This is a genomic window from Cobetia sp. 29-18-1 (assembly GCF_029846405.1).
Taxonomy (GTDB): Bacteria; Pseudomonadota; Gammaproteobacteria; order Pseudomonadales; family Halomonadaceae; genus Cobetia; species Cobetia amphilecti.
Genome location: NZ_JARWKS010000015.1, coordinates 1 through 56,732, shown reverse-complemented (window position 1 = coordinate 56,732; position 56,732 = coordinate 1). Strand labels below are relative to the sequence as shown.

Genomic DNA, 56,732 nt, shown 5'->3' with positions numbered 1-56,732 from the left:
AACACCATGACCACATGGTATGTCTGGACAGCGGCGAGATCATAGAGTTCTGTGATCCCGAGATCGAGCGCCGTCAGCGCGAGATCGTCGAGGAGCACGGCTATGAGCTGGTCGAGCATGCGCTAGTGCTCTACGTGCGTCCCAAGGGCGACAAGAGCGACAGCTGACGCGGGTTGCGTCAGGGATGACGTGGCCGGAGAGCCTTCTCCGGCCAGATACACGAACGGCCGCCCCTGAGGGCGGCCGTTCGTGTATCTGGCGTTCATGTTTCCTCAATCCATGACTCTGGCGTTCGTCTTGTTGAGGAGCGTCATTGGACGAATGGACGTCGCTGGCAGTGCATGAACGGCGACGGCGGCTTTGGCGGCAGTGCTCAGTGGCGGCTGTCGGCAGCGCCGAGCATCTCGCGGGCATGGGCGAGGGTCTGCTCGGAAAGGTGAATGCCGCCCAGCATACGTGCCAGCTCGCGCACGCGACCGCTTTCATCCAGCAGCGCCATGTGGGTGCGGGTCGTGTCCTTCTCGGCCTGCTTCTCTATATGCAGGTGCTGATGCGCCTGTGCGGCGACCTGCGGCAGGTGAGTGACGGTCAGCACCTGGCCCTTGTCGCCCAGGCGACGCAGCAGCTGACCGACGATCTCGGCGGTGGCGCCGGAGATGCCGACATCGACTTCATCGAAGACCAGGCTGGGGATGGTCGAGCGACTGGCGGCCACGACCTGGATCGCCAGTGACACACGCGAGAGCTCGCCGCCGGAGGCCACCTTGGCCAGCGCACGTGGCGGCTGGCCCGGGTTGGCGCTGATGCGGAAGTGGATGCGTTCCATGCCTTCGGGCTGCGGGCGCTCCCGCGCCTCGATGGCGACCTCGAAGGTGGCCTTGCCCATGCCGAGGAAGGCCAGCTGGTCCTGGATGTCGCTGGCCAGTTGCGGGGCGGCAGTGGCGCGTTTGGCGCTTACCTCACTCGCCAGCCCCTTCCATGCCTCGCGACGCTGAGCCACTTCTTCCCGCAAGGCTTCGATGGCCTCCTCATCGCCACCCAGGCCGTCGAGTTCTTCGCTCAGGCGCTGATGAAGGCCATGCAGCTCGTCCGGCATCACATGATGCTTGCGCGCGATCTGGTGAATGCGGCTCAGGCGCTCATCGACGAAGGCCAGACGCTCGGGATCGAGTTCGGTGACTTCCACGAAGCGATGCAGTTCACGCGCCGCTTCTTCTATCTGGATGCGCGCTTCCTCGAGCATACCCAGTGCACTGGCCAGTGAGCCATGCTCGTTGCCCGGCAGATGTGCCAGGCGCGCCAGGGCCTGGTTGAGGCGTGGCAACGCACCTTCTTCGTCGTGATCACAGCATTCGGCGGCGGACTGCGCCTCGGCCAGAATCTGCTCGGCATTGGCCAGCGTTTCCTGCTCCTGCTCCAGGGCTTCCAGCTCTCCTTCGCACAGCGCCAGTTCATCAAGCTCCTCGACCTGATAGCGCAGCAGCTGGCGACGTGCACGCACCTCATCGCCATCATTGCTCATGCGTTTGAGACGACGATGCGCCTCCTGCCAGTGACGGAAGTCCTCGCGCAACTGGGCAGCCTGAGTCTCCAGGCCAGCATATTCGTCGAGCTGACGCAGATGCGTCTCTTCCTTGAGCAGGGAGTGATGGGCGTGCTGGGAGTGGATGTCGATCAGGTGCTCGCCCAGCTCGCGCAGGCCGGCGATGGTGCAGGGCGTGCCGTTGATCCAGGCCTTGGAGCGGCCGCTGGCAGTGATGACGCGACGCAGCAGGCAGTCGTCGCTGCCCAGTTCGCGCTCATCCAGCCACTGACGGGCACCGCCAAGCTCACTGATATCGAAACGCGCGATGAGGTCGGCGCGGTCGGCGCCATGCCGCACGCTGCCGGCATCGGCGCGCTCGCCCAGACACAGGCCGAGGGCGCCGAGCAGGATGGACTTGCCGGCACCGGTCTCGCCGGTGATGGCGGTCATGCCGCGGCGGAAATCGAGCTCCAGCGTTTCGACGATGGCAAAATCTTGGATGGCGAGTTGCAGCAGCATGACTACCTCCGAGGGGGCTTTGACGTACGCCGTGCTGGGAGAACATCAGCGGACCCGGACTCGATGGGCGGGCTACGGTGTCGCCATACAGTATGTTTATACAGTGAACATGGCTTTTTATACAGCACGTTCGGGTGGCCTTCAATCCATGCCGGACTCAGTGGGGAGAAAAGCCCGCGGCAAGGCTTGAGAAGCGATGTGCTGTCCCCATATAGAGGCACTGACACTTTCAGTCGGCAGCAATGGCCTGGCCTTGCTGCCTCTCAAGGCAACTCATGGCCTGTCTGTCAGCCAGTACGCGTGATGCTTCGCGACAAGCTCAGCAGGCCACGAATCAGGGCAATGGCGCATAGACGCCGGCCCGCAGGAGATCAGCATGGCTCAGGACCCGCAGACCCCGATGGATGAAGAGCTTCAGCGTGCCGCTCGCGATGCCGAGCCGCAGCCGGAAACGCCGGAAGGTGAAGTGATCGACAACGTACTGGATGCCGACGATACCGGCGCCGAAGGCTCTCTGGTGGACAACCCGGAAGCCGAGATGCTGGCCGCCCAGGTCGAAGAGCTTGAGCAGGCCGTCAAGGAAGCCAAGGACCAGGCGCTGCGTGCGGCTGCCGATGCGCAGAACGCGCGCCGTCGTGCCGAGCAGGACGCCGAGAAGGCGCGCAAGTTCGCGCTGGAGAAGTTCGTCAAGGAAATGCTGCCGGTGGTGGATTCCCTCGAGAAGGCACTGGAATCCATGTCGGGTGACGAAGCGGCCAAGACCCACGTCGAAGGCATCGAGATGACCTTGAAAATGCAGCTGGATGCCCTGAACAAGTCAGGCGTCGAGCAGCTGGATCCGCACGGCGAGCCCTTCGATCCGGAATACCATCAGGCTGTCGCCATGGTGCCGTCCCCGGACGCGGAGCCGAACAGCGTCATCGACGTGATGCAGAAGGGTTACACCCTCAATGGCCGCCTGGTGCGTCCGGCGATGGTGGCAGTCAGCAAGGCCTCCTGAGGCCTGCGCGCTCCCGACGCCCGATAGGCGTTGGATCGCGCCCTGTGGGGGCTCAGGGCGATCCGGTCCGGGAAAATTTGCCCGGCCGGGTCTTGAAACCCTGACACGCGACCCCATCTAGAGAAACAAGTTCAGGCACCGACACAAGGTGCCGACATCCAGACTTATCTTTCAGGCTAGCAACAGATTCGAGGTATACGATTATGGGACGCATCATCGGTATTGACTTGGGTACTACCAACTCCTGTGTGGCAGTGCTCGACGGCGAGAAAACCAAGGTCATCGAAAACGCTGAAGGCGGTCGCACCACACCGTCCATCATCGCTTACACCGACGACAACGAGATTCTGGTCGGCCAGTCGGCCAAGCGTCAGGCAGTGACCAACCCGGAGAACACTCTCTTCGCGGTCAAGCGCCTGATCGGTCGCAAGTTCAAGGATGATGTGGTTCAGAAAGACATCAAGATGGTGCCGTACAAGATTGTCGAAGCCGACAACGGCGACGCCTGGGTGCAGGTGAAAGACAAGAAGATGGCTCCGCCGCAGATCAGTGCGGAAATCCTCAAGAAGATGAAGAAGACCGCGGAAGACTACCTCGGTGAAGAAGTCACCGAAGCCGTCATCACCGTGCCGGCCTACTTCAACGATTCCCAGCGTCAGGCGACCAAGGACGCCGGCCGCATCGCGGGTCTCGACGTCAAGCGCATCATCAACGAGCCGACTGCCGCAGCCCTCGCCTACGGCATGGACAAGTCTCGTGGTGACAAGACCATCGCGGTCTACGACCTGGGCGGCGGTACCTTCGATATCTCCATCATCGAAGTCGCCGACGTCGACGGTGAGACCCAGTTCGAAGTGCTCGCCACCAACGGCGACACCTTCCTGGGTGGTGAAGATTTCGACATGCACCTGATCAACTACCTGGTTGACCAGTTCAAGGCAGACAGCGGTATCGATCTGTCCGGCGACAACCTCGCCATGCAGCGTCTGAAGGAAGCCGCCGAGAAGGCCAAGATCGAGCTGTCCAGCGCTCAGCAGACCGACGTGAACCTGCCGTACATCACGGCTGACAACACCGGTCCGAAGCACCTGAACGTCAAGGTGACCCGTTCCAAGCTCGAGTCTCTGGTCGACGATCTGGTTGCACGCTCCCTGAAGCCGTGCCAGACCGCGCTGTCCGACGCCGGCCTGTCCGCCTCCGAGATCGACGACGTCATCCTGGTCGGTGGTCAGACACGCATGCCGCTGGTGCAGTCCAAGGTGGCCGAGTTCTTCGGCAAGGAAGCCCGCAAGGACGTCAACCCGGATGAAGCGGTCGCCGTCGGCGCCGGTATTCAGGGCGGCGTGCTGGGCGGCGACGTCAAGGACGTGCTGCTGCTGGACGTGACCCCGCTGACCCTCGGTATCGAGACCATGGGTGGCGTGCTGACGCCGCTGATCGAGAAGAACACCACCATCCCGACCAAGAAGTCTCAGGTGTTCTCCACCGCTGACGACAACCAAGGCGCGGTGACCATCCACGTCCTGCAGGGTGAGCGCAAGCAGGCCGCGCAGAACAAGTCTCTGGGTCGTTTCGACCTGGCCGACATTCCGCCGGCACCGCGCGGCGTGCCGCAGATCGAAGTCGCCTTCGACCTGGATGCCAACGGTATCCTGAACGTGTCCGCCAAGGACAAGGCGACCGGCAAGGAACAGTCCATCGTCATCAAGTCTTCCGGCGGCCTGTCCGACGACGAGATCGAACAGATGGTGCGTGACGCGGAAGCCAACGCCGACGAAGACAAGAAGTTCGAGGAAATGGTCCAGCTGCGCAATCAGGCCGACGGCATGATTCACGCGACCAAGAAGACCCTGACCGAAGCCGGTGACAAGGCCGAAGCCAGCGAGAAGGAAGCCATCGAGACGGCGATCTCCGAGCTGGAAGAAGCCCTGAAAGGCGACGACAAGGATGCGATCCAGGCCAAGCTGGATGCACTGACCGAAGCGTCCGGCAACCTGGCGCAGAAGCTCTACGCCGAGCAGGGCGCCCAGGGTGAGCAGGCTGCCGAAGGTCAGGCTGGCAAGAAGCAGGACGACGACGTGGTTGACGCCGAGTACGAGGAAGTCAACGACGACAAGAAGTCCTGAGGGATTTCTTGAACGACGTCTGATGACAGCGCGGGAGCCTTGTGAAGGTGTCCCGCGTTGTCGTTTGCATCGGTGGCGCCCTGCGCTAGCCGCGAGCCACCGGTGACAACCGGCATTCCAGAACAGACCGGCAGCCTCAGGCTGCCAGCAATCCAGGCGGACCTGATCCATGTCCAAGCGTGATTATTACGAAGTGCTTGGTGTCGAGCGTGGCGCCGACACCAAGGACATCAAGAAGGCGTACCGACGCCTGGCCCAGAAGCATCACCCGGACCGCAACCCGGATGATGAAACTTCGGCCGAGAAGTTCCGTGAAGTCTCTGAGGCCTACGAAGTGCTGTCCGATGCTGACAAGCGCGCCGCCTATGACCAGTTCGGTCATGCCGGTGTCGATGGTCAGGGCGGCGGTGGCTTCGGTGGCGGCGGCTTTGGCGGTGGTGGTGCCGGCGGCTTCGGCGATGTGTTCGGCGATGTCTTCGGTGACATCTTCGGTGGCGGCGGTGGTCGTCGCAATCCGAACGCTCCGCAGCGCGGCAGCGACCTGCGTTACAACCTGGATCTCGATCTGGAATCGGCGGTTGCCGGTACCACGGTCGATATCCGCGTGCCGCGTCTGGCGGCCTGTGGCCACTGCGATGGCGATGGTGCCGAGCCGGGTTCCAGCAAGGAAACCTGCCCGACCTGCAATGGCATGGGCAAGGTGCGCATGCAGCAGGGCTTCTTTGCGGTCGAGCAGGCATGTCCGACCTGCCACGGTCGTGGCGAGAAGATCAGCGTGCCGTGCCGCAAGTGTCACGGCGAAGGCCGCGTCCAGGAATCCAAGACCCTCTCGGTCAAGATTCCGCCGGGCGTCGACACCGGCGATCGCATCCGCCTGAACGGCGAAGGCGAGGGCGGTGTCAACGGCGGGCCGTCAGGTGATCTGTATGTGCAGGTCAACCTGCGCGAGCACGAGATCTTCAAGCGCGATGGTCGTCACCTGCAGTGTGAAGTGCCGATCAGCTTCGTCGATGCGGCGCTGGGCGGTGAGCTCAATGTGCCGACCCTCGACGGACGTGTCGTGCTGAAGATTCCGGCCGAGACCCAGACCGGCAAGCTGTTCCGTCTGCGCGGCAAGGGCGTCAAGCCGGTGCGCGGCGGCCCCGCCGGGGACCTGCTGTGCAAGGTGGTCATCGAGACCCCGGTCAGCTTGAATGAAGAGCAGAAGGAGCTGTTGCGTCAGTTCCAGCAGAGCCTCGGTGATACCGGCAAGAGCCATTCACCGAAGGAGAACAGCTTCTTCGATGGCGTGAAGAAGTTCTTCGAAGACATGAAGCCATAGGCATTCGCCTTGCCGTCTGCGGGTCAGCCCCGTGGATGGCCTTCATGCCAGAGAGCCCCGCACTCGACTTGTCGAGTGCGGGGCTCTCGCGTTTCAGGCTCGGTGGCTCAGCCAAGCAATTCAGTCCGGTGACTCATTCTGGTAGCTCAGTCCAGTAGCACAGCCCGGGGCATGGCTACTCCGGAGCTGATTCAGCCGTGAAGGCCTCTGGCTCGATGACGGCAAAGCAGCTCAGCAGCGTGGTCTGGAAGCTGCTGAAGTTGTCATCCGAGATCATCAGGAAGCGATTGCCTTCCAGATGCGTCAGCCCTTCGAAGTTGTCCAGCGACCAGCCATCGCCGCTCGACAGGCGTGCCAGGGTGCGCACCTCGGCCTGGGCGCCGGGCTCACCGAGATGCGCGCGGCGCAGACTGATCACCAGCGGGAAGGGCGGCGAGAAGGCGCGCTCCAGCATCAGCATGTCACCGTCGGGCAGCATCTCCATTGCGGTCAGGCTCGAGCCGGTGTCGCTGGCCAGCGGGTAGCTCCACTCGTGCTTGTCATCGAGGCTGAAGATGCGCGTCATGCCGACGCTCATGCCCTCGGGCGTGGCTTCCAGTCCGGCGAGCATGCCGTATTCCGGGTGCAGGGTCAGGGCTTCCATGCCGTTGTTGGGCGCCGCGCCACGCGCACCCATCGGGGTGAAGGGCTCGCTGACGGCCAGGCCGCTGGGCAGGAAGTGCTCGACGCGTGGCTGCTGCTCGAAGCTGATCACCAGGCGGGAATCGCCGCGGCGGTCATTGTTCGCGCGCAGCAGCTGCAGGCCCTCGGCATCACTGAGGGCGCCGCGCAGCGAGACATCGGTCTCGTCGCGCAGGGTGTAGGTATTGAGCGCCTTGGCCCCGACCAGCTCACCGTGACGGAAGGCGAGCCGCAGACGATGCAGCCAGCCGCGGTCCGACACGGCATACAGCAGTGACTCGTCCTGGTCCCAGCCGATGTCCGACAGGCCCCCGACGGGGGTGTCATCCAGCCATTTGCCCGGCAGCCTGAGCGTGCCGCACCACTGGATTTCCGGGAACTCGCTCTTCTGTTCCGGCGATGCCAGCGTGTAGGGGCGCGGGTGAACGCCGCAGGCGCTCAACAGGCCGGCGAGCGCCGTGGTGACAGCGAGGCTCTTGAGCATGCGCCAGCGGCGCGAGGCGGGGGATTGGCGTGCAGGCATGCTGACTCCGGAGACTGAGCGGTGATGAGAAAAATGACGATCAACAGGAGACAACCTGGTACGAGGCTACTCTAGCGCGTAACCGGCACAAATACATGACGTCAGCCAACGCTGCAGGCGGCTGATATACTCGTGGCAACAGCATAGGTGGCACGCTCGGGGCATGCTCGCGGGCTGTCACCCTCAAGACCCACAACAGGCAGGAGTCAGCATGACCCGTATCGCAATCATGGGCGTCGCCGGACGCATGGGACGCACGTTGGTCGAGGCCGTCGGTGCAGTGGAAGGTCTGACGCTGGCGGCGGGCATCGTCGAATCCGGCAGCTCCCTGGCGGGCGTCGACATCGGTGAGCTGGCCGGTCAGGGTCGTCTGGGCGTGGTCGCCAGCGACAGTCTGGCTGCCGTGGTGGATGACTTCGATGTGGTGATCGACTTCACCGCACCGCAGGTGACGCTGGCCAACCTGGCGCTGTGCGCCGAGCACGGCAAGCGCATGGTGATCGGCACGACCGGTTTCACGCCGGAGCAGCTCGAGCAGCTGGATGGCTACCGTGACAGCGTGCCCTTCGTGTTCGCGGCCAACATGAGCTCCGGCGTCAACCTGACTCTCAAGCTGCTGGAAACCGCCGCGCGTGCCCTGGGCGATGCCGGCTACGACATCGAGATCATCGAGGCGCACCACCGTCACAAGGTCGATGCCCCCTCCGGCACGGCGCTGGCGATGGGCGAAGCCGTGGCGCATTCCATCGGGCGTGATCTCGCCACCCATGGTGTCTTCGCGCGTGAAGGTCAGTGCGGCCCGCGTACCGACAAGGAAATCGGCTTCGCCACCGTGCGTGCCGGTGACATCGTCGGTGAGCACACCGTGATGTTCGCCACCGAAGGCGAGCGTATCGAGATCACCCACAAGGCGTCGAGCCGAATGACCTTCGCCAAGGGCGCGGCACGCGCGGCCGAATGGCTGTCAGGGCGCGAAGTCGGCCGCTATGACATGCAGGATGTGCTGGGGCTCAAGTGAGCGAAGTAGAGAGCAAAGTGGTGAGCGGAATAGAGAGCCAAGCGCTGAGATGACAGTCTGGCGACATTCAGGAGAATTTCTTGAAAGCTGTCTCGGTGGGCAGGATGCGGCGCACGCGTGAGCCATTCTGGCCGCCTTGCGCCGCTGGACTGCGTCGCTTTACAAGCGCTGTGCAGTGTTCCGGCTCGGCCAAGGGTTTCGTCAAGCTGACCGCAGCGACGAAACGGCCGTATCGTGGGCCTTGTCGCCTGCTGGCGGGGCATGCGCGGGGTGGTCAGCACTCAAGGATTCCGGTAATCTCTACCCAATTTGGCCACGTTCTTGGCCGCCCTATTGGTTGCCGTTTTGGCAGCGCTCGGGCCAGCAGCATTCCGAAGAATGATAACAAGCGGGATGAAACCTGATCTTTCGGTTTCGTCCCGCTTTTTTGCAACCTGAATTTGCCGCTTCTGGCGCGCGTCTGTCCAGTGACAGGCACCTGGCAGAAGTCGGCAGCGGGACACAGGCTCGGCGAATGCCGAGCACGATAATCAAGCAGCATGTCCGGTGTTCGACCGCGGATTCCGGGCAGGAAAGTGGACACTATGGGGAGGACGTTGCGTTGATCAAACCCGCGATACTGGCCTTGGAAGACGGCAGTGTATTTCACGGCAGCGCCATCGGTGCTGATGGGCAGACCAGCGGCGAGGTAGTGTTCAACACTGCCATGACCGGCTACCAGGAAATCCTGACCGATCCCTCCTACACCCGACAGATCGTCACTCTGACGTATCCGCACATCGGCAATACCGGCATCAACGACGAGGACACCGAGTCCGACAGCGTCGCAGCCGCCGGCCTGGTCATCCGCGACCTCCCGCTGCTGGCCAGCAACTTCCGCTCCACTCGCTCCCTCGATCAGTACCTGCGCGACGAGAATGTCGTCGGCATCGCTGATATCGACACGCGTCGCCTGACGCGCATCCTGCGCGAGAAGGGCTCCCTGAACGGTGCCATCCTCGCCGGTGAAGATGCCCAGGGTGATGATGCCGTCGAACGCGCGCTGGAAGCGGCACGCGCCTTCCCGGGTCTGAAGGGCATGGACCTGGCCAAGGAAGCCTCCTGCAGCGAGCAGTTCGAGTGGCACGAAGGCGAATGGACACTGGGCGAAGGCTACGCCGATACCCGTGAGTCCGAGCGTCCCTTCCACGTGGTCGCCTACGACTACGGCGTCAAGCACAACATCCTGCGCATGCTGGCATCCCGCGGCTGCCGCCTGACCGTGGTGCCGGCGCAGACGCCTGCCGCCGAGGTGCTGGCGCTCAACCCGGATGGCGTCTTCCTGTCCAACGGCCCGGGCGACCCCGAGCCCTGCGACTACGCCATCACCGCGATTCGTGAAGTGCTCGAGACCGACACGCCGGTCTTCGGCATCTGCCTGGGTCACCAGCTGCTGGCGCTGGCCTCCGGCGCGACTACGGTCAAGATGGGCCACGGTCACCATGGTGCCAACCACCCGGTGCAGGACCTCGACAGCGGTGTGGTGATGATCACCAGCCAGAACCACGGCTTCGCAGTGGATGAAGCGGGCATGCCGAGCAGCCTGCGCGCGACCCACAAGTCGCTGTTTGACGGTAGCCTGCAGGGCATCGAGCGCACCGACCGCCCGGCCTTCAGCTTCCAGGGTCACCCGGAAGCCAGTCCCGGCCCGCAGGACGTCGCCCCGCTGTTCGATCGTTTCATCGAGATGATGCGCGCGCGACGCTGAGCCGAGCGCAGGCCCGAGGGCCTGATCCATCGTTGAGTTCAGTCACCAGATCATTGCGGGAAGAGACATGCCGAAACGTACAGACCTAAACAGCATCCTGATCATCGGCGCCGGCCCCATCGTCATCGGCCAGGCGTGCGAGTTCGACTATTCCGGCGCACAGGCCTGCAAGGCCCTGCGTGAAGAGGGTTACCGGGTCATCCTGGTCAACTCCAACCCGGCAACCATCATGACCGACCCGGTGATGGCCGATGCGACCTACATCGAGCCGATCACCTGGGAAACCGTGGCGCGCATCATCGAGAAGGAGCGCCCGGACGCCATCCTGCCGACCATGGGCGGCCAGACCGCACTGAACTGTGCGCTGGCGCTGGAGCGCGAAGGCGTGCTCGAGCAGTACGGTGTCGAGATGATCGGTGCCAACGCCGACACCATCGACAAGGCCGAAGACCGTGATCGCTTCGACAAGGCGATGAAGAAGATCGGTCTGGCGTGCCCGAAGGCCAAGGTCGCGCACTCCATGGAAGAAGCCTGGGAAATCCAGGCCGAGCTGGGCTTCCCGTCCATCATCCGTCCCAGCTTCACCATGGGCGGTTCCGGCGGCGGCGTGGCGTACAACCGTGAAGAATTCGAAGAAATCTGCCATCGCGGCTTCGAGCTGTCGCCGACCCGCGAGCTGTTGATCGACGAATCGCTGCTGGGCTGGAAGGAATACGAGATGGAGGTCGTTCGTGACAAGAACGACAACTGCATCATTGTTTGCGCCATCGAGAACTTCGACCCGATGGGCGTGCACACCGGCGACTCCATCACTGTCGCCCCGGCCCAGACCCTGACCGACAAGGAATACCAGCTGATGCGTGATGCATCGCTGGCCGTTCTGCGCGAGATCGGCGTCGAGACCGGCGGTTCCAACGTCCAGTTCGGCATCTGCCCGGACACTGGCCGCATGGTCGTGATCGAGATGAACCCGCGCGTGTCGCGTTCCTCGGCACTGGCTTCCAAGGCGACCGGTTTCCCGATCGCCAAGATCGCCGCCAAGCTGGCCGTCGGCTACACCCTGGACGAGCTGCAGAACGACATCACCGGTGGCAAGACGCCGGCGTCCTTCGAGCCGTCCATCGATTACGTCGTCACCAAGATTCCGCGCTTCACCTTCGAGAAGTTCCCGCAGGCCAATGACCGTCTGACCACGCAGATGAAGTCGGTCGGCGAAGTCATGGCCATCGGCCGCACCTTCCAGGAATCCCTGCAGAAGGCGCTGCGTGGCATGGAGACCGGCGTTGACGGTCTCGACCCGATCGTCGAGAACTTCAGCGACGAGAACATGGCGCGTATCAAGGGCGAGCTGCAGGCCGCCGGTGCCGAGCGTATCTTCTACATCGCCGATGCCATGCGTGCCGGTCTCGATATCGAAGAGATCTTCCGCCTCACCAACATCGACCGCTGGTACCTGGTGCAGCTGGCCGACCTGATCGCTCAGGAAGGCGCAGTGGCTGCAAGCTCGCTGGGCGAGATGGACGCTGATCGTCTGTTCCGTCTCAAGCGCAAGGGCTTCAGCGATGCGCGTCTGGCGCGTCTGATGGGCGTGTCCGAGAAGGCCTTCCGCAAGCACCGTCAGAAGCAGGGCATCCGTCCGGTCTACAAGCGCGTCGACACCTGTGCCGCCGAATTCGCGTCCGACACCGCCTACATGTACTCCACCTATGAGGAAGAGTGCGAGGCGGAAGTCAGCGACAAGAAGAAGATCATGGTGCTGGGTGGCGGTCCGAACCGTATCGGTCAGGGCATCGAGTTCGACTACTGCTGTGTCCACGCCTCCCTCGCCATGCGCGCGGACGGCTACGAGACCATCATGGTCAACTGCAACCCGGAAACCGTGTCCACCGACTACGACACTTCCGATCGCCTCTACTTCGAGCCGGTCACCCTGGAAGACGTGCTGGAGATCGCCGACAAGGAACAGCCGGTCGGTGTCATCGTCCAGTTCGGCGGCCAGACGCCGCTGAAGCTGGCGCGTGAGCTCGAAGCCGCTGGTGTGCCGATCATCGGTACCACGCCGGACGCCATCGACCGCGCCGAAGACCGCGAGCGTTTCCAGCAGATGATCGAGAAGCTCGGTCTGATCCAGCCGGAAAACGCCACCGCGCGCAGCTTCGAGGAAGCCTTCGTCAAGGCCGAGGTCATCGGTTATCCGCTGGTGGTGCGCCCGAGCTACGTGCTGGGCGGCCGCGCGATGGAAATCGTCTACTCCGCCGCCGAGCTCGAGAACTACATGACCCACGCGGTCAAGGTCTCCAATGACTCGCCGGTGCTGCTGGACCACTTCCTGAACGCGGCCATCGAGGTCGACATCGATGCGGTGTCCGACGGCAAGCAGGTCGTGATCGGCGCCATCATGCAGCACATCGAGCAGGCCGGTATCCACTCCGGTGACTCCGCGTGCGCTCTGCCGCCGTACTCGCTGCCGGCAGACGTCCAGGAAGAGATGCGTGAGCAGGTCAAGCGCATGGCGCTGGAGCTCAACGTCGTCGGTCTGATGAACGTGCAGCTGGCCTGGCAGGATGGCGTGATCTACGTCATCGAGGTCAACCCGCGCGCTTCACGTACCGTGCCGTTCGTCTCCAAGTGCATCGGCCAGTCGCTGGCGCAGATCGCCGCACGCTGCATGGCCGGCCAGACCCTGGAAGAGATCGGTTTCACCCAGGAAATCGTGCCGACCTTCTACAGTGTGAAGGAAGCGGTGCTGCCGTTCGCCAAGTTCCCGGGGGTCGACCCGATCCTGTCGCCGGAAATGAAGTCCACCGGCGAAGTGATGGGCTCCGGCGATACCTTCGCGGAAGCCTTCTACAAGGCGCAGCTGGGTGCCGGTGAAGCCATCCCGACCCTGACTGGCGATCGCAAGGCCTTCCTGTCCGTGCGTGAGTTCGACAAGGCGGGCGTTATCGAGGTGGCCCGCTCTCTGGTAACATTAGGCTTTACGCTTTGTGCTACCCGTGGCACGGCAGAGGTGATCGCCGCTGCCGGCCTCGAGGTTGAACCCGTCAACAAGGTGTTCGAAGGGCGGCCGCATATCGTCGACATGATCAAGAACGGCGAGATCGCCTATATCGTCAACACCACAGAGGGACGTCAGGCCATCAATGACTCGTCCGTGATCCGTCGCACGGCGCTGGCGCACAAGGTGCCCTACGCCACGACGCTGGCGGGTGCCAATGCCGTGTGCATGGCGCTTGCCTACGGCAACGACGTCAAGGTCCGTCGTCTCCAGGATATGCATGCAGGAGTCATGATATGAGTAGAAGTCCGATGACCGTCGAAGGCGAAGACCGCCTTCGCAAGGAGCTCGAGCACCTAAAGGGCACTGAGCGTCCCCGGGTCATCGCTGACATCGCGGAAGCCCGTGAGCACGGCGATCTCAAGGAGAATGCCGAGTACCACGCCGCGCGTGAACAGCAGGGTTTCATCGAGGGTCGTATCCAGGAGATCGAGTCCAAGCTCTCCATCTCCCAGGTGATCGACGTCACCAAGTTGCCGAAGACCGGCAAGGTGATCTTCGGCACCACGGTCGACCTGATGAACCTCGATGACGATAGCGAAGTGCGCTATCGCATCGTTGGCGAAGATGAAGCCAGCATCAAGGACGGCAAAATCTCCGTCACCTCTCCGATCGCGCGTGCGCTGATCGGCAAGGAAGAAGGGGATGTCGTGGTCGTGCGTACCCCGGGTGGTGATGTGGAGTATGAAATCTCCGAAGTGCATCACATCTGAAGCACGTCACATCTGAAGCACGTCACATCTGAAGAGCATCGCCTCTGATTCGTCAGATCCTGATGTCGTGACAGCCCTGCCGGTCATCCCGGCAGGGCTGTTTTTTTTGCCTGCGGGCACGAAATCCTTCAGGGAGGGAGTAATGGAAGTACAGGGAAGTCAGCCGGAAAAGCGCATCATGGCAACCTCCATGGTGGCCATCTTCATGGTGCTCGGGCTCATGCTGTTCGGGGTGGCATATGTGGTCTCCCAGTCGTTTGCCTATCGGTATACCGGGGACTCGGCGCTGTTGACGCCATCATTGGTCCTGGGGAGTGCCCTGTTGGCGAGGGGAGTTTTCCACCTGGTGATGCCGCTGGCGCACTTCGGTGATCAGGCGCTTTATCTGCGGCCGTCACCACTCATGGGGTGTCGCAAGATCGATTATGAGCTGATCGAGGATTTCACCTTCGACAAGAAGACGCTGGTCATCAAGTATCGCGATGCCGGCAACGGTGATGGGGAGTCCAGGCAGACGACACTCAAGCGTCATCAGGTCACCCAGCGGGCGCTGGACGACATCACTTTCGAGCTGAATCAGCGCGTCAGGTCGTGATTGTCAGCAACTGAAAACAGAAACGCCGCCCTCGATGAGGGCGGCGTTTCTGTCTGCAGCAGGCGTGGCGTGCGAGGTGAGCCTCGTCAGGCCTGGGCCCGGCGGCTTACTTCTCGCTGAAGCGCTGTACGTTCGACAGCTTCGGCTTGGCCTGCGGGTTGCGGCGATACAGCAGAGCGATCTTGCCGATGCTCTGGATCAGGGTCGCGCCGGTTTCGCTGCACAGGTGGCGAGCCACCTCGCCGCGCGCTTCGCGATCGTTGATCGCCAGCTTCAGCTTGATCAGTTCGTGATCGTGCAGTGCGCGCTCCAGTTCGGTCACGACGCCTTCGGAAAGGCCGTTTTCCGAGACGGTGACGATCGGGTCAAGATGGTGCCCGATGCTGCGAAATGCTTTCTTTTGTGACTGTGACAAGCTCATGGTATCGTAAAGTTTCCCTGTTGGCGTCCGATGGGAGCGGGGAGCGTAGCGAAAGACAGGGTCGACTCCAGGGCTTGAAATCCAGGGGTGTGAACCCGTCTGTTGCGCAGGCAATGTCTGTGCCCGCGGGCGGAACCGCGCGCAGGACCCGCCATTCTACTCCATGACGACGCTCATGACACGACCCGTGCGCAAGCTTGCCACGCCTTTCGTGTCGTCGTTATCCCCCGCGCTATCTCCCGCCAGTATTCGATTTTCCCCGACATTCCAGGTGACAACGTGGCTCACCCCAGCAAGAGCAGTGCTGGCTGGATGAAGGAACACTTTGATGACGCCTATGTCCAGCGCAGCTGGGCCGACGGTTATCGTTCCCGTGCCAGCTACAAACTGATTGAAATCGATGACAAGGACCGCCTGCTCAAGCCGGGCGCCACCGTCATCGACCTCGGCGCAGCCCCCGGTGGCTGGAGCCAGATCGCCGCGGACCGCGTCGGCATGGAAGGCGTGGTCATCGCCTCCGACATTCTCGAGATGGACGCCCTGGCCGGTGTCGACTTCATTCAGGGCGACTTCACCGAAGAGGCCGTGCTGAACCAGATTCTGGCCACCCTGGGTGACCGCCCGGTGGACCTCGTGATCTCCGACATGGCGCCCAACATGAGCGGCATGAGCGCGATCGATCAGCCTGCCGGCATGTACCTGGTCGAGCTGGCGCTGGATCTGGCGCGCCAGACCCTCAAGCCGGGCGGCAATTTCCTGGTAAAGGTCTTCCAGGGCGAGGGCTTCGATGCCTATCTGAAGGACATGCGTGGCAGCTTCAAGAAGGTCGTGACCCGCAAGCCGGAAGCGTCGCGTGCACGCTCACGCGAAGTCTATCTGCTGGGGCAGGGCTTCAAGGGCTGACGGTCAGTGTCCTTGCATGCCGCTACACGCGGCAGGCATTGGCCCGCGGTGGCGAGATTTCCACGTTGCTGGTCGCATGCTTCATCGCGGGTTAAGGCGAGCCATGCGATGCTCGTCCAGACTGGCGCCAATGTGTCCGGGCGAGTCGCGGCGCTGGCTGATGCAGGCTGTCTATCGGCGCAATAGTCCATTGTCGGGCTTTAAGCAATGGTTGCCAGCCCCCATCTGGTGTAGTGTCGATATCATTGGGTCTTGAGTACGATGGGCCAGTGACAGTTCGGTGGGTTTCAATGCCTTACCGATGCTGGCAGGCAAGTAGCACAATGCACGGCAAGCTTTGAGTGACTCGGTAGGCGAAGTGGCGCGTTGCGCTGACTTGATACCCCGCAGGCACGATCAGATAGCATGGCAGGCCACCACAAGACGGCAGTCGGAGTATTCACGGCATGCCAAGACAGATTCATGCAATGAGGGTGTCCCCTTGAACGACATGGCGAAGAACCTGATTCTCTGGTTGATCATCGCAGCAGTGCTGCTGACGGTGTTCAACAACTTCAGCGTCGATACCTCGCCGCAGGCGATGAACTATTCACAGTTCGTCCAGCAGGTGCAGAACGACCGGATCAAGAGTGTGACCATCGATGGTTACACCATTGAGGGTGAGCGGGCCGATGGCTCCAGCTTCACCACCATCCGGCCGGCGGCGTCCGATCCCAAGCTGATGGATGACCTGCTTGCCAACAAGGTGGAGGTCATCGGCAAGAAGCCTGAGCAGCAGTCGCTGTGGACACGCCTGTTGATTGCCAGCTTCCCGATTCTGATCATTCTGGCCATCTTCATGTTCTTCATGCGCCAGATGCAGGGTGGCGGTGCCGGCAAGGGTGGCCCGATGAGCTTCGGCAAGTCCAAGGCCAAGCTGCTGAGCCAGGACCAGATCAAGACCACCTTCAGCGACGTCGCAGGCTGTGACGAAGCGAAGGAAGAGGTCGAGGAACTGGTCGACTTCCTCAAGGACCCCAGCAAGTTCCAGCGTCTTGGCGGTCAGATTCCGCGTGGCGTCCTGATGGTAGGCCCGCCGGGTACCGGCAAGACCCTGCTCGCCAAGGCGATCGCCGGTGAAGCCAAGGTGCCGTTCTTCAGCATCTCCGGTTCTGACTTCGTCGAGATGTTCGTCGGTGTCGGTGCCTCCCGTGTGCGTGACATGTTCGAGCAGGCCAAGAAGCAGGCGCCGTGCATCATCTTCATCGATGAGATCGACGCCGTCGGCCGTCACCGTGGTTCCGGCATGGGCGGTGGTCACGATGAGCGTGAGCAGACGCTGAACCAGCTGCTGGTCGAGATGGATGGCTTCGAGGCGAACGACGGCATCATCGTCATCGCCGCGACCAACCGTCCTGACGTGCTTGACCCCGCGCTGCTGCGCCCGGGCCGCTTCGACCGTCAGGTGACCGTTGCACTGCCGGACATCCGTGGTCGCGAGCACATCCTCGGCGTTCACCTGCGCAAGGTGCCGATGGGCGATGACGTCGTGCCGGTCAACATTGCACGTGGTACGCCGGGCTTCTCCGGCGCGGACCTGGCCAACCTGGTCAATGAAGCCGCCCTGTTCGCCGCCCGTCGCAACAAGCGCCTGGTCGGCATGGAAGAGCTGGAGCTGGCCAAGGACAAGATCATGATGGGCGCCGAGCGCAAATCGATGGTCATGTCCGAGAAGGAGAAGCGCAACACGGCCTATCACGAGTCTGGCCATGCCATCATCGGCCTGGTGATGCCCGAGCATGATCCGGTCTACAAGGTGTCGATCATTCCGCGCGGTCGTGCGCTGGGTGTGACGATGTTCCTGCCGGAAGAGGATCGCTACAGCTACTCGCGTCAGCAGATCATCAGTCAGATCTGCTCGCTGTTCGGCGGTCGTATCGCCGAAGAGATGACGCTGGGCCCGAACGGTGTCACCACCGGCGCGTCCAACGACATCAAGCGTGCTACCGAGCTTGCCCACAACATGGTCGCCAAGTGGGGTCTCTCCAGCGAGATGGGTCCGATCATGTACGACGAGGACGAGTCCCATCAGTTCCTCGGTGGCCCGGGTCAGAGTGGCGGCAAGCTGAAGTCTGGCGACACCACCTCGCGTCTCGACAAGGAAGTGCGTCGTATCATCGACGAGTGCTACGCCAAGGCGCAGCAGATCCTGGAAGAGAATCGCGACAAGCTGGATGCGATGACCGAAGCGCTGATGACCTACGAGACCATCGATGCCGAGCAGCTGGCGGACATCATGGCAGGTCGTGCTCCGCGTCCGCCGAAGGACTGGGGTGGCCCGGCGAGCGGCGGTGACGGTGGCCTGGTGGCCCCGGTTGCCGACACTCCGAAGGCGGAAGCGCCGGAAGCTCCCAAGGCGGATGATGACGCTGATGGCAGTGAAGATGACGACAGCAACCGCCGTCGCCCGTCTGATCCGCTGGGTGGTCCGAGCGGTCATTGATGTACGCCTGATGTAGGCCTGATGTAGGCCTGATGTAAGCATAAGGGGCGCCCGATATCGCATGCGATGTCCGAGCCTCTGAAAGGAAAAACGCCCGACTGGCTTACCAGTCGGGCGTTTTCTTGTCTGCAGTAATGGTGACCTGTACCGCTGCAGCAAGGACGCTGGTGAAGTTAAGGTGCTGCTGATGAGTGGCCTACGCCGTGGCGTGACGGCGTCGACTCATGTCTCTGCACGGGCATTGTCAGCGCCATGATGAGCGTGGGGTGAAAGGTCTGAGCCAATGGCGTTGCCATCTGCTGACGCCCCGTGTGGTGGTCATTCCACGCCTTGCGCGCCATGGGCTGGCTCTTTAAAGTGGTGCCCAATCATTTCTGACCGGGCTGCGAAGTCACCTTCACGCCTCTCTCGCCTGCATGGAATGCCATGACGAATTCTGCCTTGAGTACGCCTCTCGAGCCTCGAGTGGGCCACCTGATGTCATTGGAGTGCGCTGGACACCTTCTCGATCTTTCGCGTCCGCGGGTGATGGGGATTCTCAACGTGACGCCGGACTCCTTCTCGGATGGCGGCCGTAGTGCGACCTTGGACGCCGCGCTGCGCAATGCCGAGCAGATGCTGGCCGATGGTGCCGCGATGATCGATGTCGGCGGTGAGTCGACACGACCCGGGGCGACGCCGGTCAGCACCGAAGAAGAGCTTGAGCGGGTCTGCCCGGTGGTGGAGCGGCTGGTGAGCGAACTGGGCGCCTTGGTGAGCATCGATACCAGCAACCCGCAAGTCATGCGCGAAACCGCACGGCTGGGGGCTGGCATGATCAATGACGTGCGTGCGCTGAATCGAGACGGCGCGCTCGAGGCCGCCGCTGACAGCGGGCTGCCCGTCTGTCTGATGCACATGCGCGGTGAGCCGGACACCATGCAGCAGGATACGCATTATGCTCAGTCCATCGAGCAGGAAGTCCGGACGTTCCTGGCGGCGCGTATCGCGGCCTGTGAGGCGGCGGGCATCGCGCGTGAGCGACTGCTGCTGGACCCCGGCTTCGGCTTCGGCAAGTCACTGCAAGACAATCTGCGCCTGTATCACCGCATGGCGCAGTTGCATGAATTCAACCTCCCGCTGCTGATCGGCACGTCACGCAAGAGCATGATCGGCAATGCCCTCGGGCGCGCGGTAGAGGATCGCTTGGCTGGTAACCTGGCACTGACGGCATTGGCCGTTCGTGACGGGGCCAGACTGTTTCGCGTTCACGACGTGGCCCCGACTGTCGACGCTGTCGACATGGCATGGGCCGTGCTACAGGAAGGCACGATACGATGAGTCGACGTTATTTTGGTACGGATGGTATTCGCGGCACGGTCGGGGAATTCCCCATCACGCCAGACTTCATGCTCAAGCTGGGCTGGGCGGCAGGCCGCGTATTTGCCCGCCACGGCCGCGGCAAGGTATTGATCGGCAAGGACACGCGCATCTCAGGCTACATGTTCGAATCCGCGCTCGAGTCCGGCCTTTCGGCAGCGGGCGTCGATGTGTCCCTGCTCGGCCCGATGCCGACACCGGGGATCGCCTATCTGACGCGCACCTTCCGCGCCGATGCCGGCATCGTCATCTCGGCCTCTCACAACGCCTATCCGGACAACGGCATCAAGTTCTTCTCCGCTGCCGGCACGAAGCTGGATGATGCGCTGGAAGCCGAGATCGAAGCCGAGCTGGACCGCGACATCGTGATCGTCGGCCCGGACAGCCTGGGCAAGGCGTCACGCATCCAGGATGCGGCCGGTCGCTATATCGAATTCTGCAAGTCCACGCTGCCGGGCCGTCTGGGCCTGCACGGCATGAAGGTGGTGCTGGATTGCGCGCATGGCGCGACCTATCACATCGCGCCGAACGTCTTCCGTGAGCTGGGTGCCAAGGTCAGCGTCATCGGCGGTGAGCCGGATGGCCTCAACATCAATCAGGGCGTCGGCTCCACGCACCCGCAGGCGCTGCGCGCGGCCGTCATCGAGCAGGGCGCCGATCTGGGCGTGGCCTTCGATGGAGATGGTGACCGCCTGATCCTGGTCGATGCCGATGGCCGTGTCATCGATGGCGACGACATCCTCTACATGATCGCGCGTGACCGTCACGAGCGCGGCGTGCTGGGCGGTGGTGTCGTCGGCACCCTGATGTCCAACTTCGGCCTGGCGGCAGCACTGGAAGGCCTGGGAATTCCCTTCGAGCGTGCCAAGGTCGGTGACCGCTACGTCATCGAGCGTCTGGAAGCCAACGGCTGGCAGCTGGGTGGCGAATCCTCCGGCCACATCGTCTGCAGCCATATCCAGAGCACCGGGGATGGCATCGTCTCGGCGCTGCAGGTGCTGGCGATCATGGCGCGTGAAGAGTGCTCGCTCAGTGAATTGCTGGTCGGCTTCGAAAAGGCCCCGCAGGCGCTGATCAATGTGCGTCTGGCGCCGGGTTGTGACAACAAGGCACTGATGGCGGCGGATGCCGTCCAGGCCGCGGTGGTCGAAGTGGAGCAGACGCTGGGCAACGAAGGGCGCGTGCTGCTGCGTCCCAGCGGCACGGAACCGCTGATTCGCGTCATGGTCGAAGGGCGTCCGCACTTCGATGTCGATGCGCTGGCAGGCCAGATCGCCGCGACGGTCGAATCCAGCATGTCGGCGTGATGCGCTGACAAGGCAGCTCGCCGGGGCGACGGTGCACGTCGCTGAGTGGTCGGGTTGCACAGAACGACAACAGGCGCCGAGTGCGCCTGTTGTCGTTCTGGCAGTTGCCCCGAGCCTGATCGTGCCGGATCACGGGGCTTGACAGGGGTCGCGAAGGTTGTCAGTCAAGGGCGGCTCCATTACCATCCTCGCACTGCTCACAAGGGAGAAGCACATGCGTACACCGCTGATTGCCGGAAACTGGAAGATGAATGGTGATCTTGCCCTGGTCGATGAGTTTGCTCGGGGCCTGCAGGCGGCTGAGCTGCCGCAGGGCATTCAGGTGGCGCTGGCAGTGCCTTTCCCTTATCTGAGCGCCGCTCGCGCGAGCATGCCTGTGAGCGTGGCGCTGGCGGGGCAGACGCTGAACCCGGCGAGCGAGGGTGCCTTTACCGGCGAAGTGGCGGGTCAGATGCTCAAGGATGTCGGTGCCACGATGGTGCTGGTCGGTCACTCGGAGCGTCGAAGCCTGTATGCTGAAGACGATGCGGCGGTACTGGCGCGTGTCGAGGCGGCGCTTGCCGCTGGCCTCACACCGGTGCTGTGCGTCGGTGAGACGCTCGAGGAGCGTGAAGCCGGTGACACGGAGCGTGTCGTGCTGGGACAGCTGGAGGCGGTGTTCTCCGCGCTCTCCGCTGATGCGCGCACACGTCTGGTCGTCGCCTATGAGCCCGTCTGGGCCATCGGTACCGGGCGCACCGCCTCGCCCCAACAGGCGCAGGAGGTCCATGCGGCCATTCGCGCGCGCCTGGCCGAGTGGTCTGCCTCGCTCGCCGAGGCAATGCAATTGTTGTACGGCGGCAGCATGAAAGCTGCCAACGCCGCCGAGCTGCTTGCGCAGCCGGATATCGACGGCGGTCTCGTGGGCGGTGCCTCGCTCCAGATCGACGAATTCCTAGCCATTTGCCAGTCTGCAGGTTGAATCTCATGCAAGTAGCCGTTCTGATGGTCCATGTGGTACTCGCGGTCGCGCTGATCGTGCTCGTCCTTCTCCAGCAGGGCAAGGGTGCCGAAGCTGGCGCTGCCTTTGGTGGCGGTGGTGCTTCCCAGACCGTTTTCGGGTCCAGCGGTAGCGGCAACTTCCTCGCGCGCTTCACGGGTGTTCTGGCCGCGGGCTTCTTCGCGACCTCTCTGACACTGGCCTGGTTCGCGTCCAACGCCAACCAGCCGTCAGTCGAAGCGGGCATTCCGAATGCCAGCGTGATCGAGCAGCAGAAAAATTCACTGCCTTCACTTGACGACTCCGAGGAAAGTGTGGAGAATACGTCGCCAGTGCTTGAGGAAAGCGGCAACGCAGACCAACCAGCACTCTAAGGAATTCAAGGCGTTAACTTTGAATTCTTCCGGGTAACGTCTCAGGCGATACCCGCCCCCGTGCCGAAGTGGTGGAATTGGTAGACACGCTATCTTGAGGGGGTAGTGACCTTATGGTCGTGGGGGTTCAAGTCCCCCCTTCGGCACCATCTTGTTAGATCGATTGGCAGTCTGGACGCAACTCTGCCACCTTGGAAAGACGTCATTCCTTGACCTCCTTTTTCGGTGACATTACCATCGTCCGACTATTGTTGCGGGGTGGAGCAGTCTGGTAGCTCGTCGGGCTCATAACCCGAAGGTCATCGGTTCAAATCCGGTCCCCGCTACCAAGTTTCTTGAAAGGCCCCTTCCTATGAAGGGGCTTTTTGTTAGCACCAGTGCCAATCAGCCACCTAGCTCTCTTCTCTACTCCCGGTCAGGTGCCTGATGCAACTGCTGTAGGAGCCTCGTCTGTGTCAACCAAGGACGCTGCGCTTAACGCGCTTATCGATCCAGTCGTCTCTGCTCTGGGCTTCGAGCTCTGGGGTATCGACTATCTCTCCCAAGGCAAGCAGTCCCGTCTGGTGATCTATATCGACCATCCCGATGGCATTACCGTGGACAACTGCGCAAACGTCAGTCGTCAGGTGGGTGCCGTACTGGATGTCGAAGACCCCATTACCGGTCAGTTCCAGCTTGAAGTCTCGTCTCCAGGCATGGATCGTCCGTTGTTCACGCTTGACCAGTACGAGCGCTACATCGGTCACGTGGTGGCACTGCGACTTCGCCAGGCCTTCGATGGCCAGCGCAAGTTCCAGGGGCTGGTGACTGGCACCGAAGACGGTGATGTCGTGATCCGGGTCGATGAAGAAGAATACTGCTTTCCCATTGAAAGCATCGACCAGGCACGCATTGTGCCGCAGTTCAAATAACTGACGTTGTCGGCACACCGCTCGCGTTGCGAGCCCGGGTCGATGCGCAAGGACAGGTTTCTGGCGAGGCAAAGTCATGAGCAAAGAGATTCTGCTGGTCGTTGACGCCATCTCCAACGAGAAAGGCGTGCCGCGGGATGTGATTTTCGAAGCCGTCGAAGCGGCATTGGCTTCGGCGTCACGCAAGCGTTTCGATCAGGAAGAGGCGGATATCCGCGTCAAGATCGATCGTGTCACCGGTGATTACGCGACCTACCGTCGCTGGACCGTCGTCGAAGACGACGAGTTCGAGACGCCGGACTACGAGATCAAGGCCAGCATCGCCGAACAGCGCGAAGAGCCGCTGGCGCTGGGTGCCGTGGTCGAGAAGCAGATCGAATCCGAAGCGTTCGGTCGCATCGCTGCACAGACCGCCAAGCAGGTCATCGTGCAGAAGGTGCGCGAGGCCGAGCGTGCGGAAGTGGTGCGCCTTTACGCCGAGCGTGAAGGTGAGCTGGTCGCGGGTATCGTCAAGAAGACGACACGTGATGGCCTCATCATCGATCTGGGCGACAACGCCGAAGGCTTCCTGCCGCGCGGTGAGATGATTCACGGCGAGCGCTACCGCTTGAACGAGCGGGTTCGTGCCCTGCTGTGGAAAGTCGACGCGGATGCTCGTGGTTCTCAGCTGATCCTGTCGCGTACGCGTCCTGAGCTGATCATCGAGCTGTTCAAGATCGAAGTCCCGGAAATCGCCGAGCAGCTGATCGAGATCAAGGGTGCTGCCCGTGATCCGGGCTCGCGCGCCAAGATCGCGGTCAAGAGCAACGACAAGCGCATCGATCCGATCGGTGCCTGTGTCGGCATGCGTGGTTCACGCGTGCAGGCCGTGTCCAATGAACTACGTAACGAACGCGTGGATATCATCCTGTGGGATGACAATCCTGCCCAGCTCGTCATCAACGCCATGGCGCCGGCAGATGTCGGTTCCATTCTGGTCGACGAAGACACCCATTCCATGGATGTCGCTGTCGCTGCGGACAACCTGGCTCAGGCCATCGGCCGCAGCGGTCAGAACGTTCGTCTGGCCAGTGAGCTGACCGGTTGGCAGCTCAACGTCATGACCGAGGCGGAAGCCGAGGGCAAGCGCGAGCAGGAAATCGACAGTTTCGTCGAATATTTCATCACTCATCTCGAGATTGAAGAGGATCTAGCCCGTGTCCTGGTGGACGAGGGCTTCACCTCACTCGAGGAAATCGCCTATGTCCCGCTCGAGGAAATGCTCGAGGTCGAGGGCTTTGACCAGGATCTGGTCGAGGAGCTGCGCGCTCGGGCCAAGGATGAACTGCTGAATCTCGCCATCGCCACTGAAGAGCAACTGGACGGCGCACAGCCGGCCGAAGACCTGCTCAACATGGAAGGCATGGAGAGTCATCTGGCATACATCCTGGCCAGCAAGGGTATCGTCACCATGGAAGACCTTGCTGAGCAGGCCATCGATGATCTGAAAGACATCGAAGGCGTCGACGAAGAGCGAGCAGCGGCGTTGATCATGACCGCCCGCGCGCCCTGGTTCGCAAGCGAACAGTAACTAGGTCACGGGCTCAGGAGGGTCGTACATGTCAGAAATGACAGTCAAAGAATTCGCCAAGAAGGTGGGCCGCGAGTCAGCCCGCCTACTGGAACAGATGCATGAAGCGGGTCTGAAGCACAAGTCAGAGAACGACGCCGTCTCTGAGGTCGACAAGCAGAAGCTGCTTGATCACCTCACCAAGAGCCACGGTGGTGGTGCCGCTCCGGCAGCGCCCAAGAACCGCATTACCCTGACCCGCAAGACCAAGTCTCGCATCAACACGGGTAGCGGTCGCGGCAAGTCCATCGAGGTGCAGGTGCGCAAGAAGCGTACCTACGTCAAAGAGGGCGAAGAGCAGGCTGCAGAAGCGCCGGCTGCTGCTGCACCGGCAGCTGCCGTTGCGGACAAGCCGGCTGCGGCACCGCAGCGCGAAGAGCGTCGTGGCAATGACAACCGTCGCGAAGAGCGTCCGCGTCAGAGTGCACCGGCTGCTGCCGCTGCACCGGCCGCCGACGCTGCGCCGGAAGTCAATGCGCCGCCGAAGGAGCCGCGTGGTGATGCACCGCGTCGCGCCAAGGCTGCGCCGCGTGATGAATCACGTGATCGTCGCGAAGCCCGTGAAGACCGTAGCGAACGCAAGCGTGGCGGGGCCAAGAAGGTCAAGCGCGCCGAGCGTCGCGGTGGTCGTCGTGGTGGCCGTGATGCCAACCGTCAGCCGCCGAAGCCGGTCCAGACCTTCGTTCGTGAAGTCTCCATCCCTGAGTCCATCTCAGTGGCAGACCTCGCCGACAAGATGGCCGTCAAGGCGTCTGAAGTGATCAAGACCATGTTCAACATGGGCGCTGCGGTCACCATCAACCAGACGATCGATCAGGAAACCGCGACCATCGTGGTCGAGGAAATGGGCCACACGCCCAAGCTGATCAAGGATGACGCACTCGAGACAGCCGTTCTCGAAGGCATCTCCTACGAAGGTGAGCAGATCACCCGCGCGCCGGTCGTTACCGTCATGGGTCACGTCGACCACGGCAAGACCTCGCTGCTGGATTACATCCGCCGCACCAAGGTTGCCACAGGTGAAGCGGGTGGTATCACCCAGCACATCGGTGCCTACCACGTCGAACACGACAACGGTGACATCACCTTCCTGGATACCCCGGGCCACGCGGCGTTCACCGCCATGCGTGCTCGTGGTGCCAAGGCGACCGACGTCGTCATCCTGGTGGTGGCTGCCGATGATGGCGTGATGCCGCAGACCATCGAGGCTGTCGAGCACTCCAAGGCCGCGGGTGTCCCGATGGTCGTGGCGGTGAACAAGATCGACAAGCCGGGTGCTGATCCGGACCGCGTCAAGAATGAGCTGTCCCAGCACGGTGTCATCTCCGAGGAATGGGGTGGTGATACCCAGTTCGTCCACGTTTCCGCCAAGACTGGCGAGAACATCGACGCGCTGCTCGAAGGTGTCCTGCTGGTCTCCGAAGTTCTCGAACTTCAGGCCGTGCCGTCTGCGCCGGGTAAAGGCGTCGTGGTCGAGTCCCGTCTCGACAAGGGCCGTGGCCCGGTCGCGACCGTGCTGGTCCAGAACGGTACGCTGAAGAAGGGCGATATCGTCCTCGCCGGCCTGCATTACGGCCGTGTGCGTGCGCTGATCAACGAACTCGGCAAGCAGGTCGATTCCGTGGGTCCGGCCATGCCGGTCGAGATCCAGGGCCTGGGTGGCACGCCGGACGCCGGTGAAGAGTTCACCGTGGTTCCGGACGAGAAGAAGGCACGTGAAGTCGCCAACTTCCGTCAGGGCAAGTACCGCGAAGTGCGCCTGGCACGTCAGCAGAAGGCCAAGCTGGAGAACATGTTCTCCCAGATGGGTCAGGACGAAGTCGCCAAGGTCAACGTCGTCCTCAAGGCCGACGTGCAGGGTTCTCTGGAAGCCATCCGTGGCGCGCTGGAAGAACTCTCCACCGAAGAAGTCAAGGTGGCCGTGGTCTCTTCCGGTGTCGGTGGTATCACCGGTACCGATGCCAACCTGGCACTCGCTTCCGAAGCGATCCTGGTCGGCTTCAACGTCCGTGCTGACGCCTCCGCGCGTGAGATCGTCGAGCGTGAAGGTCTGGATCTGCGCTACTACAGCGTCATCTACCAGCTGATCGACGAGGTCAAGCTGGCCATGACTGGCATGCTGGCACCGGAATTCCGCGAGCAGATCGTCGGTGTTGCCGAAGTGCGCGATGTCTTCAAGGCACCGAAGATCGGCGCGATCGCCGGTTGTATGGTCGTCGAAGGCAACATGTACCGCTCCAAGCGCATCCGCGTGCTGCGTGACAACGTGGTCATCTATGAAGGCGAGCTGGAATCCCTGCGTCGCTTCAAGGATGACGTCAACGAAGTCCGCAACGGCATGGAATGTGGTATCGGCGTCAAGAACTACAACGACGTGCAGGTTGGCGACAAGATCGAGGTGTTCGACCAGATCCAGGTCGAGCGCACGCTCTGATAGCGCCCCTGCAAGGAGAGATCACGGATGCGTGAATACAGCCGTACTGACCGCGTGGCGGACCAGATCCAGCAAGAGCTCGCGCTGTTGATTCAGCGCGAGGTCAAGGACCCGCGCCTTGGCATGCTGACGGTCAGCGCCGCCAAGGTCAGCCGCGACCTGTCCTACTCCGATGTCTACGTGACCCTGCTGGGTGACGACAGCCCGGAACGCATCAAGGAAAACCTCGCCGTGCTCAAGCGCGCGGCAGGTTTCCTGCGCTCCCAGCTGGCGCGCACCATTCAGCTGCGCCACGTGCCGGAACTGCGTTTTCATTACGATGAAAGCGTCGTTCGTGGCCATCACCTGTCCTCACTGATCAACGATGCGGTCGCCGACGATCGCAAGCGCAGTGCTGAACGCGGTGATGACGACAGCGAAGATGGTGCCCCGGGCACCACGCCGGACGCCTGATGGCGCGTCGTCGTCGCGGCTTGCCGATCGATGGCGTTCTGTTGCTGGACAAGCCCAAGGGCATGTCCAGCAACTATGCGCTTCAGAAGGCTCGTCGCCTCTACCAGGCGCAGAAGGCCGGTCATACCGGCACGCTCGACCCGATGGCGACCGGCTTGTTGCCGGTCTGCTTCGGGGAAGCGACCAAGTTCTCCTCGCATCTTCTCGAGGCAGACAAGGTCTATCGGGCACGGATCAAGTTTGGCCAGGTCACCGATACCGGTGATGCGGAAGGCACGGTGATTCGCGAGCGGGAGGTTCCCGAGATTGCGCAGGCCGAGCTGGACGCGGTGCTGGACAGGTTCCGTGGCGAGATAGATCAGGTACCGCCGATGTACTCCGCGCTCAAGCACCAGGGACGTCCGCTCTACGAGCTGGCGCGCCAGGGGATTGAAATCGAGCGTGCAGTCCGTCGCGTTACCATCTACAATATGGCGCTTCTTGCGCGGCACTCCGATGGCATCGAGATCGAAGTGGCGGTCAGCAAGGGTACCTACATACGCAGTCTGGCCGAGGATATCGGCGAGGCGCTGGGCTGTGGAGCCCACCTCACGGCACTGCGTCGTCTCAAGACGGGCCCGTTCACGGGTGATGCCATGCTGGATTTCGAGCGCCTCGAGGCGCTGGCTGACCAGCAGGCACGTGAAGGCGTTCTGTTACCTGTCGACATCCTGCTCGATCATCTCCCGCGTCTCGACATCACTGCCGAGATGGCGCGGATGATATTGCGTGGTCAACAGGCTGAAACGACGACAGGGTCGCTGGAAGTGGACTCCCTGGCTCGTGTGTATCAGGACCAGCAGTTGCTCGGGCTGGTCCGGATTGCGGCGGAGGGCGTCATCGCTCCTCGCCGACTGCTCAGTTCTGCCGTCGAGGCGGCGGCTGGGTGAGCTGATTGCGGCCTCGCCGCAAGCCGCATGAAGACTGCAAATATGCGTGGTCTTCGACATTTCTAATCTATCAAGCATATTGCTTACTGGAGAGACAGATGGCACTTACCGCTGAGAAGAAGGCTGAGATCGTTACCGAATTCGGCCGTGGCGAGAACGACACCGGTTCCCCGGAAGTTCAGGTTGCTCTGCTGAGCGCCAACATTGATGGCCTGCAGGGTCACTTCAAGGCCAACAAGCAGGATCACCACTCCCGTCGTGGTCTGATCCGCATGGTCAACCAGCGCCGCAAGCTGCTTGACTACCTCAAGCGCAAGGACTTCGAGCGTTACACCGCTCTGATCCAGCGTCTGGGTCTGCGTCGCTAATCAGCGATGTTGCCGCCATGCACTTCGGTGCATGGCGGGCCCCCGGTGGGCACAGGAAAACCGACACTGCCTGCGGGCGGTGTCGGTTTTTTTGTGCCTGATACCGAGGTGATCCGGGCTTCAGATCAGAGGCTCGACCCGCGCTGCAGCCCGCTTGTCGCGTGGGATCAACCCGCTTTTCATTGCCTGTGGCGCGCTTTACCATGAGCGTCTGGCATCGATGACTATCAGATTAAAGGACATGCGCCGTGAACCCGGTAACGCACAGCTTCCAGTACGGTAATGACACCATCACCCTCGAGACCGGCCGCATCGCGCGTCAGGCGACCGGTAGCGTGATGGTGACCATGGGCAATACCTCGGTGTTGTGCACCGTGGTGGCCAAGGCGTCGCCGAAACCCGGCCAGTCCTTCTTCCCGTTGTCGGTCCATTATCAGGAGAAGGCCTACGCGGCGGGGCGTATCCCCGGCGGCTTCCTCAAGCGCGAAGGGCGTCCCACCGAGAAGGAAACCCTGACCTCGCGCTTGATCGACCGCCCGATGCGCCCGCTGTTTCCCGAAGGCTTCATGAATGAGGTGCAGGTGGTCTGCACGGTGATGTCGGCGGAGCGCAATGTCGACCCCGACATCGCGGCACTGCTCGGCACCTCTGCAGCGCTTTGCATCTCCGGTGTACCCTTCGCGGGCCCCGTGGGCGCGGCGCGCGTCGGCTTCAGCGAGCAGCGCGGCTACTTCCTGAATCCCGGCTACAGCGAACTGGCGCATTCCGAGCTGGACATGGTGGTGGCGGGGACCGAGAAGGCCGTGTTGATGGTCGAGTCCGAAGCCCGGGAGCTGCTGGAAGACGAGATGCTCGGCGCCGTGCTCTATGGCCATCACGAGATGCAGAAGGCCATCACGGGGATCGAGACGTTCGCCGCCAAGGTCAATCGTCCCAAGTGGGCGTGGGTGCCGCAGAAGCTCGACCGCGTGCTGGTCGAGGCGCTGGAGCAGAGCTTCGCCACCCGGATCGGTGATGCCTATCGCCTGAGTGACAAGATGGCGCGTCAGGACAGTCTGTCGGCGCTCAAGGCGCAGGCCATCGACCTGCTGGGCGCCGAGGATGATGCGCGCTTCAGTGTCGAGGCTGTCGCCACGGCCTTCGCGGCGCTCGAGAAGCGTATCGTGCGTCAGCGCGTGATCGCCGGTGAGCCGCGTATCGATGGTCGTGATACGCGCACCGTGCGGCCGCTGGACATGGCGGTGGGCGTGTTGCCCAAGGCGCATGGTTCGGCGCTGTTCACCCGCGGCGAGACCCAGGCGATCGCCACTGCCACCCTGGGGACCACGCGCGACTCACAGCTGATCGAAGGGCTGTCCGGCGAGAAGCAGGACCGCTTCATGCTGCACTACAACTTCCCGCCCTACTGCGTCGGCGAGACGGGCTTCATCGGCGCGCCCAAGCGGCGCGAGATCGGTCATGGGCGTCTGGCGCGTCGGGGCATCGAATCCATGCTGCCGTCGCTGCAGGCCTTCCCCTACGCGATCCGTGTCGTCTCCGAGATCACCGAATCCAATGGCTCGAGCTCGATGGCATCCGTCTGTGGCGCCTCGCTTGCGCTGATGGACGCCGGTGTGCCGCTCAAGGCGCCGGTCGCGGGTATCGCCATGGGGCTGGTCAAGGACGCCAATGGCGTCGCGATACTGACCGATATCCTCGGCGATGAGGATCACCTCGGTGACATGGACTTCAAGGTCGCGGGGACCGCCGAAGGCGTTACCGCGCTGCAGATGGACATCAAGATCGAGGGGATCGACGAGGAGATTCTTGAGCAGGCGCTCGAACAGGCCCTCGAGGCACGTCTGACCATCCTCGCGCAGATGAATGAGGTGCTGGCCGCCAGTCGCCAGGAAGTCTCGGACAATGCCCCGGCGATGCTGTCCCTCAAGATCGCGCCCAACAAGGTGCGTGACGTGATCGGCAAGGGCGGCTCCACCATCCGCAAGATCTGTGAAGAAACTGGCGCCAATGTCGATCTCGACGATGATGGCAGCGTGCGCATCTATGCCGAGCACAAGGCGCAAGCGCAGGCGGCTGCCAAATACGTCGAGGGCATCATTGCCGAGGCCGAGATCGGCAAGCTCTATGCCGGCAAGGTGGCGCGCATCGCCGACTTCGGTGCCTTCATCACCTTCATGCCGGGCACTGATGGTCTGCTGCACATCTCGCAGATCGTCGAGGAGCGGGTCAATGACGTACGCGACTACCTCAACGAAGGCGATGAGGTGGTGGTCAAGGTGCTCGACATCGACAACCGCAATCGCGTCAAGCTGTCGCTGAAAGAGATCAGCGAAGAAGAGAAGGCGGCCTTTGCCGCTGCTCAGGCTGAAGAGGCCGCCGCCCAGGACTGACCGATCGTCGCGGAGCGTCCCCGCCCCGGTCTTGCCTGCTCTGCATGAGAGGCGCATTCTCCGGGCAACAAAAAGCCCCCGCCAGGTCACTGGCGGGGGCTTTTGCATATCTCCCTGCTCAAGATTGCGCGAGCAGGGAGGGTTCAGGCGGGGGTTCAGATATGTGAGCGATCAGCTGCGCTCGATGGCCAGCGCGACACCCTGACCGCCACCGATGCACAGGGTCGCCAGACCCTTCTTGGCATCACGCTCGATCATCTCGTGCACCAGCGAGACTAGCACACGGCAGCCGGAGGCGCCGATCGGGTGGCCGAGGGCAATGGCGCCGCCATTGACGTTGACCTTGTCGACATCCCAGCCCAGCTCCTTGTTGACCGACAGGGCCTGGGCGGCGAAGGCTTCGTTAGCTTCGATCAGGTCGAGGTCTTCCAGGCTCCAGCCGGCCTTCTTGAGGCACAGGCGAGTCGCCGGCGCCGGGCCGATGCCCATGATCTTCGGATCAACACCCGCGTTGGAGTAGGCCTTGATGGTCGCCAGCGGCGTCAGGCCCAGCTCGCGTGCCTTGTCGGCGGAGCACAGCATGACCACGGCAGCGCCGTCGTTGAGCGCCGAGGCGTTGCCGGCGGTGACGGTGCCGTCCTTCTTGAAGGCCGGACGCATGCCGCCGAGCTTCTCGGCCGTGGTGCCGGCGCGCGGGTTCTCGTCGGTATCGAAGACGATCGGGTCGCCCTTGCGCTGCGGGATCTCGACCGGGACGATCTGGCCCTTGAAGCGGCCAGCTTCGATGGCTGCGCAGGCCTTCTGCTGAGAGGCGGCCGCGAAGGCGTCCTGGGCTTCACGGGTGATCTCGTATTTCTCAGCCAGATTCTCGGCGGTGATGCCCATGTGGATGTCATTGAAGGCATCCCACAGACCGTCGTGGACCATGGAGTCGATCGCCTTCCAGTCGCCCATGCGCTTGCCGTCACGCGAGTTGGGCAGCACGTGCGGAGACAGGGACATGTTTTCCTGGCCGCCGGCCAGAATCAGCTCGGCATCGCCGCAACGGATGGCCTGGGTGGCCAGGTGCAGCGCCTTGAGGCCAGACCCGCAGACCTTGTTGATGGTCATGGCGGGCACGCCTTCCGGCAAGCCTGCCTTGATGACCGCCTGACGTGCCGGGTTCTGACCGCATCCTGCTGTCAGCACCTGACCCAGAAGCACTTCATCGACCTGATCGCCACTGACACCCGTGCTGGCGAGGATATCCTTGATGACATGTGCGCCGAGATCCGCGGCGGAAATGCCAGCCAGGCTGCCACCGAAGGCGCCTACGGCGGTACGACGGGCTGCTACGATCACCACATCCTGCATCTGAACGCTCCTGTTCTCTTGCGAGACTGTCTGAGTCAATTGGCTGCGACTATGGCCATGCCATCAAGCGGGCGAGGCGCAGTCCTGCTGAGGTGAGATTCCAGCATAAGGCAGTTTTGTGCGGTGCGGCAATCGCCAAAGGGCATCTCCAGTGTCAGCCTTTAGCCATATGTATCGCCTGTCCAGACGGCACGACGCCAGCGCTCTGGCAGGCAGGGCTGGCGTCGTGTTGGAGCGCTCGCGGCAGGCTCAAGGCCTGAAAGCATCAGCCCTCAGGGCGTGGAGCGGCAGGCAGCAAGGGGTTCTCAGGCCATCTGGACCGGGATGGCGTTGGCCGTATGGCTGACCTCGTTGCCTTCCATCAGATAGACCATGGAGGGCTTGTGCGCGTCCAGCTCGCTCTCGGCGTAGTGGGCGAAGGCGCAGATGATCACGCGGTCGCCCACATCGGCCTGGTGGGCTGCGGCGCCGTTCACCGAAATGATCTTCGAGCCTTCTTCGCCGCGAATGGCATAGGTGGTGAAGCGCTTGCCGTTGTCCACGTTGTAGATCTGGATCTGTTCGTACTCACGAATGCCTGCCATGTCGAGCAGGTCGCCATCGATGGCGCAGGAGCCCTCGTAGTTGAGGACGGCGTGAGTCACGCGGGCCATGTGCAGCTTGGCCTTGAGCATGATGGCTTGCATCAGGATGTCTCCAGTTGAGCGCCGCCGGGCGCAGATCGAGGCCCTGGGACCAGGGCCATGGCGCGTATGGTGTGGCGGACAGTGCCACGCCAGGGTGCAAGGCGGCGCAGTCTAATCAGGCATCAGGCCACCGGCAAGGCGACCTTCAGGTTATCGAGCAGGCGCGTACGGCCCAGGTGTGCGGCGACCAGAATCACCGCCTCGCGCGTGTCATCCTCGACCGCCCCCAGGTCAGCCGCGCGGCGCAGCTCGAGGTAGTCCGGCTTGAAGCCGCTCTCGCTGATGGCGGCCAGTGCCTCGCGCAGCGCCACATCACGCGCCACGCCCTGCTCAAGGCGAGCCTTCAGGGCATCGAGGCACTGCTTGAGACGCGGCGCGATGGCGCGCTCCTGCTCACTCAGGTAGCCGTTGCGTGACGACAGCGCCAGCCCATCCTCGGCACGCACGATGGGCACACCGATGATCTCGATGCCGAAGTGCAGGTCGCGGTTGAGCTTGCGGATCACGGCCAGCTGCTGGAAGTCCTTCTCGCCGAAACAGGCGACTTCAGGGCGTACCAGATTGAACAGGATGCTGACGACGGTGGCGACGCCATCGAAGTGACCCGGACGGTTGCCGCCGCACAGGCCTTCGGAAACGCCCGGTACCTGCACGTTGCACAGTCCGTCGCGGCCCGCGGGGTAGAGCTCCGCCGTCGAAGGGGCGAACAGCAGGTCACATCCTTCTGCGGCCAGCGCATTCTGGTCGGCCTCGAGGGTGCGCGGATAGCTGTCGAGGTCTTCGCCGGGGCCGAACTGCAGCGGATTGACGAAGATGCTCGCGACGACCATGTCGGCGTGGCGGCGCGCTTCACGGACCAGCGACAGGTGGCCGGCATGCAGGTTGCCCATGGTCGGCACCAGTGCGATACGCAGGCCATCGCGGCGCGCCTGGGCGAGTTGCTCGCGCAGGGCGTTGATCTGGGAGACGGTTTTCATCAGAAGCCGTGCTCCGGCGTTGGGAAGCTGCGCGTCTTGACCGCCTGGTGGTAGGCGGCGAAGGCCTCCTGCACGCTGCCGGCATCGCTCATGAAATTCTTGACGAAGCGCGGCTTGCGGCCGGGCGTCAGGTCGAGCATGTCGTGCATGACCAGAATCTGGCCATCGACGTCCACGCCGGCACCGATGCCGATCACCGGCACCTCGACGGCATCACGAATGCGCGCGGCCAGCTCGGACGGCACGCATTCGAGCAGGATGATCGCGGCACCCGCGGCTTCCAGCGTGCGGGCATCGGCGATGATCTGCTCGGCGCGTGCCTCGTCGCGACCCTGTACCTTGTAGCCACCGAAGGCATGCACGTGCTGTGGTGTCAGGCCCATGTGCACGCAGACCGGTACACCACGCTGGACGAGCGCGGTGACGGCATCGGCCAGCCAGGCTTCGCCTTCGACCTTGACCATCTCGGCGCCGGCACGCATCAGACGCGCCGCATGATCGAGCAGGATGTCGGTGCTGGCATTGCTCATGAAGGGCAGGTCGGCCATCAGCAGGCTGCCCTGCTTGCCACGTGCCACGGCGGCGGTGTGGTAGCAGATGTCATCGATGGTGACGGGCAGGGTGCTGGTATGGCCCTGCAGGACCATACCGAGAGAGTCGCCGACCAGCAGCACTTCAATGCCGGCATCGCTGGCAAGATGAGCAAAGGTGGCATCGTAGGCGGTGAGGCAACTGAACGTCTCACCATCGGCCTTGAGGCGGCGCAGGGTGCTCAGGGTGACGTTTTTCATCGGGACGCTTACTCGTTGCGGCGCGTATGACGCAGCTGCCCGTGGCGTCGAGCAGCCGCGATCGCGAGAAGGCCGCCGAGGGCGGACTGCGGGCGACACGGGCCGGTGTTACCAGAAAGTGTTACCGCACAGGCCAAAGTGGGCACGACGGTAACAAGATGGCGAAACTCTACTCCTGAGGTCCGAGGGGGAGCAAGTCATCGCCCTCAACTCGAGACGCCAGTGTTTCGAGATTCTCCTCGCCCAGCACGCTGAGGCGCTGCGGGCCCAGCAGGTCAGCCAACGGACGCATCACGAAACCACGTTTGAGCATTTCGCGATGGGGCACGACGAGACGCGGCGTCGAGATCCTGCTGTCATTGAAGAGCAGCAGGTCCAGATCCAGCGTGCGGGGGCCCCAGTGACGCAGCCGCACGCGGCGATGCTGCTGTTCCAGGGCTTGCAGTTGATCGAGCAGGGCGAGGGGAGACAGGCGGGTCGATAGCTCGGCGACGGCATTGACGAAGTCGGGCTGGTCCTGCGGGCCGACCGGCTTGCTGGCATACAGGCGAGAATGTCGCGTGCAGCGGGTCAGCGGCAGCCGGTCGAGAGCCTCAAGCGCGCGCTCCAGTTGAGCGCGCGGATCGTCAAGATTGGCACCGAGGCCAATCAAGGCTGTCGAAATCATGCGGAGTTCCTGCGTGGAGACGGCAGTGGCTCAGACGAGCCACTGCTCAGCCCTGGCCGCGACCATTGCGCCGACGCTTGCCGCGACGCTTGGTGCCGACCGGCTTGCTGCCGGCGGGGCCTTCATCGGAGACACCTTCGATCATCGTGACCTGGGTGCGAGCATCGACTTCCTGGAAGTCGGTCCACCACTTGCCCAGCCCCGGCTTCACTTCGCCGGCGAATTCGCGCAGCAGCAGGAAGTCGTAGGCGGCGCGGAAGCGCGGATGCTCGCGGGTCTGGAAGGCGCGCTTGCCACGACGGCGCGGCAACTTGGCCTGCATGTCCCAGATCTCGCGCATCGGAATGCTGAAGCGCTTCGGGATCGAGGTATGGTTGAGCTGGCGAGCGATCGCCTGCTGGGCCGCCTGGTGGGCTGCCGGAATATCGGGCATGCCACTGGCGATCAGCTGGTCGGTACGCGCCTTGACGCCCGGCCACAGCAGGGCGGCATACAGGAAGGCCGGCGTGACCGGCTTGTCTTCGCGGATGCGGTCGTCCGTGCTGGCCAGCGCCTTCTCGATCAGCGGCATGGACCAGTGATAATGCGCGAAGCTCTCTTCCGTCTCGGGGAACAGCATCTGGAATAGACCAAACTCACGCAGGAGATGGAAGGTTTCCAGTGCATAGCCGGACATGAACAGCTTGAGCACTTCCTCGAACATGCGCGCCGGCGGAATCTGCAGCAGCAGCGGGGCCAGTTCGTACATCGGTTCGGCCGTGGCCTCCTCGATGTCGAAGTCCAGCTTGCCGGCGAAGCGGACGGCACGCAGCATGCGCACCGGATCTTCGCGATAGCGTGTTTCCGGGTCACCGATCAGGCGAATCATGCGCGCTTCGATATCGCGTACACCATTGGCCCAGTCATGGATCGTGAAGTCGGACACGTCGTAATAGAGGGCATTGATCGTGAAGTCGCGGCGCAGCGCGTCCTCCTCGATGGAGCCGAAGACGTTGTCACGCAGCAGCATGCCGTCTTCCGACTGCTGGGTATGCTGGCTGGGCGTGCTATCGGCCGGCTTGCCGCGGAAGGTGGTGACCTCGATCACCTCACGACCGAAGCGCACGTGCACGATACGGAAACGACGGCCAATGATGCGGGCATTGCGGAACAGCTCGCGGACCTGTTCCGGCGTGGCGTTGGTGGCCACGTCGAAGTCCTTGGGGCGTTGTCCGAGCAGGGCATCACGGATACAGCCACCGACCAGATAGGCCTGATATCCACCGCTTTGCAGGCGATAGAGTACCTTCAGCGCATTCTCGCTGAGCTGGCGGCGGGACACGGGATGCTCATCCCGCGGTATCACACGCAGGCTGGGCAATGGGGCCGCGGGCGCGTCAGTTGCATTGAAAAGCGTCTTCAAGCGGTCACCGGGGCGTTGTAGAAAGCGGGTAAATCCTTTGAGCATGCAGCGATTCGACTCGTGCGTGGCAGGCCGCCCAGTGTAGCCGAGGGCAGATACCTTGGCAAAGCGCCGGTCTGCCATCCAGGGGCCGACTCTGCACTTCAAGGCGTCTGACGAGGCGAAAATCACCTCTCAGACAAGGAAAAAGGGAGACCGATCACTCGGTCTCCCTTGCAGGTAGGGTACACGCATCCTTGAGCGGATGTTCTTTTTCGTGATGGCGCATCGCCCTGAATACGCACCACAGTCACAAATCAATGCAGACAGATCCTTCGTGTTGCAGATCATGTTGTTGTTGTCTGGCTGTCTGTTCGGTGACCATCTCGTATTCAAAACAATCTTCCATTCACCGACGGCTGAGTAGCCTCCCCCCGCGAGTTGTTGTTGTTTCGGGGGTGATCCGGGGTCGAGCCTGTTGTTCTTGTTGGTGCTCGAGGCCGGATTCGTCGCGTCCTGGTCAGTAGATTCCGGACTGCCGATATCTTGTTGTTGTTGGATCGGCGGATGATGAACTGCGGCCGTTTGTTCTTGTTTTGGCTCTTGCCTGTCACCACTCATGTAGTGAGGCATGCGGTTCATCATCAATGTCACGCGCTCGACGGGTATTGTTCTTGTTGGTGTCGAGGGTTTTCGAAGCATTGCGCGTTCTTGTTGTTGTTGGGCGCGCTTCGTATTTCCGGTTGTTCTTTTTCTTGACCGTGTTATTGCATCGGATGTGCCACAGCTTAAAAAAAACCAGCAATTCAGTCATTTAGACATAGGTCGCTGAGACGTGAGGTGTAGAGAGGTGCGAGGTGTTACCTGACGTGGCCATTGGTGCGCTGGATGGGGTCATGATTTGGGGTCGATGGTAACAATTGGTGCGAAGGTCTAACGAAGTGCCTTGCAAGCTAATGATTGAGCTGGGTTTTTTGCGAGTCTTTCGACACTAAAGTCTAGCGATGCCCTCGATGATGCGGGGATCTGTGGCAGGCAAGGTGGCGCCGCAGGCGGGTTGCTCGCTCGGGAGGGCACCTGCATGGTGCAGTGACTTCAGCGCAGTGACTTCAGCGCAGTGACTTCAGCGCAGTGACTTCAGCGCAGTGACTTCTGTGCGCCAGCGTCAGTGCTCCAGCTTCATTGCGCCGACGTCAGTTTGCGGGAGAGCTGCGGCGGCCCTTGCGACGTGGTATGCCCAGGCGCTGACGTCGCTCCCAGAGGTTCTTGCGGCTGATGCCGAGGCGGCGTGCGAGCTCGGTCTCGCTCATGTGGTCCTGATGCTCGAGTACGAAGTGCTGGAAGTAGTCCTCCAGCGAGAGGTCTTCCTCCTCACCGGCGTCGCCGACCACCGAGAGGCCGCTGCGTGGGGTGTCCGCAGGCGGTGGCTGGCCCGTGTCCTGTTGGCCGGCCGTGGGCTGACCTGTCACAGGCGCTGAGGCCGTCTCGGGACTTGCGTCCCTGGCGGCGCCTTTCACTGTGCCTTTCATCGACCCTTTCATTGCTCCTTTCGCCGCCCCTTTGCCCGCTGTCTTCGGCGCCTGAGCAGTGGATGGGGGCACCGGGTCTGCCGTTGCGGCGGGCGCTGCCTGAAGCGGCTGCCCTGAGGGCGTGCGCAGGCCGAGGTCTTCCGGGGCGATGATGCGGCGCTCCGCCAGGATGACGCCCCGCTCGAGGGCGTTTTCCAGCTCACGGACATTGCCGGGCCAGGCGTAGTGATGGATTTCCTGTCGCGCCCGCTGAGAGAGTCGCATGCCGTCCCGACCATGCTTGCGGGCGATGCCGGCCAGCAGGTGCTCGGCCAGTTCCAGCACGTCATCGCCGCGCTCACGCAGGGGCGGCAGGTCGATCTCCATCACGTTCAAGCGGTAGTAGAGATCAAGGCGGAACTCGCCGCTGGCCGAGAGCTGATGCAGGTTGCGATGGGTCGCGGCGATGAGGCGGATGTCGACGTAGCGTGTCTCGATCGCCCCTACGCGGCGAATCTCGCCCTCCTGCAGCACTCGCAGCAGGCGCGCCTGGGCATCCAGTGGCAGTTCGCCGATCTCATCCAGAAACAGCGTGCCGCCGTCGGCGGCTTCGATCAGACCGGTGCGCGAGCTGGTGGCGCCGGTGAAGGCGCCTTTTTCATGGCCGAACAGCTCGGACTCGATCAACGTCTCGGGAATGGCGGCGCAGTTGACGCAGATCAGCGGCGCCTGATGGCGTTCGCTCTGACGGTGAATGGCGCGTGCGACCAGCTCCTTGCCGGTGCCGGACTCACCGAGCACCAGCACGGTGACATCGGCAGGCGCAACCTTGCGGATGCGGTTATAGACCTGTTGCATGGCGCGACAATGGCCAATCATCTCCACCGGCTTGTTGGCTGTGCCAGCATGCGCCTGGGGAGGAGGGGGCGCGGCGCTCGGCGCCCCCTGGCGTGGCAGCGACAGCGCATCTCGCACGCTGCGCGCGAAGGCCTGCTGATCGAACGGCTTGGGCAGATAGTCGGCTGCCCCCGCCTTCAGACAGCCGATGGCGGCGTGCAGGCTGGGGTTGTCGGCCAGCAGCAGCACGGGAGTTGGCTGGCTGGCGCGCAGGATCGGGTCGGCATGCTCTCCGGCCAGTTCGCTGTCGCAGATCACCAGCGCGAAGTCGGCAGGGTGCTGCAGACGGGCATCCTCCAGGCCGCTGGCCTGCACCACGTCGTGACCCTCGCGCTCCAGCAGATGCTGCAGCGTGTTGCGCGAAGCACCTTCCTTTTCGACGATCAGAATCCGGGCCATGGGGTGATGTCGCTCGCCTGAGGGTGTGCATGAGGGAATGACTGTCGTTCGAGTCTGTCCTGTTCCCACAGGGGAGGCAATCCGACAATCGTGGCTGTTGTCAGGCGTCCCGAGTGCATGGCGTGCCTGGTCTCAGCTTCCCTCAGAGGTCCTTGCCATTGGAGCAGTGGCCGCACTGAGTGACGGCGCGGTGCCGACCGCCGCGAGTGACCAGCGAGGAGTGGCGTGGGCGAGTTGTTCAGCGGGGCTGGCGGTCGCCAGTTCGGGTGGCGGCGCCTGACCGAGCAGCGTCAGGGTATGGTGCAGCAGTGTTCGAATCGCGCTGGCGTCTTCCGGCAGGGCCGGCGCCAGATTCTGCTTGGAGAGTTTCTGGCCATTGTCGGCGGTGATCAGCGGCAGGTGCGTCAGGCGGGGCATCGGCAGGTCGAGCGCGGCCTGCAGCAGACGTTGCCAGGGGCTGTTGTCGAGCAGATCCAGCCCGCGCACGACATCGGTGATGCCCTGCTCGGCGTCATCCACCACCACGGCCAGCTGATAGGCCCACAGGCCATCGCGTCGCTTGAGCACCACATCGCCGAGTGCGGCGAGATCCAGCTGGACCGCGCCCTGCAGGCGGTCCTGCCAGCCAGCGATGGCCCGGGCGCCGCCGAAGCGCTCTGCCGCACGCACATCCAGCCGCCAGGCATGCTCGCCCGTGGGAGGTTCGGCTCGCTCTCGGCACCAGCCGGGGTAGATGGCGTGCTCGCGCCACTGCTTGCGCGAGCAGTCACACGGGTAGGCGATACCACTGGCCTTGAGTTGCACGAGTGCCTCGGCGTAGGCGGCGTGACGCTGGCTCTGATAGCGGAGCTCGCCATCGCGCTGCAGGCCGAAGGCATCCAGCTGGCGCAGGATGGTATCAGCGCTCCCGGCGGGGCAGCGCGGCGGGTCGATATCCTCGATACGCACCAGCCACTCGCCGCCGTGATAGCGGGCATCGAGATAGCTGGCGACGGCGGCCAGCAGTGAGCCCGCATGCAGCGGGCCGGAAGGGGTAGGGGCAAAGCGGCCACGGTAGGCGGTAGGCATGTGGGCTCCGTCATCCTTCGTGGTGGGGAATTCGCAGGCAGCAGGGCCTGAACGCATACGGGCACCGCTCCGAGGAGGGTGCCCGTATGGGGGATGAGGGCGACGGCCTGACGTCGCTTCATCGACAGCAGGGCTTAGCGGCCCAGCTGCTTTTCCTTCAACTCGGCCAGCGTCTTGCAGTCGACACACTGGGTAGCGGTCGGACGTGCTTCCAGACGACGAATGCCGATCTCGACGCCGCAGGCTTCGCAGAAGCCGTAGTCGTCTTCATCGATGTTCTCGATGGTCTCGTTGATCTTCTTCAGCAGCTTGCGCTCGCGATCACGTGTTCTCAGTTCGAGGCTGAAGCCTTCTTCCTGAGTGGCACGGTCTGCAGGGTCCGCGTAGTTGTTGGCATCTTCCTGCAAGTGACGCACGGTGCGATCGACCTCTTCCATCAGCTCCTGTTTCCAGTCCAGCAGGATCTGACGGAAGTGCGCTAGCTGCTTCTCGTTCATGTACTCTTCACCCGCTGCCGGCTCATACGGGGTGAATTTCTTAAGCGCTTCCGGCTTGGTTTCAGCTAAGGGCATGGGACCGCCTCATTCCGCAAGGTGACTTGGGCCGTCGACAGTCTGTTGCACTGCCTCCTTGGCCACGGCGAGGGGGCTGTCCTGACTGCTGCCCTCGCGAGAAGATCAGCTTATTTAGCGTAAAAATGACAAGTTTGCAACCGATCTCCGACGATAGTTTGTAGCGGGCAGTGGTCCGGCGTGTACCGGCAAACACCGATTTTCCTGCACGAAGGGGCTGGGAATGGGCCTTGGCAGGCGCCTAGAATGAAGCTCCCATCCTGAGGAGTGTTGTCATGCCGTTTGCCCGCCGTCTTGAATCCGTCGCTGCCTTTCGCGTGATGACGCTGCTGGAAGCCGCCCAGGCACGCGAGGCCGCGGGCCATGACGTCATTCATCTGGAAGTGGGTGAGCCCGACTTCCCGACCCCCGCGCCGGTGATCGCCGCCGGGCAGGCGGCGCTGGCGGCCGGTCAGACGCGCTACACCCCTGCCTGCGGCCTGCCGGCCCTGCGCGAGGCCATCGCGGCAGACTATCAGCGCCGCCACGGCGTCACGGTGTCGCCCTCCCGTATCATCATCACGCCCGGCGCCTCCGGTGCCTTGCTGCTGGCCACATTGCTGTGCGCCGAACGTGGCGACAGCGTGTTGATGGCCGACCCGACCTACCCCTGCAATCGCCACTTCATGGGCCTGGTGGATGCCCAGCTGGATGTGGTGCCCGTCAATGCCGAGAGTGGCTGGCAGCTGACCGCCGAACTTGCCGATGATTTCTGGCGCGAGAACACGCGGGCCGTGATGGTGGCATCGCCCTCCAATCCCACCGGACACGTGCTGTCGCCCGAGGAATTGAAGGCGCTGGGCGAGCTGTGCCAGACGCGTGATGCGCACCTGCTGGTGGATGAGATCTATCAGGGACTGACCTATGGCGTGCCTGCGCACACCGCACTGGCGGAGTGCCCCGATGCCTTCGTCATCAACAGCTTCTCGAAATACTTCGGCATGACGGGCTGGCGGCTGGGCTGGCTGGTGGCGCCGGAAGCGGCGGTCGAGCCATTGTCACGCCTGGCGCAGAATGTCTTCCTGGCTGCCTCGACGCCTGCCCAGCATGCGGCGCTGGCGGCCTTCACGCCGGAATGCGAAGCAGAGCTCGAGCGTCGTCGGCAGGTGCTGGAAGCCCGCCGTGGCGTGCTGCTGGCCGGGCTCGAACGCCTGGGGCTGGCGCCGTCGGTGCCGCCGCAGGGCGCCTTCTACGTCTGGCTGGATATCTCGCATCTGAGTGATGACAGCGAGGCCTTCTGCCGCGCACTGCTGGAAGAAGAGAATGTCGCCATCACGCCGGGCACGGACTTCGCGCTGGCTGAAGGGCGTCGCCATGTGCGTATCGCCTTCACCGCCGATGAGGCGCGTCTGCGCGAGGCCCTGGCCCGCATGGAGCGCTTCCTTGAGCGGCGTGCCACTCAGGCGGGAGTGTCGGCTTGATGGTGCTTGAGGGGCTGTATCGTGGTCGTCTGATCCGGCGCTACAAGCGCTTCTTCGCCGAGGTAGAGCTGCTCGAGGGTGAGCGGGCCGGTGAAGTGGTGACGGCGCATTGCCCGAATACCGGCTCGATGCGCGCGGTGTGCGTTGAAGGCTGTGAGGTATGGCTGTCGCCGTCCGACAACCCCAAGCGCAAGCTCGCCTGGACCTGGGAGCTGATTCGCCTGCCCCTGGATCCGCCCGGCGCTGACGGCCGGCGTGAGGCCTTGGTGGCGGTGCATACCGGACGTGCCAATGCCCATGTCGAGGCGGCGCTGCAGCAGGCAAGCGTCAGCGTGCTGCACGACATGGGGCTCGCCGACTTTGCGCGCCTCAAGCGCGAGTCGCGTGTCGAGGTCCTGCTGCCGGGCAATGACATCCCGGAGTGCTCACGGCTCGATTTCCAGATGTGGCCGAAGAAGGAGGGCGCGGCCTCGATCTATCTGGAGGTCAAGCAACTGACGCTGCGTGAAGCCGACGGTCACGGCTATTTCCCGGACTCGGTGAGTACGCGTGCGCAGCGCCATCTGGCCAGCCTCGCGGCGCTGGTCGCAGCAGGCCACCGCTGCGTGCTGGTGTTCTGCGTCGCCCATGACGGGATCGAGGATGTCGCACCGGCGGCGCATCTCGACCCGGCCTACGCGCAGGCCTTTGCCCGGGCGCAGGCCGCCGGTGTCGAGGTAGTGGCGCTGGGCATGCAGATCACGCTCGAGGAGTCTCTTTCAGATGCGGGTCAGCCGCTGTGGCGAGCAAGACTGGGCCTGACACGCGCGCTGCCACTGCATGACGCGCGCTTTGCTGGCTGATCAGGTCGCGGGCGCTCAGCCTGTCAGTCAGCGCTCGTCTCTCTCTATAATCTCTCCATCATCTCTCTATAATCTCTCCATCATCTCTCTATCATCTCTCTATCATTTCTCCACCGCTGCCTGCGGCCTCCCACAGCAGCAGCTGTGCTGGTGAGGTGTCGTTGTGCACCAGCTCAACGTCCAGCGCGGTCAAGCGTTGGCCGACGCAGGGCCCGCTGATGCAGGTGCCGTGATGCGGTTCGAAACAGGCCTGATGGCGGTGGCAGAGGATCAAGCCGCCGGTCGCGTCCATGTAGGGATCGCCAGTCTCGTCCTCGGTCAGCATTCGGCTGCCCTGGTGCGGGCAGCGGTCGAGGAAGGCGCGCGGGCCGTCGGGTTGCATCACCAGCAAGGCCGGACGGCCATCATCGAGTGTCAGTGTCATGCTGCGGCCGACGGGCAGTGGTGGCAGCGGCAGTCTCAAGCACAGCCTGGATGAGGGCCCTTGGGGGAGTGTTGGTGGCCTTTCGGACATGAGGGGGCTCGCATCGGGTATCATGGCAGCGTTGGCACGCTCTCTTGTGGTCTTTTACCGTGTCTTGCCGCTTCCTTCCATGCCGGGTCATCTTCATGTCGCTATTTCGCCGCTCGATCACTTCCAGCTTCCGCTCCAGCAACGAATCCGAGACGCCTGAGCGTGCGGCCGGGGTGAGCCGTCGCCAGTTGCTGGCTGGCATGGTCGCCTCGGCGGGCGGGCTTTCCGTGCTGGGTACGGCACTGAGCAGCCCGCTCGCACAGGCCGCTCAGCCGGCCAACGGACCGTTGCCACCGCTGCCGGCCTGGCATGACCCCAAGGCATCCCACCCGTTGCTGGGCAGCATTCTGGTCGCGGAGGGCAATCGTCGTCTGTCGCCAGCGGCGCTGGTCGATTGGAGTCAGGCGCACTCGATGGTGCTGCTGGGCGAGCATCACGACAATCCGGACCATCACCAGCTGGAACGCTGGTTGATCGATGCGCTGGTCGCGCGGCGTCAGCTGGGCGGTGTGGCGCTGGAGATGCTGGACACGACCCAGGATGCCGCCTTGTCGCTGGCCAACCGCACCTCGCTTGCGGTCGCCGGATTGCCGGATGACGAGCTTCAGCAGTTGCTGGCCTGGAATGCGCGCTGGCCCTTTACCGACTACGCCCCCCTGCTGCGCGGAGCGCTGGACAGTGGCGCGCCACTGGCCTCTGCCAGCCTGTCGGCGGCACAGCTGGAGGCCAGCATGGCACCGGGACAGTCGCCGTTGGCGCTGCCGGAAGCGGTACTGCGTCTGCAGCGTGAGGCACTGGATGAAGGCCATTGCGGCCTGCTGGGCGCAGAGCGCCTGGATGCGATGCTGCGTGCGCAGCTGGCGCGTGATCAGCAGATGGCAGAACGCCTGGAGGGCCTGGCGGCCGATGGCGCCACCAGCCTGCTGGTGTGTGGCTCCGGTCATGCCCGTCGCGATATCGGCGTGCCGCGTTGGCTGGACGGCAGCACGCTGTCCGTGGCGCTGATGCCGGTGGCCTGGGATGACGCGGGCCAGCCGCTGACACATCTCACCGATTATCTGCCCGAAAGCGCCGGTGCGGCGCCGGCCTATGATCTGGTGTGGTTCACGCCGGCGACGGCGCCAGTCGCGGATGCCTGTGAAGGCCTGCGTGAGACGATGCAGACGACCGTCAGCTAGCGGCCAGGCAGCGCCTGGAAGTCAGTCAGGTTCTAGGCATCAGCAACACAACTGCGGCCTGAATTGCCGGCATGAAAAAAGGCACCTCTCGGAGGTGCCTTTTTCGTTGGTGCGACCTGCGTGGCGCGACCTGCGAGGCGCGACCTGAAGAGCGCCGCGATCAGGCGTTCTTGAGATCCGACGCGCTGTCGGCACGACGACGTGGTGCCTTCTGCGGCGTCTCGTCGTTGTGACTGTCGTTATGGCTATCGTTGCTGCCGGCCTGCTCCCGGAAGCGGTCTTCGATATAGGTGATGCGCGTGCGGCCGTGGGGCACCGGCTTGAAGTCGGCATCGACGCTGACCAGCACGATGCGGTCGATGGTCAGGATACGCTCGCGGGTGATCTTGTTGCGGATCTCGACGCACAGCGAGATCGAGGTGCGACCGAAGGCGCTGGCGGTGATACCCAGCTCGATGATGTCGCCCTGACGCGCGCTGGAGACGAAATTGATCTCCGACATGAACTTGGTGACCACGCGCGAGGTGCCCAGCTGGACGATGGCGTAGATGGCCGCTTCTTCATCGATCCAGGCCAGCAGGCGTCCACCGAACAGGGTGCCGTTGGGGTTGAGATCTTCAGGCTTGACCCACTTGCGGGTATGGAAGTTCATGCACTCTCTCCTCGGGATGCCGGCGCACCTCACCGGAAGTGCGAGCCGTGATCCTCAGCTGCGTTTACCCCGAAAGTATATAGACTTTAGTTGCGACTGTCTGTGCATGGCCCGGATAGCGCAGCGCTATCGCGGCGCGGAAGAATTGCTGGCGTCATGACGCGAAACGGCCGACAGGAGTGTCCTGTCGGCCGTTTTCTTGCGGTGCCTGGCGCTTGGTCTGTGGCGACTGCTGTAGGGTGCCTGAACTCAGCGCTGGTCGGGCGGGCAGTTGTCGCGACAGACGCGGAAGATGGCCACTTCCCCGAACAGATTCGGCCACCAGGTCGCCGCCGGGTGTGACTCGTGATCGCCGTTGCCGACCGCGCGGTCGATGATCTTGAGGCCCTGGGCGCGACACAGGCGCTCGAAGTCCGCGAAGGTCGACAGGTGGATGTTCGGCGTGTCGTACCAGGCGTGAGGCAGCGATTTGGAGACTGGCATGCGGCCCTTCATGCCCAGGTGCAGGCGGTGACGCCAGTAGGCGAAGTTGGGGAAGGTGATGATGGCCTCACGCGAGACACGCATCATCTCCTCCAGCGCACGGTCCGGGCGACGCAGTACCTGCAATGCCTGGGACATCACCACGCGATCGAAGGTGTCGTCGGCGAAGTTGGCCAGGCCGTCATCGACATTCTGCTCGATGACGTTCACGCCACGGGCGACACAGGCACTGATGTTGTCGGGGTCGATCTCCAGGCCATAGCCGAAGACCTGCTTGGTCTCCTTGAGGGAGGCCAGCAGGGTGCCGTCACCGCAGGCGAGGTCCAGCACGCGCGCGCCTTCGGGAATCCAGTCATGAATCTGGGCGAGGTCGTTACGCATGGCTGGTCTCCTGGGTGCTCGGCTTTTGCGTGGCTGGCGCGCCACAGGCGTGGTCGTAAGCGCGAATCAGGAAGTTGCCCAGCACCGTCTCGTAGCGTTCGCCCGGCAGCAGGAAGGCATCATGGCCGTGCGGCGAGTCGATGTTGGCGTAGCTGACCGACTTGCCGGCATGGATCATGGCATTGACCAGCTCGCGAGAGCGTGACGGCGCGAAGCGCCAGTCGGTGGTGAAGCTGACCACCAGTACCGGGCAGCTGATCGGCGCCATGGCCGCGGACAGGTCATCGCCTGCCGTGGCGGCAGGATCGAAGTAGTCGAGCGCCTTGGTCATCAGCAGGTAGGTATTGGCATCGAAGGCGGTGGAGAAGGTGTCGCCCTGATGGCGCAGATAGCTCTCGACCTGGAAGTCGACGTCGTAACCGAAGTTGAGGCGGTCCTGACGCAGATCACGCCCGAACTTGGTGCCCATCGAATGCTCGGAAAGATAGGTGATGTGACCGACCATGCGCGCCAGCTTGAGGCCGCGCTTGGGCACGGCATCGACACGCGAGTACCAGCCGTCATGGAATTCCGGGTCAGAGCGAATCGCCTGACGCGCGACTTCATTGAAGGCGATGTTCTGCGCCGAGAGTTTCGGCGTGCAGGCGATGATGGCGACATGACCGACGCGATCAGGGTGGTCCATCACCCACTGCAGCGCCTGCATGCCACCCAGCGAGCCACCGACCACTGCCGCGAAGCGGGTGATGCCGAGAGACTCGGCGAGGCGCTTCTGGCTCTCGACCCAGTCCGGCACGGTCACCAATGGGAAGTCAGGCCCCCATTGCTCGCCCGTCTCCGGGTTGATCGAGGTCGGGCCGGTGCTGCCGTGGCAGCCGCCGATGTTGTTCAGCGCGATGACGAAGAAGCGCGAGGTATCAATGGGCTTGCCGGGGCCGATGTAGTCGTCCCACCAGCCAGGCTTGCGGTCGCTCATGGCGTGATAGCCGGCCGCATGATGGTGGCCGGTGAGGGCATGACAGATCAGGATGGCGTTGCTGGCGTCCGCGTTCAGCTCGCCGTAGGTCTCGTAGACCAGCGAGTACTGCTCGAGGCGTCTGCCGCAGGCCAGCTCCAGCGGGGTATTGAAGTGGGCAGTCTGAGGCGTGACGAGACCGACCGAATCCGGGGGCAGGGAATCAGGCATCGTGGTGAAGGTTTCCAGCATCATGTCCAGCAGAGTGTTCGGGGCAAGGCCCGTGTCCGGGGCGCGAAGCCGCGGTGATGCGCCTTGTGGGCGTCTCGTGCACCGTGGTTCTGGCTTCGGCCGAGGGCTCACTCTAGCACAGCGTGCGCACGCGTGATCCAGTGAGACGCGATGCAAGAGCGCCCGCCACAGGAGTCCGTGGCGGGCGCTGATCTCGTCGGCCGGTGCGCTGGGCGCGTGCGAGCCAACCTTGCTGGCGGAGCGCCGGCTTAACTGAAGGCGCTGCGCAGCATGCCCAGTGACGGCAGGGTCTGGTTGATCAGGCTGCCGACCAGGTTGAGCGCGATGAACACGAAGATCGGGGACAGATCGAGCATGCCGATCGACGGAATCACCTTGCGCACCGGCTTCATGATCGGATCGACCAGCTGGTGGACCAGGATGGCGCCCGGGTGGTTGGCCTGCGGTGCGACCCACGACAGGATGATCATCGCGATCAGGGCGAAGAAGTAGATGTTGATGATGCTGTCGAGAATGGTGCCCAGCGCCGTCAACGCGATGAAACCGACCGGCAGCATGCCGCCACCGAACAGGGCGCCGATCGCGACCAGTACCAGACTGACGACGATGAAGGCCGCGGCCAGGGTGGCGATGTCGAAGCGACCCAGCGGGCGCAGGATGCCCTGCAGCGGGGCCACCAGCGGGTTGGTCGCCTTGACCACTGACTGGGTGACCGGGTTGTAGAAGTCCGCGCGGGACAGCTGCAGCAGGAAGCGCAGCATCAGGATGTAGACAAACAGTTGCAGCAGGATGGTGACCAGCTGAAGTCCGATATTACCCATAGCACCCATGGGGCTTTCCTTAAGACGGTGAGAAGTGGGCGCGCGATAGTGCACGCGTCATGCCGCTAGCATGCCAACAACAGATGAACAGCGCATGATGGCCTGTTGTGACCCGGGCTGCCAGCGGCCTGCAGGAGTTGTCAGTGGGGCAGAGGCTGTCAGCGATCCAGCTCGCGGGCAAGCTCGGCGGCGCGCACGCTGGAGGCCTTGGCGGCGCGCTCGACGATATCGCGCAGGCCATCCTCCTCGAAGCTGTTGACGGCGCGCTCCGTGGTGCCATTCGGCGAGCACACGCGGCGGCGCAGCTCGGCAGGCTCATGCTCGCTGGAGAAGGCCATCTCGGCGGCACCGCGGGCGGTCTGGATCGCCAGGCGGCGCGCGGTCTCGGCGTTCAGCCCCAGCTCGATGCCTGCCGCTTCGAGTGACTCGATGAACAGGAAGAAGTAGGCCGGGCCGGAGCCGGAAATGCCGGTGACGGCTTCCAGCAGACCTTCTTCCTCGACCCACTCGACGATACCGACCGCAGTCAGCATCTCATCCATCAAGCCGCGTTGCTCCTCCGTCACCTGGGCGGTGGCATAGAGGCCGCTGGCACCGACACCGACCAGTGACGGCGTGTTGGGCATGCAGCGGATGATGGCGAGGTCGCCGCCCAGCCAGCGCTCGAGGCTGTCGCAGGTGATGCCGGCCGCGACCGAGACGATCAGCGGCTTGCGGTTCTGCACCGCAGGGGTCAGCGCCTGGCAGACGTCATGCATCATCTGCGGCTTGACGCCCAGCACCACCACATCGGCTTGCGAGACGGCGTAGGCATTGTCCTGGGTCGTGCTCACGCCGTAGCGCTGCTTGAGGGCATCGAGTGTCTCGCGCGAGCGAGCCGTGGCGATGATGCGGTCCGCGGGATAGCCGGCATCGACCATGCCGCCGAAGATGGCGCTGGCCATGTTGCCGGCGCCGATGAAGGCGATGGTGCGCGGTGTAGCGGTGCTCTGGTGCGTCATGCGGTGCTCCTGATCATTCAGTGGGAGGGCTGGCGGCAAGCTCGAGAGCCTTGCGTGAGCGTTGGGCTTGCATCAGCGAGCGTTGGACTCAGTGGACGTGGGAATAGTCACGTGCGCCGAAGATGGCAGTGCCGAGGCGTACCAGTGTCGCACCTTCGGCGACGGCGGCCTCAAGATCCGCGCTCATGCCCATCGAGAGCGTATCGAGCCGGGCCTGCGGGTAGCTGGCGGCGGGGAAGCGCGTCTGCAGTTGTTCCAGCAGCTCGCGCAGCTGGCGGAAGGGCGCACGGCGCTCGGTCTCACTGGCATCGGCGGCGCAGGGGGCCGGAATCGCCATCAGGCCGCGCAGACGCAGTCCGGGCAGCGCGATCACCGTCTCGGCCAGCGCCAGCAGTTCCTGCGGTGCCACGCCAGCCTTGGAGGCTTCGCCGGAGATGTTGACCTGCAAGCAGACATCGAGCGCGCCCAGTTCACCGGGGCGCTGCTCGCTCAGGCGGCGTGCGATCTTCTCGCGTTCCACGGTATGCACCCAGGCGAAGTGCTCGGCAATGGCGCGCGTCTTGTTGGACTGGATGGGGCCGATGAAATGCCATTCGATATCGGTGAGGTCCGACAGCGCCTGCTGCTTGTCCAGCGCTTCCTGCAGATAGTTCTCGCCGAAGGCCCGCTGGCCGGATTGCCAGGCTGCGCGCACCAGCGTGGCGGGTTTGGTCTTGCTGACGGCCAGCACTTGCGCCGAATCAGCGTTGCGTTTACTTGTCTGCAATGCCTTTTCCAGCCGCGCGCGGGCCTCTAGGATACACTGGGTAACACAAGCTTCGTCGTCGGGGACTGCGGTCATGCGGCTCGGCTCCAGAATTTGCGGAACAACCTGGCGATGGCTGGCACGGTATCAGGCGTGTCATCAACAGCATGAGCGTGACAGGCCTGGTGACATGGTGCCCATCGCACTATCTACTGAAGAGCCACTTCACACTTTCACCAGAGTACACAAGACTCGTTGGTACAAGAGCTTCGGTCTTCGCGAGGGAACTGCATGGATATTACCGAACTGCTGGCTTTTTCGGCAAAACAGAACGCGTCGGATCTTCACCTGTCCGCTGGTTTGCCACCGATGATTCGTGTCGACGGTGATGTGCGGCGCATCAACGTGCCGTCAATGGATGACAAGCAGGTGCGCGCGCTGATCTACGAGATCATGAACGACAAGCAGCGCCGTGACTTCGAGGAATTCCTCGAGACCGATTTCTCCTTCGAGGTGCCGGGTGTCTCGCGCTTTCGTGTCAACGCCTTCCATCAGGGGCGTGGCGCGGGGGCCGTCTTCCGTACCATCCCCTCGGAAGTGCTGACGATGGAGGATCTGGGGCTCGGTGAAGCCTTCCGCAAGATGTGCATGCTGCCGCGCGGCCTGATTCTTGTCACCGGGCCGACCGGCTCCGGTAAATCCACCACGCTGGCGGCGATGGTCGATTACATCAACGAGAACAAGTACGACCACATCCTCACCATCGAGGACCCGGTGGAATTCGTGCACCAGTCCAAGCGGTGTCTGGTCAACCAGCGTGAAGTGCACCGTGATACCCACGGCTTCGCGCCCGCGCTGCGTTCGGCGCTGCGTGAAGACCCGGATGTCATTCTGGTCGGCGAGCTGCGAGATCTCGAGACCATCCGCCTGGCGCTGACCGCGGCCGAGACGGGCCACCTGGTATTCGGCACCCTGCACACCACCTCCGCGACCAAGACCGTCGACCGTATCATCGACGTCTTCCCCGGCGAGGAGAAGTCGATGGTGCGCTCGATGCTGTCCGAGTCCCTGCAGGGCGTCATCGCCCAGACACTGCTCAAGAAGATCGGCGGTGGCCGAGTGGCGGCTCACGAGATCATGATCGCGACGCCTGCCATTCGTAACCTGATCCGCGAGGACAAGGTGGCGCAGATGTATTCCTCCATCCAGACCGGTGGCGCCCTGGGCATGCAGACACTGGATGCAGCGCTGACGCGTCTGTTGGCGGAAGGGCTGGTGACCAATGAAGATGCTCAGGCGAAAGCCAAGGGCTTGTTGAGCTGAATTCGCCAGGAGTACCGACAATCACGTTGCAGGTAGGTGGGGCAGGGGCCGGAACACGTCAACTTTCCAGGTTCATGGGACGGCATTTCAGCGCGAGGCCTTGGGCGCGACTCTCAAGGCGCATATCGGGATACAACTCATGACTCCTCATGAATGGCTGCATGAACTTCTGCAGTTGATGGTCAGCAAGGGCAGCTCGGACCTGTTCATCTCCACCGGCACACCGCCGCAGATGAAGGTCAATGGCCGCATGGTGGCGCTGGGTGACAAGAAGCTGAGTGTCGATCAGGTGAGAGAGCTGGTGCTCGCACCGATGAGTGACATGCAGCGCGAGCGCTTCGAGGAAGAACGCGAGGCCAACTTCGCGCATAGCTTGCCGGGAGTCGGGCGCTTCAGGATCAGCGCGTTCTACCAGCGCAGCCAGATGGGCATGGTGATTCGCCGCATCCAGCTGTCGATTCCCAGCCTGGAAGAGTTGCGGCTGCCGGAGATCATCAAGGGGCTTTCCGAGACCAAGCGTGGTCTGGTGATCTTCGTCGGCGGCACCGGCGCCGGCAAGTCGACCTCGCTGGCGGCGATGATCCAGCACCGCAACCAGACCTCGAGCGGGCACATCATCTGCATCGAAGACCCGATCGAGTATATCCACCCTCACCAGCGCTCCATCGTGACGCAGCGTGAAGTGGGGATCGATACCGAGTCCTTCGAGGTGGCGCTGCGCAATACGCTGCGTCAGGCGCCGGACGTGATCATGATCGGCGAGATCCGCTCGCGTGAGACCATGGAGCACGCGCTGACATTCGCCGAGACCGGTCACCTGTGTCTTGCGACGTTGCATGCCAACAATGCCAACCAGGCGCTGGACCGCATCATCCACTTCTTCCCGGAGGAGCGTCATGAACAGGTGTGGATGGATCTGTCGCTGAACCTCAAGGGCATCGTGGCCCAGCAGCTGTTGCCTCACAAGAGTGGCAACACCACCCAGCGCGTGCCGGCCATAGAGGTGATGCTGCGTTCGCCGCTGATCGTCGACCTGATCCGCAAGGGCGCGGTGGTCGAGATCAAGGACGTCATGAAGCGCTCGCAGCAGCAGGGCATGATGACCTTCGATCAATCGCTGTACGCCTTGCATCAGCAGGGCTTGATCACCGAGGAAGTGGCATTGGCGCATGCCGATTCCGCCAATGACCTGCGCCTGATGATCAAGTTCGGTGATTCCGACAGCGCCCAGGAAGCCCAGCTGGATGTCCTGAATGCCGCCAGTCGCTTCTCGCTGCAAGGGGATGACGACTGAGGCGTGTCGGTGATGTTGGCGTAGAGATCGGCCAATCAAGAGCCGCCCTTCTTCTGAGGAAGAGGGCGGCTTTTTCGTATCCGATGAGGATCAGCGAGCGTAGAGGCCGCCCAGCACTCTCGGGCCGTTCGCGCCGGTCACGCTGGGCAGGTTGCCGGGGCGCTCCAGTACTCTGCGCGCCGCGAGCCAGGCAAAGGCGCTGGCTTCGAGCAGGTCTGCGTTCCAGCCCATGTCAGCGCAGGACACGAGGGGCGTCGCTTGCTCGCCTTGCGCCAGGCGTTGCTCCAGCTGAGTGAGCAGGGCGCCATTGCGTGCCCCACCACCGCAGGGAGTCAGCGCAGCCAGTGACACGCCGGTCTGCTCCAGTGCCCGCACGATGCTCTCGACAGTCAGGCTCAGGAGCGTGGCCTGCACGTCGGCCGGTGCCTCGTCGCCGGTCAGGTGCTGTGCCAACCAGTCGAGATGGAAGTCTTCGCGGCCAGTGCTCTTGGGAAGTGGTCGGCGGAAGTAATCGGCCGACAGCAATCTCTCGAGCAAGTCAGGGATCACCTTGCCGCTGGCGGCCCATTGGCCGTCCTGATCCACCGCGGTGCCACGATGGCGCGCATGCCAGGCGTCCAGTAGGCAGTTGGCGGGGCCGGTATCGAAGCCGATGACGTCAGCCGTGGAGTTCTGAGGGGGAAGTAACGTCAGATTGGCGATGCCGCCCAGGTTGAGCAGCCCATGCCATTGGTCTGGCTGACTGAAAAGAGCAGCGTGGAAGGCGGGCGCCAGCGGGGCCGCCTGACCGCCGGCGGCCAGGTCACGGCGCCGGAAGTCAGCGACGACGGAAATGCCGCACAGCTCGGCCAGCAGACTGGGGTTGTCGAGCTGCAGGGTGTAGGGCGTGTGGCATGGCCGGTCGCTGAAACCGTAGGGGCGATGCTCGATGGTCTGGCCATGGCTGCCAATGGCCGCGATATCGTCTGCACTCAGTTGCTGGCGGGTCAGCAAGCGCGTCACCGCGCTGGCGGCCAGTTCGGCCAACGCCTGCTCGGCGGCGGCGAGATCGGCGAAGCATGCCTCATCGCAATGCATCAGCTGCCAGAGCCGAGTCCGCAGTGTCTCGGGCAGTGGCAGGTCGAGCCCATCAATGAAGCGAATCCGTTCGTGGTCTGGCGAGGAGGGGGTGATATCGAGCAAGGCGATATCGAGTCCGTCCAGGCTGGTGCCGGTCATCAAGCCAAGGTAGAGCGCCATTGGGGGTCTCCCGATCATTGGGGGCGTGCAACAGGGGCGTGAAGCTTGTGAGCACGCCGCTCTGCGGCAGGGGGTGCATGCCATGCTCGTCATGCTAACATTCTGGGCCAACATGCCCCGTTACGAGGGGAGCAGCAACGGTCAGAGAGGGCAGGATGAGCGACAAGTCAGTAGTGGAAGCGCTGGAGATCATCAAGCGCGGTACCGATGAGGTGCTGGTCGAGGAAGAGCTGATCAAGAAGCTCGAGTCCGGGCGCAAGCTCAAGGTCAAGGCAGGCTTTGATCCGACGGCGCCGGACCTGCACCTCGGTCATACGGTGCTGATCAACAAGCTGCGCCAGCTGCAGGACCTCGGTCACGAGATCATCTTCCTGATCGGTGATTTCACCGGCCGCATCGGCGACCCCACCGGCAAGAGCGTGACGCGCAAGCCGCTGACCGAAGAGGACGTGAAGGCCAACGCCCTGACGTATCAGGAGCAGGTCTTCAAGATCCTCGACAAGGAGAAGACGCGCATCGCCTTCAACTCCGAATGGATCAACAAGCTCTCCGCGGGTGACATGATCGAGCTGGCGGCCTCCAGCACGGTCGCGCGCATGCTCGAGCGTGACGATTTCGACAAGCGCTATAACGGCAATCAGCCGATCTCCATCCATGAGTTTCTCTACCCGCTGATCCAGGGGTATGACTCCGTGGCACTGGAAGCGGACATCGAGCTTGGCGGCACCGACCAGAAGTTCAATCTGCTGATGGGGCGTGAGCTGCAGCGCCAGCGCGGCCAGGAGCCGCAGGTCGTGATCACCATGCCGATCCTCGAGGGCCTGGATGGTGTGCAGAAGATGTCCAAGTCGCTGGGCAACTACATCGGCATCAACGACCGCCCGGGCGAGATGTTCAACAAGATCGTCTCCATGCCGGATTCGCTGATGTGGCGTTACTTCGAGCTGCTGTCGCTGCGTCCTCTCGATGAAGTGAAGGCGCTGATGGCCAGCATCGATGACGGTGCCAACCCGCGTGATATCAAGATGGAGCTGGCGCGCGAGCTGGTGGCACGCTTCCACGATGAAGAAGCGGCGGCGACGGCACACCTTTCCAGCGGCAATCAGCTGGCCGACGGCGAGCTGCCGGCGGACATGCCGGATGTCACCGTCAGCCTGGAGGGCGCCGAGGTGGCGCCGATCGCGGCGGTCATCAATCGCGCGGGCCTGGCCAACAATAGTGCCCAGGCCAAGGACATGCTCAAGAATGGTCGCGTGAAAGTGGATGGCGAAGTGGTCGAGCCTTCCTATATGGCACCTTTCGATACCGCCATCGTCATCCAGGCGGGCAAGAAGCGCTACGCGAGAGTGACCGTGACGCGCTGAGGTGCTGAGGGATTCTGAAAGGTATTGAGAAGACGCTGGCGTATGTCGCCTCCCGTTCGGCCCCACCAGACATGGTGGGGCCGAACGCGTTGTGAGCGCCTGACATCACCGCGGCGAGATTCTCTCAAGAAAGCCCTTGCCCTCACGGCGGTTCGTGCGTAAAGTACGCATCCGCTGCCGGGGA

General features: G+C 63.1%; 49 protein-coding genes and 2 tRNA genes (1 of these 51 running past the window's edge). 30 read left to right on the top strand and 21 right to left on the bottom strand.

Annotated features, from left to right (window positions below; translation table 11 throughout):
• Positions 1-167: the final stretch of a ferric iron uptake transcriptional regulator gene (gene fur, locus QD208_RS12390; RefSeq protein ID WP_043333352.1), read on the top strand. The gene continues 256 nt to the left of window position 1, outside the view; the window shows 167 of its 423 coding nt (coding positions 257-423); the start codon falls outside the window, past its left edge; its stop codon occupies positions 165-167.
• 206 nt (positions 168-373) lie between these two features.
• Here fur and recN read toward each other — a convergent pair whose 3' ends face one another.
• Positions 374-2,044 (bottom strand): DNA repair protein RecN, encoded by a 1,671-nt coding sequence (recN, locus tag QD208_RS12385; protein ID WP_279836972.1) that lies wholly within the window; start codon positions 2,042-2,044, stop codon positions 374-376.
• 376 nt (positions 2,045-2,420) lie between these two features.
• Here recN and grpE point away from each other — a divergent pair, with 376 nt between their 5' ends.
• From grpE to dnaJ, 3 genes are all read left to right on the top strand, one after another.
• The gene (gene grpE, locus QD208_RS12380) at positions 2,421-3,044 is read left to right on the top strand and encodes a nucleotide exchange factor GrpE (RefSeq protein WP_043333357.1); all 624 of its coding nucleotides are present in this window, start codon (positions 2,421-2,423) and stop codon (positions 3,042-3,044) included.
• Between the two features lie 203 nt (positions 3,045-3,247).
• The gene (dnaK, locus tag QD208_RS12375; RefSeq protein ID WP_043333360.1) at positions 3,248-5,170 is read left to right on the top strand and encodes a molecular chaperone DnaK; all 1,923 of its coding nucleotides are present in this window, start codon (positions 3,248-3,250) and stop codon (positions 5,168-5,170) included.
• A gap of 169 nt (positions 5,171-5,339) precedes the next feature.
• Entirely contained in the window at positions 5,340-6,491 is a 1,152-nt protein-coding gene (gene dnaJ, locus QD208_RS12370; protein WP_043333362.1) for a molecular chaperone DnaJ, read from the top strand.
• Between the two features lie 175 nt (positions 6,492-6,666).
• Here dnaJ and QD208_RS12365 read toward each other — a convergent pair whose 3' ends face one another.
• A complete protein-coding gene (locus QD208_RS12365; protein WP_279836971.1) occupies positions 6,667-7,695 on the bottom strand; it encodes an esterase-like activity of phytase family protein in 1,029 nt (342 codons plus the stop codon).
• Between the two features lie 211 nt (positions 7,696-7,906).
• On the opposite strand from QD208_RS12365, the gene dapB reads away from it, so the two are divergent.
• From dapB to QD208_RS12340, 5 genes are all read left to right on the top strand, one after another.
• The gene (gene dapB / locus QD208_RS12360) at positions 7,907-8,713 is read left to right on the top strand and encodes a 4-hydroxy-tetrahydrodipicolinate reductase (protein ID WP_043333367.1); all 807 of its coding nucleotides are present in this window, start codon (positions 7,907-7,909) and stop codon (positions 8,711-8,713) included.
• Positions 8,714-9,314: 601 nt separating this feature from the next.
• Positions 9,315-10,460: a glutamine-hydrolyzing carbamoyl-phosphate synthase small subunit gene (gene carA / locus QD208_RS12355; RefSeq protein WP_192839084.1), complete on the top strand. Its 1,146-nt coding sequence runs from the start codon at positions 9,315-9,317 to the stop codon at positions 10,458-10,460.
• A gap of 67 nt (positions 10,461-10,527) precedes the next feature.
• Positions 10,528-13,758, top strand: coding sequence for a carbamoyl-phosphate synthase large subunit (gene carB / locus QD208_RS12350; RefSeq protein WP_107335696.1), 3,231 nt, complete (start codon positions 10,528-10,530; stop codon positions 13,756-13,758).
• Complete coding sequence (gene greA, locus QD208_RS12345) at positions 13,755-14,231, top strand: transcription elongation factor GreA (RefSeq protein WP_279836970.1); 477 nt, start codon at positions 13,755-13,757, stop codon at positions 14,229-14,231. The genes carB and greA overlap by 4 nt, the downstream gene beginning before the upstream one ends.
• A 142-nt stretch (positions 14,232-14,373) precedes the next feature.
• Positions 14,374-14,826: a hypothetical protein gene (locus tag QD208_RS12340; RefSeq protein WP_279836969.1), complete on the top strand. Its 453-nt coding sequence runs from the start codon at positions 14,374-14,376 to the stop codon at positions 14,824-14,826.
• Positions 14,827-14,932: 106 nt separating this feature from the next.
• On the opposite strand, the gene yhbY is transcribed toward QD208_RS12340, so the two are convergent.
• Complete coding sequence (yhbY, locus tag QD208_RS12335; protein WP_043333380.1) at positions 14,933-15,247, bottom strand: ribosome assembly RNA-binding protein YhbY; 315 nt, start codon at positions 15,245-15,247, stop codon at positions 14,933-14,935.
• A 279-nt stretch (positions 15,248-15,526) separates the two neighbouring features.
• On the opposite strand from yhbY, the gene rlmE reads away from it, so the two are divergent.
• The 15 genes from rlmE (at position 15,527) to pnp (ending at position 31,745) form a co-directional block, all read left to right on the top strand.
• Entirely contained in the window at positions 15,527-16,150 is a 624-nt protein-coding gene (gene rlmE, locus QD208_RS12330) for a 23S rRNA (uridine(2552)-2'-O)-methyltransferase RlmE (RefSeq protein WP_225347478.1), read from the top strand.
• Between the two features lie 481 nt (positions 16,151-16,631).
• Positions 16,632-18,632, top strand: a complete 2,001-nt coding sequence (gene ftsH / locus QD208_RS12325; RefSeq protein WP_215823701.1) for an ATP-dependent zinc metalloprotease FtsH — start codon at positions 16,632-16,634, stop codon at positions 18,630-18,632.
• 477 nt (positions 18,633-19,109) lie between these two features.
• Positions 19,110-19,952, top strand: coding sequence for a dihydropteroate synthase (gene folP / locus QD208_RS12320; protein WP_052384525.1), 843 nt, complete (start codon positions 19,110-19,112; stop codon positions 19,950-19,952).
• Positions 19,949-21,298 carry a phosphoglucosamine mutase gene (gene glmM / locus QD208_RS12315; protein ID WP_043333386.1) on the top strand — a complete coding sequence of 450 codons (1,350 nt, stop codon included), beginning with the start codon at positions 19,949-19,951 and terminating at the stop codon, positions 21,296-21,298. The genes folP and glmM overlap by 4 nt, the downstream gene beginning before the upstream one ends.
• Before the next feature lie 214 nt (positions 21,299-21,512).
• Positions 21,513-22,259, top strand: coding sequence for a triose-phosphate isomerase (gene tpiA, locus QD208_RS12310; RefSeq protein WP_107335694.1), 747 nt, complete (start codon positions 21,513-21,515; stop codon positions 22,257-22,259).
• A 5-nt stretch (positions 22,260-22,264) separates the two neighbouring features.
• A complete protein-coding gene (secG, locus tag QD208_RS12305; RefSeq protein WP_043333391.1) occupies positions 22,265-22,651 on the top strand; it encodes a preprotein translocase subunit SecG in 387 nt (128 codons plus the stop codon).
• Positions 22,652-22,713: 62 nt separating this feature from the next.
• Positions 22,714-22,800, top strand: a tRNA-Leu gene (locus QD208_RS12300).
• A gap of 103 nt (positions 22,801-22,903) precedes the next feature.
• Positions 22,904-22,980 (top strand) — tRNA-Met (locus QD208_RS12295).
• Positions 22,981-23,103: 123 nt separating this feature from the next.
• Complete coding sequence (rimP, locus tag QD208_RS12290; RefSeq protein WP_043333393.1) at positions 23,104-23,562, top strand: ribosome maturation factor RimP; 459 nt, start codon at positions 23,104-23,106, stop codon at positions 23,560-23,562.
• 76 nt (positions 23,563-23,638) lie between these two features.
• A complete protein-coding gene (nusA, locus tag QD208_RS12285) occupies positions 23,639-25,132 on the top strand; it encodes a transcription termination factor NusA (RefSeq protein WP_054556444.1) in 1,494 nt (497 codons plus the stop codon).
• Positions 25,133-25,160: 28 nt separating this feature from the next.
• Positions 25,161-27,605: a translation initiation factor IF-2 gene (gene infB / locus QD208_RS12280; protein WP_043333398.1), complete on the top strand. Its 2,445-nt coding sequence runs from the start codon at positions 25,161-25,163 to the stop codon at positions 27,603-27,605.
• 27 nt (positions 27,606-27,632) lie between these two features.
• Entirely contained in the window at positions 27,633-28,058 is a 426-nt protein-coding gene (gene rbfA / locus QD208_RS12275) for a 30S ribosome-binding factor RbfA (protein ID WP_043333400.1), read from the top strand.
• Positions 28,058-28,987 (top strand): tRNA pseudouridine(55) synthase TruB, encoded by a 930-nt coding sequence (gene truB, locus QD208_RS12270; protein WP_279836968.1) that lies wholly within the window; start codon positions 28,058-28,060, stop codon positions 28,985-28,987. The genes rbfA and truB overlap by 1 nt, the downstream gene beginning before the upstream one ends.
• Positions 28,988-29,085: 98 nt before the next feature.
• The gene (gene rpsO / locus QD208_RS12265; RefSeq protein ID WP_024952154.1) at positions 29,086-29,355 is read left to right on the top strand and encodes a 30S ribosomal protein S15; all 270 of its coding nucleotides are present in this window, start codon (positions 29,086-29,088) and stop codon (positions 29,353-29,355) included.
• A gap of 248 nt (positions 29,356-29,603) precedes the next feature.
• Positions 29,604-31,745 carry a polyribonucleotide nucleotidyltransferase gene (pnp, locus tag QD208_RS12260; protein WP_279836967.1) on the top strand — a complete coding sequence of 714 codons (2,142 nt, stop codon included), beginning with the start codon at positions 29,604-29,606 and terminating at the stop codon, positions 31,743-31,745.
• Between the two features lie 171 nt (positions 31,746-31,916).
• Here the strand turns inward: pnp and QD208_RS12255 are convergent, their stop codons facing one another.
• The 10 genes from QD208_RS12255 to dksA all read right to left on the bottom strand — a co-directional run bounded on the left by QD208_RS12255 (position 31,917) and on the right by dksA (position 42,044).
• Positions 31,917-33,098, bottom strand: coding sequence for an acetyl-CoA C-acetyltransferase (locus QD208_RS12255; protein ID WP_043333407.1), 1,182 nt, complete (start codon positions 33,096-33,098; stop codon positions 31,917-31,919).
• 305 nt (positions 33,099-33,403) lie between these two features.
• On the bottom strand, positions 33,404-33,784 hold the full coding sequence (gene panD / locus QD208_RS12250) for an aspartate 1-decarboxylase (RefSeq protein ID WP_043333409.1): 381 nt from the start codon (positions 33,782-33,784) through the stop codon (positions 33,404-33,406).
• Positions 33,785-33,906: 122 nt separating this feature from the next.
• Positions 33,907-34,761, bottom strand: a complete 855-nt coding sequence (gene panC, locus QD208_RS12245; protein WP_279836966.1) for a pantoate--beta-alanine ligase — start codon at positions 34,759-34,761, stop codon at positions 33,907-33,909.
• The gene (panB, locus tag QD208_RS12240) at positions 34,761-35,552 is read right to left on the bottom strand and encodes a 3-methyl-2-oxobutanoate hydroxymethyltransferase (protein WP_279836965.1); all 792 of its coding nucleotides are present in this window, start codon (positions 35,550-35,552) and stop codon (positions 34,761-34,763) included. Before panB ends, panC begins: the two co-directional genes overlap by 1 nt.
• A gap of 169 nt (positions 35,553-35,721) precedes the next feature.
• Positions 35,722-36,219: a 2-amino-4-hydroxy-6-hydroxymethyldihydropteridine diphosphokinase gene (gene folK / locus QD208_RS12235; RefSeq protein WP_043333416.1), complete on the bottom strand. Its 498-nt coding sequence runs from the start codon at positions 36,217-36,219 to the stop codon at positions 35,722-35,724.
• 46 nt (positions 36,220-36,265) lie between these two features.
• Positions 36,266-37,666, bottom strand: coding sequence for a polynucleotide adenylyltransferase PcnB (pcnB, locus tag QD208_RS12230; protein ID WP_043333418.1), 1,401 nt, complete (start codon positions 37,664-37,666; stop codon positions 36,266-36,268).
• Positions 37,667-37,795: 129 nt separating this feature from the next.
• Positions 37,796-38,302 carry a hypothetical protein gene (locus QD208_RS12225; protein WP_152965404.1) on the bottom strand — a complete coding sequence of 169 codons (507 nt, stop codon included), beginning with the start codon at positions 38,300-38,302 and terminating at the stop codon, positions 37,796-37,798.
• A gap of 491 nt (positions 38,303-38,793) precedes the next feature.
• Positions 38,794-40,404: a sigma 54-interacting transcriptional regulator gene (locus QD208_RS12220; protein ID WP_279836964.1), complete on the bottom strand. Its 1,611-nt coding sequence runs from the start codon at positions 40,402-40,404 to the stop codon at positions 38,794-38,796.
• 132 nt (positions 40,405-40,536) lie between these two features.
• The gene (gluQRS, locus tag QD208_RS12215) at positions 40,537-41,472 is read right to left on the bottom strand and encodes a tRNA glutamyl-Q(34) synthetase GluQRS (RefSeq protein ID WP_279836963.1); all 936 of its coding nucleotides are present in this window, start codon (positions 41,470-41,472) and stop codon (positions 40,537-40,539) included.
• 134 nt (positions 41,473-41,606) lie between these two features.
• Positions 41,607-42,044 carry an RNA polymerase-binding protein DksA gene (gene dksA, locus QD208_RS12210; protein WP_043333424.1) on the bottom strand — a complete coding sequence of 146 codons (438 nt, stop codon included), beginning with the start codon at positions 42,042-42,044 and terminating at the stop codon, positions 41,607-41,609.
• A gap of 275 nt (positions 42,045-42,319) precedes the next feature.
• Between dksA and QD208_RS12205 the strand changes: the two genes are divergently transcribed.
• Positions 42,320-43,504, top strand: coding sequence for an aminotransferase class I/II-fold pyridoxal phosphate-dependent enzyme (locus QD208_RS12205; RefSeq protein ID WP_054556453.1), 1,185 nt, complete (start codon positions 42,320-42,322; stop codon positions 43,502-43,504).
• Positions 43,504-44,346, top strand: a complete 843-nt coding sequence (gene sfsA, locus QD208_RS12200) for a DNA/RNA nuclease SfsA (protein ID WP_279836998.1) — start codon at positions 43,504-43,506, stop codon at positions 44,344-44,346. The genes QD208_RS12205 and sfsA overlap by 1 nt, the downstream gene beginning before the upstream one ends.
• A 91-nt stretch (positions 44,347-44,437) precedes the next feature.
• Here sfsA and QD208_RS12195 read toward each other — a convergent pair whose 3' ends face one another.
• Entirely contained in the window at positions 44,438-44,770 is a 333-nt protein-coding gene (locus QD208_RS12195) for a Rieske 2Fe-2S domain-containing protein (RefSeq protein WP_192839093.1), read from the bottom strand.
• A gap of 185 nt (positions 44,771-44,955) precedes the next feature.
• Here QD208_RS12195 and QD208_RS12190 point away from each other — a divergent pair, with 185 nt between their 5' ends.
• Entirely contained in the window at positions 44,956-46,038 is a 1,083-nt protein-coding gene (locus tag QD208_RS12190) for a ChaN family lipoprotein (RefSeq protein WP_279836962.1), read from the top strand.
• A gap of 160 nt (positions 46,039-46,198) precedes the next feature.
• Here QD208_RS12190 and QD208_RS12185 read toward each other — a convergent pair whose 3' ends face one another.
• The 6 genes from QD208_RS12185 to QD208_RS12160 form a co-directional block, all read right to left on the bottom strand.
• The gene (locus tag QD208_RS12185; RefSeq protein ID WP_279836961.1) at positions 46,199-46,690 is read right to left on the bottom strand and encodes a hotdog domain-containing protein; all 492 of its coding nucleotides are present in this window, start codon (positions 46,688-46,690) and stop codon (positions 46,199-46,201) included.
• Positions 46,691-46,939: 249 nt separating this feature from the next.
• Positions 46,940-47,554, bottom strand: coding sequence for a methionine biosynthesis protein MetW (metW, locus tag QD208_RS12180; protein WP_279836960.1), 615 nt, complete (start codon positions 47,552-47,554; stop codon positions 46,940-46,942).
• Positions 47,547-48,740 (bottom strand): homoserine O-acetyltransferase, encoded by a 1,194-nt coding sequence (locus QD208_RS12175; RefSeq protein WP_279836959.1) that lies wholly within the window; start codon positions 48,738-48,740, stop codon positions 47,547-47,549. Before QD208_RS12175 ends, metW begins: the two co-directional genes overlap by 8 nt.
• Before the next feature lie 269 nt (positions 48,741-49,009).
• Positions 49,010-49,591 carry a YggT family protein gene (locus QD208_RS12170; protein ID WP_043333437.1) on the bottom strand — a complete coding sequence of 194 codons (582 nt, stop codon included), beginning with the start codon at positions 49,589-49,591 and terminating at the stop codon, positions 49,010-49,012.
• Between the two features lie 149 nt (positions 49,592-49,740).
• On the bottom strand, positions 49,741-50,583 hold the full coding sequence (proC, locus tag QD208_RS12165; protein ID WP_279836958.1) for a pyrroline-5-carboxylate reductase: 843 nt from the start codon (positions 50,581-50,583) through the stop codon (positions 49,741-49,743).
• 88 nt (positions 50,584-50,671) lie between these two features.
• Complete coding sequence (locus tag QD208_RS12160) at positions 50,672-51,424, bottom strand: YggS family pyridoxal phosphate-dependent enzyme (protein ID WP_279836957.1); 753 nt, start codon at positions 51,422-51,424, stop codon at positions 50,672-50,674.
• Positions 51,425-51,619: 195 nt separating this feature from the next.
• Between QD208_RS12160 and QD208_RS12155 the strand changes: the two genes are divergently transcribed.
• Together QD208_RS12155 and QD208_RS12150 are read left to right on the top strand one after the other, a co-directional pair.
• Positions 51,620-52,651 (top strand): type IV pilus twitching motility protein PilT, encoded by a 1,032-nt coding sequence (locus tag QD208_RS12155; protein ID WP_043333445.1) that lies wholly within the window; start codon positions 51,620-51,622, stop codon positions 52,649-52,651.
• Positions 52,652-52,790: 139 nt separating this feature from the next.
• Positions 52,791-53,945, top strand: a complete 1,155-nt coding sequence (locus tag QD208_RS12150; protein ID WP_043333447.1) for a PilT/PilU family type 4a pilus ATPase — start codon at positions 52,791-52,793, stop codon at positions 53,943-53,945.
• Between the two features lie 90 nt (positions 53,946-54,035).
• Here QD208_RS12150 and QD208_RS12145 read toward each other — a convergent pair whose 3' ends face one another.
• A complete protein-coding gene (locus QD208_RS12145) occupies positions 54,036-55,184 on the bottom strand; it encodes an anhydro-N-acetylmuramic acid kinase (RefSeq protein ID WP_279836956.1) in 1,149 nt (382 codons plus the stop codon).
• A gap of 155 nt (positions 55,185-55,339) precedes the next feature.
• On the opposite strand from QD208_RS12145, the gene tyrS reads away from it, so the two are divergent.
• Entirely contained in the window at positions 55,340-56,548 is a 1,209-nt protein-coding gene (gene tyrS / locus QD208_RS12140) for a tyrosine--tRNA ligase (protein ID WP_279836955.1), read from the top strand.
• The last annotated feature ends 184 nt before the right edge of the window (positions 56,549-56,732 follow it).

What these genes read in the sequence shown, in the direction of transcription:
- recN (WP_279836972.1), bottom strand. Translation starts at nt 2,044, where the DNA reads ATGCTGCTGCAACTCGCCATCCAAGATTTTGCCATCGTCGAAACGCTG.
- grpE (WP_043333357.1), top strand. Translation starts at nt 2,421, where the DNA reads ATGGCTCAGGACCCGCAGACCCCGATGGATGAAGAGCTTCAGCGTGCC.
- dnaK (WP_043333360.1), top strand. Translation starts at nt 3,248, where the DNA reads ATGGGACGCATCATCGGTATTGACTTGGGTACTACCAACTCCTGTGTG.
- dnaJ (WP_043333362.1), top strand. Translation starts at nt 5,340, where the DNA reads ATGTCCAAGCGTGATTATTACGAAGTGCTTGGTGTCGAGCGTGGCGCC.
- QD208_RS12365 (WP_279836971.1), bottom strand. Translation starts at nt 7,695, where the DNA reads ATGCCTGCACGCCAATCCCCCGCCTCGCGCCGCTGGCGCATGCTCAAG.
- dapB (WP_043333367.1), top strand. Translation starts at nt 7,907, where the DNA reads ATGACCCGTATCGCAATCATGGGCGTCGCCGGACGCATGGGACGCACG.
- carB (WP_107335696.1), top strand. Translation starts at nt 10,528, where the DNA reads ATGCCGAAACGTACAGACCTAAACAGCATCCTGATCATCGGCGCCGGC.
- greA (WP_279836970.1), top strand. Translation starts at nt 13,755, where the DNA reads ATGAGTAGAAGTCCGATGACCGTCGAAGGCGAAGACCGCCTTCGCAAG.
- QD208_RS12340 (WP_279836969.1), top strand. Translation starts at nt 14,374, where the DNA reads ATGGAAGTACAGGGAAGTCAGCCGGAAAAGCGCATCATGGCAACCTCC.
- yhbY (WP_043333380.1), bottom strand. Translation starts at nt 15,247, where the DNA reads ATGAGCTTGTCACAGTCACAAAAGAAAGCATTTCGCAGCATCGGGCAC.
- folP (WP_052384525.1), top strand. Translation starts at nt 19,110, where the DNA reads ATGTCATTGGAGTGCGCTGGACACCTTCTCGATCTTTCGCGTCCGCGG.
- glmM (WP_043333386.1), top strand. Translation starts at nt 19,949, where the DNA reads ATGAGTCGACGTTATTTTGGTACGGATGGTATTCGCGGCACGGTCGGG.
- tpiA (WP_107335694.1), top strand. Translation starts at nt 21,513, where the DNA reads ATGCGTACACCGCTGATTGCCGGAAACTGGAAGATGAATGGTGATCTT.
- secG (WP_043333391.1), top strand. Translation starts at nt 22,265, where the DNA reads ATGCAAGTAGCCGTTCTGATGGTCCATGTGGTACTCGCGGTCGCGCTG.
- nusA (WP_054556444.1), top strand. Translation starts at nt 23,639, where the DNA reads ATGAGCAAAGAGATTCTGCTGGTCGTTGACGCCATCTCCAACGAGAAA.
- infB (WP_043333398.1), top strand. Translation starts at nt 25,161, where the DNA reads ATGTCAGAAATGACAGTCAAAGAATTCGCCAAGAAGGTGGGCCGCGAG.
- rbfA (WP_043333400.1), top strand. Translation starts at nt 27,633, where the DNA reads ATGCGTGAATACAGCCGTACTGACCGCGTGGCGGACCAGATCCAGCAA.
- truB (WP_279836968.1), top strand. Translation starts at nt 28,058, where the DNA reads ATGGCGCGTCGTCGTCGCGGCTTGCCGATCGATGGCGTTCTGTTGCTG.
- rpsO (WP_024952154.1), top strand. Translation starts at nt 29,086, where the DNA reads ATGGCACTTACCGCTGAGAAGAAGGCTGAGATCGTTACCGAATTCGGC.
- QD208_RS12255 (WP_043333407.1), bottom strand. Translation starts at nt 33,098, where the DNA reads ATGCAGGATGTGGTGATCGTAGCAGCCCGTCGTACCGCCGTAGGCGCC.
- panD (WP_043333409.1), bottom strand. Translation starts at nt 33,784, where the DNA reads ATGCAAGCCATCATGCTCAAGGCCAAGCTGCACATGGCCCGCGTGACT.
- panC (WP_279836966.1), bottom strand. Translation starts at nt 34,761, where the DNA reads ATGAAAACCGTCTCCCAGATCAACGCCCTGCGCGAGCAACTCGCCCAG.
- panB (WP_279836965.1), bottom strand. Translation starts at nt 35,552, where the DNA reads ATGAAAAACGTCACCCTGAGCACCCTGCGCCGCCTCAAGGCCGATGGT.
- folK (WP_043333416.1), bottom strand. Translation starts at nt 36,219, where the DNA reads ATGATTTCGACAGCCTTGATTGGCCTCGGTGCCAATCTTGACGATCCG.
- pcnB (WP_043333418.1), bottom strand. Translation starts at nt 37,666, where the DNA reads ATGCTCAAAGGATTTACCCGCTTTCTACAACGCCCCGGTGACCGCTTG.
- QD208_RS12225 (WP_152965404.1), bottom strand. Translation starts at nt 38,302, where the DNA reads ATGCTTCGAAAACCCTCGACACCAACAAGAACAATACCCGTCGAGCGC.
- QD208_RS12220 (WP_279836964.1), bottom strand. Translation starts at nt 40,404, where the DNA reads ATGGCCCGGATTCTGATCGTCGAAAAGGAAGGTGCTTCGCGCAACACG.
- gluQRS (WP_279836963.1), bottom strand. Translation starts at nt 41,472, where the DNA reads ATGCCTACCGCCTACCGTGGCCGCTTTGCCCCTACCCCTTCCGGCCCG.
- dksA (WP_043333424.1), bottom strand. Translation starts at nt 42,044, where the DNA reads ATGCCCTTAGCTGAAACCAAGCCGGAAGCGCTTAAGAAATTCACCCCG.
- QD208_RS12205 (WP_054556453.1), top strand. Translation starts at nt 42,320, where the DNA reads ATGCCGTTTGCCCGCCGTCTTGAATCCGTCGCTGCCTTTCGCGTGATG.
- sfsA (WP_279836998.1), top strand. Translation starts at nt 43,504, where the DNA reads ATGGTGCTTGAGGGGCTGTATCGTGGTCGTCTGATCCGGCGCTACAAG.
- QD208_RS12195 (WP_192839093.1), bottom strand. Translation starts at nt 44,770, where the DNA reads ATGACACTGACACTCGATGATGGCCGTCCGGCCTTGCTGGTGATGCAA.
- QD208_RS12190 (WP_279836962.1), top strand. Translation starts at nt 44,956, where the DNA reads ATGTCGCTATTTCGCCGCTCGATCACTTCCAGCTTCCGCTCCAGCAAC.
- QD208_RS12185 (WP_279836961.1), bottom strand. Translation starts at nt 46,690, where the DNA reads ATGAACTTCCATACCCGCAAGTGGGTCAAGCCTGAAGATCTCAACCCC.
- metW (WP_279836960.1), bottom strand. Translation starts at nt 47,554, where the DNA reads ATGCGTAACGACCTCGCCCAGATTCATGACTGGATTCCCGAAGGCGCG.
- QD208_RS12175 (WP_279836959.1), bottom strand. Translation starts at nt 48,740, where the DNA reads ATGCCTGATTCCCTGCCCCCGGATTCGGTCGGTCTCGTCACGCCTCAG.
- QD208_RS12170 (WP_043333437.1), bottom strand. Translation starts at nt 49,591, where the DNA reads ATGGGTGCTATGGGTAATATCGGACTTCAGCTGGTCACCATCCTGCTG.
- proC (WP_279836958.1), bottom strand. Translation starts at nt 50,583, where the DNA reads ATGACGCACCAGAGCACCGCTACACCGCGCACCATCGCCTTCATCGGC.
- QD208_RS12160 (WP_279836957.1), bottom strand. Translation starts at nt 51,424, where the DNA reads ATGACCGCAGTCCCCGACGACGAAGCTTGTGTTACCCAGTGTATCCTA.
- QD208_RS12155 (WP_043333445.1), top strand. Translation starts at nt 51,620, where the DNA reads ATGGATATTACCGAACTGCTGGCTTTTTCGGCAAAACAGAACGCGTCG.
- QD208_RS12150 (WP_043333447.1), top strand. Translation starts at nt 52,791, where the DNA reads ATGACTCCTCATGAATGGCTGCATGAACTTCTGCAGTTGATGGTCAGC.
- QD208_RS12145 (WP_279836956.1), bottom strand. Translation starts at nt 55,184, where the DNA reads ATGGCGCTCTACCTTGGCTTGATGACCGGCACCAGCCTGGACGGACTC.
- tyrS (WP_279836955.1), top strand. Translation starts at nt 55,340, where the DNA reads ATGAGCGACAAGTCAGTAGTGGAAGCGCTGGAGATCATCAAGCGCGGT.